Origin of the sequence: Mycobacterium intermedium (assembly GCF_002086275.1) — a bacterium.
In the GTDB taxonomy this organism is placed as follows: Bacteria; Actinomycetota; Actinomycetes; order Mycobacteriales; family Mycobacteriaceae; genus Mycobacterium; species Mycobacterium intermedium.
In genome coordinates this window covers 1-57,671 of the sequence record NZ_MVHT01000029.1, presented here as the reverse complement: position 1 = coordinate 57,671, position 57,671 = coordinate 1, and the positions used below count along the sequence as shown (strand labels likewise).

The window sequence follows — 57,671 nt, the reverse complement described above, 5'->3', positions numbered from 1 at the left end:
TGGGTCCGACCGGCTGCGGCAAGACCTACCTCGCGCAGACGCTGGCCAAGATGCTCAACGTCCCGTTCGCCATCGCCGACGCCACCGCGTTGACCGAGGCCGGTTACGTCGGTGAAGACGTCGAGAACATTCTGCTCAAACTCATCCAAGCCGCCGACTACGACGTCAAGCGTGCCGAGACGGGCATCATCTACATCGACGAGGTGGACAAGATCGCCCGCAAGAGCGAGAACCCGTCGATCACTCGCGACGTCTCCGGCGAGGGTGTCCAGCAGGCCCTGCTGAAGATCCTCGAAGGCACCCAGGCGTCGGTTCCCCCGCAGGGTGGTCGCAAGCACCCGCACCAGGAATTCATCCAGATCGACACGACGAACGTGCTCTTCATCGTCGCGGGCGCCTTTGCCGGGTTGGAGAAGATCATCTACGAGCGGGTCGGTAAGCGCGGCCTGGGCTTCGGCGCCGAGGTGCGGTCGAAGGCCGAGATCGACACCACGGACCACTTCGCCGACGTCATGCCCGAAGATCTGATCAAGTTCGGTTTGATCCCCGAGTTCATCGGCCGCCTGCCGGTCGTGGCCTCGGTGACGAACCTGGACAAGGAGTCGTTGGTCAAGATCCTCTCCGAGCCCAAGAACGCGTTGGTCAAGCAATACGTGCGGCTCTTCGAGATGGACAACGTCGAGCTGGAGTTCACCGACGACGCACTGGAAGCGATCGCCGACCAAGCGATCCACCGCGGCACCGGAGCCCGCGGTCTGCGCGCGATCATGGAAGAAGTCCTGCTACCGGTGATGTACGACATCCCGAGCCGCGACGACGTCGCCAAGGTGGTTGTCACCAAGGAGACCGTGCAAGACAACGTGTTGCCGACGATCGTGCCGCGGAAGCCCTCCCGCGCCGAGCGCCGCGACAAAACGGCCTAGCGCCGCCCTAGACTCGAGCCGTTCCGATCCGGCCGCAGAGGGTACTCCGCGGCTCAAACTAGAACGTGTTCTAGTTTGATTGGGCGGCGCCTCATTGAGATCTGATTAACCATTGCGCGCCGAAGTGACCAAAACCACAGTTTGGTCTGCAAATAACTGCTCGCAGTCGTTTGACGTCGGCTTTTAGGGTGTGCCGAGGCTTGTTCACGCGGCCGGTCGGTGCAAGCACTTCCTTAAAGTAATGCCATAATTGGTACCAGTGGTGACAGAAATGTTGAGTACGAAGGTTAGCCACCCCGAACGCGCGTAACCTAAGGCTGCGACGGAGTGCCTATCCGGAAACTGATGGAAGGCGAAGACGTGGAGTCGAACGGCAACGGGGCCGGGCGAGAGGCTCAAGCGGAGTCTACAAACGGAAATTCCCGCGCTCGCGTGCCCCGGCAGCGCCTGGAAAACGTCGTCATCCGATTCGCAGGAGACTCCGGCGACGGCATGCAGCTGACGGGCGACCGATTCACGTCGGAGGCGGCCCTCTTCGGCAATGATCTGGCGACCCAGCCGAACTATCCCGCCGAGATCCGGGCACCCGCAGGGACCTTGCCTGGTGTTTCGTCCTTCCAGATTCAAATCGCGGACTACGACATCCTGACCGCGGGTGACCGGCCGGACGTGTTGGTCGCGATGAACCCGGCGGCACTGAAGGCCAATATCGGCGACCTGCCGCGCGGCGGCATGGTGATCGCCAATGCCGACGAGTTCACCAAACGTAATCTCACCAAAGTCGGCTACGTAACCAATCCCTTGGAGACCGACGAGCTCGAGGAATACGTCGTCCACTCCGTCGCCATGACGTCGCTGACGTTGGGCGCGGTGGAGTCGATCGGCGCGTCCAAGAAGGACGGTCAGCGGGCCAAGAACATGTTCGCGCTGGGCTTGCTCTCCTGGATGTATGGACGCCCGATCGAGGCGAGCGAGAAGTTCATCAGGGAGAAGTTCGCGCGTAAACCAGATGTCGCCGAGGCCAATGTGCTGGCGCTCAAGGCGGGCTGGAACTACGGCGAAACCACCGAGGCGTTCGGTACCACCTACGAAGTCTCGCGGGCGAAGTTGCCGAGCGGTGAGTACCGGCAGATTTCGGGCAACACCGCGCTGGCCTACGGCATCGTCGCGGCCGGGCAGCTGGCCAATCTGCCGGTCGTGCTGGGCAGCTACCCGATCACCCCGGCGTCGGACATCCTGCACGAGTTGTCGAAGCACAAGAACTTCAACGTCACCACCTTCCAGGCCGAAGACGAGATCGGCGGCATCTGCGCGGCCATCGGTGCCTCCTACGGCGGTGCGCTGGGCGTCACCAGCACCTCTGGTCCCGGCGTCTCGCTGAAGTCCGAGGCGATGGGGCTCGCGGTGATGACCGAGCTGCCGCTGATCGTCATCGACGTGCAGCGCGGTGGGCCGTCCACCGGGCTCCCCACCAAGACCGAGCAGGCCGATCTGCTGCAGGCGCTGTACGGGCGAAACGGCGAGTCGCCGGTGGCGGTGCTGGCGCCGCGGTCGCCGTCCGACTGCTTCAACATCGCCATCGAGGCGGTGCGTATCGCGGTCGGCTACCACACGCCGGTGATCGTGCTGTCCGACGGCGCGATCGCGAACGGCTCGGAGCCGTGGCGCATCCCGGATGTCACCACTTTGGAGCCCATCCAGCACACCTTCGCCAAGCCGGACGAGCCGTTCCAGCCCTACAACCGCGACCCGGAAACGCTGGCCCGCCAGTTCGCGATTCCGGGAACGCCGGGCCTCGAGCACCGGATCGGCGGACTTGAGGCCGCCAACGGTTCGGGCGCCATCTCGTACGAGCCGGTCAATCACGACCTCATGGTCCGGATTCGCCAAGCCAAGATCGACGGCATCACCGTGCCGGATGTTGAGGTCGACGACCCGACCGGAGACGCCGAACTGCTGCTCATTGGGTGGGGAAGTTCCTACGGTCCCATCGGCGAGGCATGCCGGCGGGCCCGCCAGAAGGGCATCAAGGTCGCGCACGCCCATCTGCGGCACCTGAGCCCCTTCCCGAAGAACCTCGGCGACGTGCTGCGGCGTTACCCGCAAGTCGTGTGCCCGGAGATGAACCTGGGTCAACTTGCGTTGTTGCTGCGCGGCAAATACCTGGTCGACGTGCAATCGGTCACCAAGGTTCAGGGGCTCTCGTTCCTGGCCGACGAGATCGGCCGCGTCATCCGGGCCGCGCTCGGCGGGACGCTGGCCGAGATCGAGCAGGACAGAACGCTGGTCGCCAAACTTGGCGCGGCCACGGTTGGGGCAGGAGCACACGAATGACTAACGCGACCAGTGAACTGGTTGGGGCCGACCTGGGACTCACACCGAGGCTGACCAAGAACGATGGGGTCCCCGCGCTTTCTCCCGAAGACCCGCCCCAGAAGGGCAAGGACTTCACCAGCGACCAGGAGGTGCGTTGGTGCCCGGGCTGCGGTGACTACGTCATCCTCAACACCATCCGCAACTTTCTGCCCGAACTCGGTTTGCGGCGCGAGAACATCGTGTTCATCAGCGGCATCGGCTGCTCCAGCCGGTTCCCCTACTACCTCGAGACCTACGGTTTCCACTCCATCCACGGTCGGGCCCCGGCGATCGCGACCGGTCTGGCCCTCGCCCGCGAGGACCTCTCGGTGTGGGTGGTCACCGGTGACGGCGACGCGTTGTCCATCGGTGGCAACCACCTGATCCACGCCCTGCGGCGCAACGTGAACATCACCATCCTGTTGTTCAACAACCGGATCTACGGGCTGACCAAGGGGCAGTACTCGCCGACGTCGGAGGTTGGCAAGATCACCAAGTCGACGCCGATGGGCTCGCTAGACCACCCCTTCAACCCGGTGTCGTTGGCGTTGGGTGCCGAGGCGACGTTCGTCGGCCGCGCACTGGACTCCGACCGTGCGGGACTGTCCGAGGTGCTGCGTGGTGCCGCGCAACACCGCGGGGCGGCACTCGTCGAGATCATGCAGGACTGCCCGATCTTCAACGATGGGTCGTTCGATGCGCTGCGCAAAGAGGGCGCCGAAGAGCGGGTCATCAAGGTGAACCACGGCCAACCGATCGTGTTCGGCGCCAACGGCGAGTACTGCGTGGTGAAGTCGGGCTTCGGGCTTGACATCGCCAAGACGGCCGATGTGGCCGCCGAGGAGATCGTGGTTCACGACGCGCATGCCGACGACTCGGCGTACGCCTTTGCATTGTCGCGGCTGTCGGACCAGAACCTCGACCACATGGTGATGGGCATCTTCCGCGACGTGAGTCGGCCCACCTACGACGACGCGGCTCGCGCACAGATCCAGGCCGCCAAGAAAACGAAGCCGTCCGACACCGCCGCGCTGCAGTCACTGCTGCGCGGACGCGACACCTGGACCGTTGACTGACATGGCTGAAACCGCTACCGAATCAGTGTCTTTGGCCGGGGTCGTCCTCGCCGGCGGTGAATCGCGGCGGATGGGCCGCGACAAGGCCACCCTGCGGCACCCGGAGGGCAACACCACGCTCGTCGAGCATGTGGTCGGTGTGCTCTCGGAACGCTGCGAGCCCGTCTTCGTCATCGCCGCCCCGGGCCAACCGTTGCCCGCGTTGCAGGTTTCCATCGTTCGCGACGAGGTGCGTGGTCTGGGACCGCTGCCGGCGACCGGGCGGGGATTACGTGCGGCGGCCGCGGCCGGTGCCCGGTACGCGTTCGTCTGTGCGGTTGACATGCCTTATCTCACAGGCGAATTGATCGACGAGCTGGTTCGCCTGGCCATCGCGACCAACGCCGAAGTGGTATTGCCCTGGGACGGTCGTACGCACTATCTGGCCGGCGTTTATCGGACCGATCTGGCCGAGCGGGTGGAGAAGTTGGTCGCGGCCGGGGCGCGCAGGATGAGCGCGCTGATCGACGCTTCGGACGCGCAGCAGATCGTGGTGTCGGATTCCCGTCCGCTGACCAATCTGAATTCCGAGGCAGACCTACGCGCCGGAGTCGTCGCCGCCCGGTAACGCGCGCACGCGGGGGGTGCTCAACCCCGCGTTGATGCTGCGTTATGGGCGGTGTCTTCTCGCACTTTGTCGCCCTGGGCGCAGAGTCAACGCGAAGGGTGCTCACCCCCGTGTTGATGCTGCGTTTTGGGCGGTGTGTTCTCGCACTTTGTCGCCCTGGGCGCAGAGTCAATGCGAATGTCGGCGACAGCAAAGTTAAATTTGTGAACACAATGCTGCGGCTCCTGTAAATTTCGACCCGTCAACATTTAAGCGAAGTGCCGGATCGAAATCTCACTCTCCGCGTTTTATGACTTTGGCCACATGACAACCGTGGATCAAACCGGTCACTTGCCGCGCGGCAAGGTCGGAAATCGAGTGGGCCAGTTCACAATCAGTGCGTGATTCGGATCACGTTTATGATGGCTCAACCTGAACTTGACACTCCGTAATAAAGCATCAGTGACCTGGCTTGATGCCCATTGATCGCGTCGTGATTGTCTCGTAATAGGTGTGCGACATGTCGTGTCTCGGGATGACGAATCCAAATCGTTATCGTAGGTTCCTGGTAGCCCAAAAAGGGCCACAGCGATAAACGAATAAGTGAATCCACGGACCCGCGTGTGAGCGGAGTCGGGATGGCCCGGTTTTGAACGGTGGCCGCCCGACGGGCGCTGGCTGAAAGTCGCGCCGGGCAAGTTACGCCCTCCGCTGTCGTGTCGAAACCTGACGACACGTCCCAAGCAATTCCAATGCAGTACCTCCGACCCGCTATTGGCGGGCTTGCCTTGGCGCGCGCGCACCGCGAAAGGAACAAATTTTGAAGGACGTCCGCAAGACGCTCATCGTGGCCGCGATTGCCGGGTCGCTCATGACTGTGCCCTCCGGTATCGCGAACGCAGATCCGGCCGACCCCAATGCGGGTCCTGGCTCCGAGACGGTGGGCTTCGACCCGAACGTGCAAGCTCCGGACGCACCCGCGCCGGACGCGCCTCCGGCGCCGGACGCACCCGCGCCGGACGCGCCTCCCGCTCCGGAATTCGTGGGTTTTGACCCGAACGTGCCTCCGCCCGCTCCCGACGCAGTGGACCCGGCCCCCGAGCCGGTGGAGTTCGACCCCAACCAGGGACCCGCTCCCGACGCGGCGCCTCCCGCGCCCAAGGTCTACAGCGTCAACTGGGACGCGATCGCTCAGTGCGAATCTGGTGGCAACTGGGGGATTAACACCGGCAACGGCTACTACGGCGGCCTGCAGTTCACTCCTGGCACCTGGCGCGCCAACGGTGGCTCGGGTTCCGCGCACACCGCTAGCCGTGAGGAGCAGATCCGGGTGGCCGAGAACGTGCTGCACTCGCAGGGCATCGGCGCTTGGCCGGTCTGCGGCCGGCGTGGCTAGAACCCGCATCTAACGGCTTATCTGACGAGAAAGTGCCGGACCTTCGGGTCCGGCACTTTTTCTTTGCCACGACTGGCAGTCGCCAGCCGAACAGAACCCTGTCTGCGAGACCACCCCCACCGCGCGCCCCCAAAACATTAGGTTAGGGTAACCAAAATTAGGTTAGCCAAACAGAAGGGAGCTAGGGGGCCCTATCGCCCCTCAAACGGGCCATGACGCGTAACAGTTCGGTGGTGGGCATCATTGGCGCTGCTCACGGCGGGAGGGATCTCCCGCGATGATCGTGTGGATGGCGGCACCTCCGGAGGTGCACTCAACCCTGCTGAACAGTGGCCCAGGACCGGGATCGCTGTTGGCCGCTGCGGCGCAATGGGCCGCGCTGAGTGACGAATACGCCGTGACGGCTGCCGAGTTGTCCGGGTTGCTGAGCGAGGTGCTGGGCGGGACGTGGGCAGGGCCCAGCTCGGCCCAATACGCGGCGGCGCACACCCCGTTCCTGGCGTGGCTGACCGAGGCAAGCGGTCGTAGCGCCGAGGCCGCCACGCAACACGAGACGGCGGCCGCCGCTTACTCGGCGGCGCTGGCCGCCATGCCGACGCCCGCGGAGTTGGCGGCCAACCGTGCCCTCCTCGGCACGTTGGTCGCGACGAACTTCTTCGGCATCAACACGATCCCGATCACCGTCACCGAGGCCGACTACAGCCGAATGTGGGTCCAGGCCGCCACGGTCATGGGTGTCTATCAGACGGTGTCCACCGGTGCGCTGTCCGCTGTACAACCAGTGAGTCCGGCGCCGACGATCGTCACCCCCAGCCCAGCAGCGGCGGCAAAACCCAGGCCCAACACCATCACCGTCTTGGGTGTGTCGTTCTACGATCCCATCGCCGACTTGTTCTCCTGGTCGGAGCACTTCAGCATGAATTGGGCGGCGCTAAAAGGCCTGTTGCTCAATCCGGCCGGCACCGTGGTGCAGCTGATCACCGACTTCGCCGCCAGCCCCGCCACCGCGGCGGTCACCTGGATGCCGCTGTTCTACGTATTCGCCTATGCGTTCGCCTTCGCGCTGATGGGGACGCCCATGTACACCGCCGTGATGGCTCCCCAGGGCGCGATCCCTCTGGTTCTGTCCCTCGCTTTGTGTGCGATCGCCATGGCTCCTGCCGAGCTGGTCGCCGCGGTGCCTGCCCTTCCAGCGGACCAGCAGGTCGTGACGGTAGCCAGCATCGCGCCCTCGGGTACGACGGCAGGTGGCGCCCTCGCGACACCCTCACCGGCGCCGCAGGCACCAGTTACCACGTCCACCATCGCCTCCGCTCCCGCAGCGGGTGCACCGGGACTCGCGTACCTGGTGGCCGGACCTGACCTCGGGCCGGGCCCGGTGCTCGGCCCCCAGGTCCGCAGTAAGGCGACAGTCAGCGCACCGGCGGCGAGCATCCCAACGGCCGCGGCGGCCGACGCCAGGGGCAAATCCAAAGCCCGGCGGCGTCGCCGCGACGGTCTGAAGGAACGCGGCCACCGCAATGAGTACATGACCCTCGACGACACACCCGACGTGCCAGCTGAAGAGCTCGTCGACGTCACCGCATCGACTGCGGGCGCCGGGCCGCTCGGATTCACCGGCACCGCGACGAAATCCACGGCGAGTGGCGCTATCGGGCTGATCACGCTAGCGGGAGACACCCTCGGGAGTGGTCTGAGTGTTCCCATGACCCCGGCCACGTGGAAGCTGCTGGATGCCGATGATCGCACCAGTGCTGACGAGGGCCGTCGTTGAACACCGCTGTCGCGCAGTGCATTGCGGGCGCAAGACATAGGAGCTTGTGATGTTGATCGAAATCACCGACGTGAGCCGGACGTATCAGCGTGGTCAGGAACTCGTCAAAGCGGTAGACGGCGTCACCCTGACGCTGGAAAACGAGAATCTGGTGGCGATCACCGGAGCGTCCGGGTCCGGGAAAAGCACCCTGTTGCACCTCATTGGGGGGATAGACCGTCCCGATGCGGGCTCGATCAAGGTCGACGGTGAAGAGTTGTCGGACAAGAGCGACGACGAGCAGTCCAGCTACCGCCGGCGCAAGGTGGGGTTCATCTTTCAGTTCTTCAACTTGCTTCCGACGTTGACCGCTTGGGAAAACGTCGCGATGCCAAGGGTTCTGGACGGATCGTCGATCAAGGTCGCGCGGCAGGACGCGTGCAATCTGTTGGAGATGGTCGGTCTGGGAAACCGCATCGACCACAAGCCATCCGAGCTTTCCGGCGGCCAGATGCAACGGGTGGCCATCGCGCGCTCGCTGATCATGAACCCCGGCATCGTGCTGGCCGACGAACCGACCGGAAATCTGGACTCAGATTCGGGCGCGAGCATCCTTGCGCTACTGCGTCAGATCGCTGACACGAAGGACTGTTCGGTGCTGATGGTGACGCACGATCAGGCAATCGCCGCGGCCGCGGACCGCGAAATCGTCATGCGCGACGGCAAAATCGTCGACAACCGCGTCCGGGCCGAAGCGGCCGAGGCCGTCGATGCCGTCGAGAAATTGGAAAACTCGCGGTGATAGCCCCGGCGGCGGTCCGCTTCAAATTCCTGAACTCACGATATGCGTTGGCGCACTGGAAGCGGTCGTTGAGCTGTGTGGTTGCCGTGATGATCGCCAGTGCGCTGCTGGTGGCGATCGCCGGCATCTACAGCTCGATAACCAAATCGGTTGCCACGATGTCCGAAGACCTCTATGGCAAGGCTGCGTTCGAGGTGACCGGTGCGGCCGACAGCGGCCTGCCCGAGTCCCTGGTGGACGAGCTGCGTCGGCTCGAAGGGGTGGCTGCCGCCGAGCCGATTGTGAAGGCGACCATCAACGTACCGCGTTCCGGCACAACGCTATTGGGTGTCAGCCCCAACCTGCGGATACTAGACAACCGAGTGGGCAATGAGCTCGTGCAACAAGCCGAACAGGACAAGTCCCACGGGTCGCTCGCCGAAGGTGCGATCGCCGGCCCAGGCCTGGGCGTTGCCCCGGGTGGCTCGGTCGAGGTCAATGCGGCGCGCGTCAATGTGGTGTTCGTGCCCAAAGGCACTCTCGCCGAGAAATACAACGCCGGCGATTACCTGATCGTCGGACTTCAGGTTGCACAACGGCTGGTACACCAAAGCGGGCGAGTCAGTTCGGTGTTCATCGTGGCGAATCCCGGCACCGACCTTGGGCGACTGAACGCCGAGTTGATGCGAGTGGTCGACCATCGTGCTGTGGTCGCGGAGCCCCAATTCAGGGTGGCGCAATCCGATAGCTCCGTGTCCCTCACTCGCGACACGTTGCTGTTGGTCGGTTCCATGGCGCTGGTCGTGGCCATGTTCATCGTGTTCAACACCATGAACATGGCCGTGGTGCAACGCAAGCCGATGATCGCGACGTTGCGGGCGCTGGGCGCCCAACGCGGCCAGCTGGCCCGGGATCTGCTGGCCGAGGTCGCTCTCATGGGGCTGCTCGGTGGCTGTCTGGGTGCACCGCTCGGGGTGGGGCTCAGCTATCTCGCGATCAAGAGGCTGCCCCCGTTGGTGCTGCAGTCGGTGGATGTGAAGCCCGACTTCTTCTTTCCCGGCACCGCAATCGCGATCGTGATAGCGCTGGGAATCATCGCCTGCATTCTCGGGGCCGTCTGGCCGGCCCTCGCGGTGTTCAAAGCCGCACCGATCTCGGCGATGCGCCCCGCGGAGCTCGAAAGCCTCGGCCCCAACAGGTCGGGCCCGAACTGGGCGGGCGTCGTCGTCGGCGCCCCCCTGACCATCGCGGCCTTCTTCTGCGCATTCCGGCTAAGGGATGAAAAGGCATTCGCCGGTGGAGTATTGGTTCTGGCCGGCATCCTCGTGCTGTGCTGGGCACTGGGCCCCGCCATCGTGGGGGCGAGCAGTTGGCTGGCGGCAAGGATGGGACCGAGCGGTCAGGTCAGCAGGTCGACGATGACCCAATCCGCCAAGCGCACCTGGGCAAACGTGATGATCGTGACCATCGCGGTCGCGCTGGGGAGCGTCACCAGCGGGGTGTTGTCCGACGTGGTCGACTCGACCGGAAACTTCTTCCACACCTTGGCCGACGCCGACATGTACGTCTCGACGGCGTCGAAAGACGTTATTCCCATCGGGCCACTGCTGCCCGCGGGTGTGGACGAGGAACTCCGCCGGGTTCGGGGCGTGGGGGCGGTCATTCCGGTTCAAGAGGCATACGTGAACGTCGGCGCCGACCGAATCCTGGTCATCGGTGCCGATCCCGGCACGGCGGCACCTGCCTTCACCGCGATGGATCCGGCGGTGCGGGCCAAGGTCTTAGCCGGCGATGGAGTCGTGATATCGCGGCAGCTCGCGCGCCGCTTGCATCGCGAGACGGGCGACCATTTGACGCTGAGTACGCCATCGGGGGAGAAGACCACCGAAATCCTCGGCGTGGTGGAGTATTTGACCACCGAGCGCGGGATGATCGCGATGTCCCTGACCGATATGGAGAAGTGGTTTCAGCGGGACGGTGCAACCTACCTCGAGGTGCACGCCGCCGACGCGAAGAACGCGACCGCGGTCCAGCAACAGGCCGTGAAAATCGCGACCACGCATGGGCTGTTCGCCTACACCGGTAAGGAGGCCGTCGAATCAGGCCGCAGCGCGGTCGATCAGATGGGATCGCTGGCGGTATTCGTCCAGTGGATCGTGGCGCTGCTGGCGGCGATGGCGTTGTTTAACGCCTTCATGATCTCGGTGCTGGAGCGCACCCGCGAGATCGGGGTGCTCCGGGCCATGGGGGCTTCCCGCGGTTACATCGCCAAGTCGATCCTGGTCGAGTCGACCAGCGTCGCGCTGTTGGGCGGCGCGCTCGGATTGATGATCAGCGTGGTCGTGCACCGGTTGGGCACCCTGATCATGAGCGCGGTGACAGCCATCACGGTGCGGTTTGCGCTTTCGCCGCTCGACTTACTGGGGGTCGGCCTGGCGGTAATCCTCTGCTGGACAGGCGCTTTGCTGCCCGCTTCGCGGGCCGCGAGATCGAACATCGTCGATGCGTTGGAGGGGGAGTAGTCGTGAAAGAACAGGAACTTGCCGCCCCACTCCGCGTGCAACCGGAAGCGGTGCCGGACCTGTCGGCCTTCCTGGAGATGACCAGCGATCAACGGCTGTTCTGGGTGCAGAGCTCCCCGGGCATTCCCGGACCAACCAGTTGGCGCCTGTCGACGTTTGTGGCGTTTTCGCGGCCCAGAACCTGCGTCGCGGGCATGCTCGCCTTCTATTTCGCGAGCGTCGTCAGCGGACAGGTGCCCATCGGGCCGCTCATCGTTGGAATGGTCGTGTCGTACCACATCGCCGCGATCGCAAACCTTTACAACATGTACACCGACATCGTGGAGGACAACGAGAACATCCCGTCGCGGGTCTTCGAGCTCGGCCGCTACGGTCGGGACCGCCTACTGCGCGACACGCATTTGCTGACCACGGCGGTCTTTGCAATGTCGCTGCTCGTCAACCCGTATTTCGCCGCGCTGTCGTTGCTGGCTCTGGTCGGGTGTCACCAATACTCATTTCGCCCGTTGCGGATGAAGGCGCGACCCCGCATCGGAATTTTGTTCTTCGCCAATGCTGTTGCCTACCCCTACCTGAGTGTGGCGCTGGCATCCGACGAGAAATTGCACACCCTGGTCAGGCCGGCCTACTTCGCGCTCGCGCTGTACCTGTTCGCGTGGTTCTGCGCGAAGGGCCTGGTCAAGAACGTCCCCGACTATGACGGGGACAAAAGAGTGAATGTGACGACGTCGGCCACCTTGAGTGCCACGAGGTTTCGTGCCGCGGCGATTGCCGGGGTGGCGAATGTAGTGGTCTACGCCGGCATCGCCATTCCGGTTGCCGTCGGCGCCATTGGTCACAAGTACCTGATAGCCCTGCTGTGGCTCCCGGTAGCTTGCTACCAGTCGTGGCGGCTTGTGCACGCGACGGAGCACAAGTCATGGAATGACATGCTGCGCGACGACATGTTCGTGTCGGTCGGCTACCTCTCGACGCTCATCCTGGTCGAGCGGACCACGCTCATGTCGGTTGCGGCATTGATCGCGGGACTTGCCGTCATGTTGCTGTCCGACCGCCTCGGGTGGGATACCCGACGGACCGAGGACTTCGAGTTGCAATGAGGCTCAAGCCAACTTCCCTGTCCGGGGACGGGCCGAACTGCGGCACCGGTGAGCCCCGGGTGAAGTACGACCTGTCCCGCAACGAACTACATCTCGATCCCCTGCCGGAAGTGCGGCAAGTCATCGACTCAAGCGCGGCATTCATCAATCGCTACCCGCACGCGCACTTGGCCGCACGGCTGGCGGCGCAGGTCGCTGCGCTGCATGGGATTCCGCGAAAGCAAGTGGTCCTCGGCGCGGGCAGCCTCGGCGTGCTCGATGCACTGCTGCATGTGAACGCTCAGACGGCGGGGACTACCGTCTTCGGAACGCCGACTTTCGACGAATACGCCGTGCTTGTGTCGCGAGCCGGTGGTATACCCGTCGCGGTGCCCAGCGACCCACCGGGAAGCCAGGTGCTCGACGACATCCTCGCGCGGGTCGACCGGTCTACGCAGCACGTGATCATCGCTGCGCCGCACAACCCGAGCGGCGCCGCCGTAACCCTGGACGAAATCGTCCGTTTTCGAGAGGCGTTGCCCAAAGCGGTTCTGCTGGTTGTCGATCAGGCGTACGCGGAATTCGACGAGACGATGCCGGCGGATGCGCTGCGACACCTGGTGACTGAGCTGGACGGGGTAGTTGTCCTGCGCAGCTTCTCCAAGGCGTATGGCCTTGCCGGTCTACGGATCGGCTACGGCGTTTGCAGTAGTGCGGATCTGGCGGCGCGGGTTAGCTCCGCCGTTCCGATGTACTCGGTGAACTCGCTCGCGCTGGCCGCGGCGACGGTGTCGCTGCGGTGCCCGCAGGAGTTGCGCGACAGGGTGTCCCGCGTGGTCGAGAACCGCCGGCGGCTAGAGGCCTGCCTGTTCCGGCATGGCTTGTCTTCAGGCATCGTGTCGCAAGCGAACTTCGTCTGGCTGCCCACCGAGGACGGGCACACACTATTTCAGCACGCCCTCGCCGACGGCATACTCCTGCGCGAATACCCAGGACTCGGGGTGCGGATCACCGTTGGGTCAGACGAATCCGTGGATGCCCTGATGGGATCGCTCGCGGCGTTCGCGACGCGACGTCGCCTCCCATTCGGTGTCGGTGTCCGTGCCCTGCAGCGGTCTCATGTATAACCGGCACCTGGTGTCAAATGCCCTCGGGCGGACCCGATTTGCCGACGAGCTGGTGGACGTCCTGATCAAGCTGGGTGTCGAATACCTTTTCGGAATGCCCGCCGAGTCGGTGAACTCGTTGGTCCATGCGGCGAGTCGGCGCACCGAGATAGAGGTGGTCACCACCCGGCATGAGGCGGCAGCGGCACTGATGGCCGTGGGGTACGCGAAATCCTCGGGCCGGTTGGGTGTTTGCTTCGGGACCGCCGGTCCCGGGGCCACCAATCTGCTGACGGGAGCCTACGAGGCCTACCTCGGCCGGGTGCCGTTGGTGGCGATCAGCGGCCAAGTTCCCGTGGCCAGCCTCGGCCGAGATGCGTTTCAGGAGATCGACTCCGAGGCGCTCTTCCGGTCCTGCACGTCGTCGTCAGTGCAAATCCAGTCCCCAAGCCAATTCGAACGGTTCGCTCGTTCCTGTGTGCAGGCCCTGCACGAGTCCACCGCATGTCACGTGGCGATCCCGGGCGATGTGCTCTACGCACCGTTGGACGGACCAACCGCCGGGTATCGCATCCCGGAAGTCCCCACCGCGACCGTCGCGAGCAAGGAACAGCTCGCGGCGATCGCGGAATTCTTGGACTCCGACGATCTGGCGGTTGTCTCCTCCGACGCCGACAGCACGTATCTTGGCTTGGTACAAAAGCTTTCCGCGCGCTTAGGCTGCCCGGCGTACACCGTGCGGGACGGCGGCGCGATCGCAGCCCAGAACGTCCTGCTCGTCGGACGTACGAGCCCGCTGCTCGCCCGGGGGGTCTGTGGACACGCGAACCTGATGGAGCTCACCGACCGCCGTTGCATGACACGCTCGCTGCCGTACCGCACCCAAATAGTTTGTGACGTCGAGGCCACGCTGCAATCCCTCATGGACGACGGCTCGTCCGACGAGACAACACACGGCTGGCAGACGTTTACCGATCTCGATCCGGACGGGTTGCGGTTGCCAGAGGGCCTTGCCGCCGCGGCGGCGGTGTCGAGCCTGGCGGGCATCCCCGGGGCGGCGCTTCCACTCGGTATCGGCGGCGCCCTCGGCGGCCGATCGCGCGGCGTGGTCGTCACCGATTACCCACGACTCAGTCAGTTCGTGGCGGAGCTGGCCACGCTGGCCAGCCTGAACGCCGACGTCGTGGCGATCTGTCTGACCGATGGTCCCGAGACCAGTTCCCGGCTAAAGCATTTGGGCACGGCGATGTCGTTAGGAAGCGTCGCCGTCGCATCCGTCGACGACCTGTCGCGTCGGTTCGCAGGCATTGCGGCCAGGCCGGGCCCGGTGCTCATTGCGGTGCCGGGTGGCACCGCGCCGAAGACCGCGGCGTCCCCTCTCCGCCCCGGCGAGCGTTCGCTGGCCCGTCACCTCAGTGCCGATCTCGCTGCGCCCGTGCAGATCAGCGACTTCTGCGCGCAACTGCTGCCGAGCTTTGCCACAGCGCAGCGCAGCGCCAACGTCCAAGCGCCCTCGATGAGCGCCTCGGCGTTGCGCAAGTCGGGCATTCCGTCCGCGGGAACGGTGGCAGCGACTGAGGCGGCGCTGCTGTCGCAATTGAACGGAATCTACGACGCCGCATTGGATAGTGCCCGAATCCTGGTCACGACCGTGGAGACACAGCGGTGGTTCCTCGATGCCCGGCGAGTACTCGACGAAGTCACCGTCGCCCGGTATCTCGTGGACGACGCAGCGACCGCGTCGGCCGCGGTGCGCAGGGCCTGCGCCGCGGCCGCCGCGCCAGGAGGTGGCGTGGTGCATCTGCATGTGCTGCCAAGCGCGCTCGACTCCGGCTGGGCCGAAACAGAAGATGCGCCGCCACCCGCCGAGCCGGGGCGTGGCACCGGTCCGGACGAATCGTCGCTTGCCCGGGCGGTCGGCGCACTGCGCGCCGCCCGGCGGGTTGGCATCGTCGCGGGCCGCGGCGCCGCGGGATGCTCGGAACAACTGGCCGAGCTGTCGCGGTTACTGAGCTGCCCGGTGCATGTCACCATGGGCGGCGATTCGGTGCTGGACCGCTCAATCCCGCGTGTGCACAGCAGAATCGGCGGCTCCGGCGACCTGCGGTCCTACCGGCAGGTCGCGCGGGCCGACGTGCTGCTGCTGGTTGGTGTGTCGAACCGGGGCTCGGCCTTCGACTGGGGAGCCTGCGGCCGGACCGTCGCGGTGAATCTTGACCCGCGGGCCATGCTCGGCCTCACCGAGCACGACATAGGTCTGCTGTGCGACGCCATGCCGGCGTTGGAGGCGATAGTGGCCGCGTTGTGCGCAGCACCGCCGGACACCGTCGACCCGTCTGCTCGCCGGCAACGGTCGCGGCGATGGCCCGCAGGGCGCCGGACGCGAAAGCGTGCCAGACGAACCGAGATTGCGCCGCTGCGTGCGTCCAATCTCACCCAAGCCATCGACGAAGAGTTGCGCCGACACGGGGGAACCTCGGTGGTGTGCGCGGACGTCGGCGTGAACACGTTGTGGGTCTATCGATACATCACGTCGATGACGCGGTCCATCTGGTCCGCGTCGTTCGGCACCATGGGGTTTGCAGTCCCCGCCGCAATTGCTTTGGCCAACAATGCAACCCGCCCGCAGCTGGTGGTCGCCGTGGCCGGCGACGGTGGAACCTCGGTGACCCTGAGCCAGATCCAGTCCTCGATTGGTGTCCCGGCGCCGGTGGTCTTTGTCGTCGTGAACAACTCTGCGCTCGCCGCAATCAAGTTCGAAAGCGAAATCATGGGCTGGCCGGACAGCGGATCGGCGCTGCCCGAAATCAATTTCGCGGACTATGCCAGGTCGGTCGGCGTCCCGGCCCGCAGCGTCGGCACCCTGCGCGAATTTCGCTCCGCCTTCACCGAGGCGATTCATGCCCACGGCCCCCAGCTGATCGATGCGCGATGCGTCCTGAACGATGCCCCGATTCAAGCCGGCAAGAAACACTGGCGCCAAGTAGTCGGATTTCTTGTCGCCTGGTCTAAAGATATCCGCGGATCGGTCGGGTCGTTCCGCGAGGTGGTCCGCGCCGTCATATTGGGCAAGCTCTACGAAAAGGGCTATCCCGCACGGCAAGACGAAGAAAGGCTGAGTACCCGTTGACCGCTGCCGAGCAACCAAGATGCCCACACGCCGACCTTGGCGCGCCATCCGTCATTCCACAGAAAACGCAGGAAACAGCGGTTCATCCAGGCGTGACCGGCCGGCGCAGCGTGTTCAGCGCGTTGCGGCAAGACCCCTACTGGCCTACCCGGCTATCCGTCTCAACGCTGCGCGGGGCTGCCAGCGGCTACGGCCGGCCCACGCCGCTGCCTCCGGGTCCGAAGGGGCGGCCCGTCGTCGGCTCGATCCTCCCGCTGCGCAGGGATCCCTTCGAATTGATGAGTCGCGGCTCGGCGCAGTACGGCGACATCTTCCGCATCCCCTTGCCCTTCCTCGACATGGTCGCGGTCACCCATCCCGACCTGGTGCACGAGTTCATGGATGAGCCGACCGGGCGGTTCAGCAGGTACAGCCCGGTGAGTCCGCTGCTGCCCATCATCGGAGCCAACAGCATCATGCTCGAAGGGCCGCGCCTGCGGGAGCGCCGGCAGATGCTGACACCCATGTTCACCCGCAGACACCAGACACAGATCGCCGAAATCGTTGCCACGGAGCTGGCGCGCCGGATCGACGGCTGGGGGTCCTGGGCCGAGACAGGGCAGCAGGTGGATCTGCAGAGTGAGATCTTCCTGACGACGTTGGCGGTGTACTTGCGGGTGCTGTTCTCCACCGCGCTGCCGGAGAAGGAACTGCGTCAGCTCGACGCCGACATGCGCGCCATCACAGGTCTGCTGGGCCTCACCACCCTCATGGTGCCTTTCCCCAGGCTGTTTTCCTCTACAGGAAAGCCAAGTGTGCTAACGGCTTTCGTGCGGATCTACCGGCTGTTGGGGCGGCTGATCCGAGACCGAAAGGCCAATCCCCTCGAGACTCCGGACTTCATGGACGCGTTGCTCGACGCCAGATACGAGGACGGGTCGCCGCTGTCGAGGGCCGACCTGGCGGCCGAACTCATCGGCCTGCTCGGCGGCGCCTACGACCCGAGCGGGGCCGCGCTCACCTGGGCCGTCTCGTTGCTGGCGAACAATCCCGCTCCGCTGGCGACGTTGCGCGAGGAGATCGATGCCCTCGGCGGCGCCCTGCCGACCTATGCCGACCTGCCCAGGTTGGACTGGACCAAGGCGTGTTTCGATGAGGCGCAGCGCATGCAGGGACACCCGTTCTTCCCGAGGTTCTGCATGACGGACACCGTCCTGGGCGGCTACCGACTACCGAAGTACACTCTGTTGGGCGCATCGATGTCGGTGATCCACCGCGACCCGCGCTGGTGGCCGGAACCGGATCGGTATGACCCCGCGCGGTTCGTCGACCGGCAACAGATCCAGTCCCGGCCGAAGCTGGCTTTCATGCCGTTCAGCTTCGGTCAGCATTTCTGCATGGGCACCCAGATTGCGTACATGACCGCCCAGTTCTTTCTGACGATCCTGTTCCAGCGGTACCGGGTGCACCTGCCGCCGAAATGGCAACCCGAGCCGAAGTTCACCTTCTCGGTCACCGTCAAAGGCGGACTGCCCGTTACGCTTTCCCAAGTCTAGTCGGGCAACGCAAACGCCGACCGAGCCGCCACCGACGCCAGATGCCGAAGGAACGAACGCTCGGGGACCAGCGCCGTCGCGCGCGTGGCAATCGCGCTGAGAAAGTCCGGGCGCAGGTTGACCACCCGCCCGATCATTGCCGACTCACGAACCAACGACGCGATCCGGGGCCGTCGGAAGGCTTCGAACCGCGCGAATGCCATTGGTAGGTCCGCGGACCCGTCGACGAAGACACCCAGAATCGCGGCGTCTTCGATGCCCTGGCATCCGCCCTGGCCTAGATGGGGACGCATCGGATGCGCCGCGTCGCCGACCAGAAGCACGGGTCCGCTCGCCCACACCCGGGCGGGTTTGCGGTCGTAGAGGTCGTTGCGTAGCACCGCGTCCGGTGGGGTTGCGGCCAGCAGGTCCGGGATCGGCGCGGGCCATCCGGCCAACCTGTCGCGCAGATAAGCCAATTCGCCATCCGGTGCCGTCTGGCCTTGCGGCACCCGCTTGGTAGTGAACCAGTACGTCCGGCCGGAACCCATTGGCACGTGGCCGGTTTCGGCGCCGGGCCCTAGCGTCTCGCCGGACAGTTCGGGATCCATGTCGCAGTCGGCGATCCCACGCCATGCGGTGTAGCCGGCGTACCGGTGCGGCAACGGCCCGTTGAGATGGCGGGCCACCATGGAACCGGTGCCGTCGGCGCCGATCACCGCATCCACGTCGCGGACGGAGCCGTCCGACAGCGTGATCCGTACGCCGTCCCCATGTTCCAGCAGCTGCTCGGCGGCAAGCCCGTATTCGATCGAACCGGTGCGCACTGCGGCGGTGAGGATGTCACGCAGCGTCGAGCGCTGGATGACGACCAACGGCTCGCCCAGTGCGGTGATCACCTTCGACGCGGCAGGGCGGCGCAACCAGGACCCATTCCGCCAACGCAGCGCACCCGCGGCGATCCGACCTCCGGCCGCGCGCACGGCGTCGCCCACGCCCAGGGTGTCCAGCGCGGCCAGGGCGTTCGGCCAGATGCTGATAGCGGCGCCCGTCGAGGTGTCGGTGCGTTCCTCGATGACGCTGACGTCATAGCCCCGCTGTTGCAACGCCGCGGCGCCGGCCAGGCCGGCGATGCCCGCGCCGATGACGGCGATTCGGTGCGCCATACGCGGTAACCTAGCCCCGCGTCGATGCGGCCGGAAGCCGCTCGAGGGGACCGGAGTAGTAGCGTCGGACGGGTGACAGACGCACCGCGTGGTAACGACCGTGAATTCGACATTGTCTTGTACGGCGCGACCGGCTTCGTGGGCAAGCTCACCGCCGAATATCTGGCCCGCGCCGGGGGAGACGCACGTATTGCGCTGGCCGGCAGGTCGACCGAGCGGCTACAACAGGTCCGTCGGTCGCTGGGTCAGTCCGCTCAGGCTTGGCCCATCGTGTCCGCTGACGCCGCAAAGCAGTCCTCGCTCGACGAAATGGCGGCCCGCACCCGCGTGGTCATCACCACGGTAGGGCCCTACACGCGCTACGGCCCGCCACTGGTGGCCGCGTGCGCCGCGGCGGGCACCGACTACGCGGACCTGACCGGCGAGGCGATGTTCGTCCGCGAAAGCATCGACCTGTACCACAAGCAGGCCGCCGACACCGGCGCCCGTATCGTGCACGCCTGCGGATTCGACTCGGTCCCTTCGGATTTGACCGTTTATGCGCTCTACAAGGCGGCGCGGGAGGACGGCGCCGGCGAGCTGACCGACACCAACTTGGTCGTGCGGTCCTTCCGGGGCGGATTCTCCGGCGGCACCCTGGCCTCGATGATGGAAGTGCTGAACACCGCCTCTAGCGATCCCGAGGCGCGTCGTCAGCTCGCCGACCCCTACACGCTGACCCCCGATCGCGGTGCAGAACCCGACCTCGGCCCGCAGCCCGATCTGCCGTTGCGCCGGGGCCGTCAGATCGCACCGGAACTGGACAAGGTATGGACGGCGGGTTTCGTGATGGCCCCATACAACACCCGAATTGTGCGACGCAGCAACGCATTGCTGGACTGGGCCTATGGTCGTGGCTTCCGGTACAGCGAGAGCGTGGGTCTCGGGTCGTCGCCGGCGGCTCCGGTGGCCGCGGGGGTCGTGACCGGCGTCAGCAACGCAACGTTCGCACTGGGCAGCCGTTACTTCCGGCGGCTGCCGCGCGGCCTGGTGGAACGGTTGGCTCCGAAGCCGGGCACCGGACCGAGCGAAAAATCCCGGGAGCGCGGGTTCTACAAGATCGAGACGTACACCACCACGACCACCAACGCCCGTTACGTGGCACGGATGGAACAGCGGGGCGACCCGGGTTACAAAGCGACGTCGGTGTTGTTGGGGGAATGCGGCCTCGCCCTCGCGTTCGACCGTGACAAGCTCTCCGATTTGCGTGGTGTGCTGACCCCCGCGGCGGCGATCGGTGATGCTCTGCTGGCGCGCCTGCCGGCGGCGGGTGTGACGCTGCAGACCCAGCGGCTGAACTGAATGGCGCTTGCCGCAGGGTTTTCACCCGGATGGCATGGCGCTAGTGTCGTAACTAGCTCGATTTTGCATCCCAGCAACGAAGGTGCGTATGCCCATGGCTGGTCTCGACGATCTCTACGCCCAGATACCGACGACGGAAATCGCAGCAAAACTCGGTGCTGACGAGAGCGAAGTCGACCACGCGGTGCACACCCTGGTCCCGGTGCTGCTCAGCGGGTTGGAGCAAAGCTCGCAAGACCCCGAACACGCGGGCAAGATCGAATCCGCCGCTAGTAGTCAAGCGGCGCGCGGTCTGCTCGACGCCGGTGGTGGCCTCGATCAGGTCGACGAGAGCGAGGGTCATCAAGCGGTGGCCACGCTGTTCGGCGGCAAGGACACCGACCAGGTCGCATCGGCGCTGTCCGGGGGCGGCGCCGGCAACAGCGATCTGCTCAAGCAGTTGCTGCCTATCGTGCTTCCGATCGTGTTGGCCTACATCGGGAAGCGGCTCGGTGGCGAGCCGGAGACCAAGCCGGAACCGAAGGGGCCGGGCGGCCTCGGCGACGTCCTGGGCAGCATTCTCGGCAGCAAAGACAAATCCCTGGGCGGCATCCTCGGCAGCGTATTGGGCAATAAGGGGGGACCGCTGGGGGACATCCTCGGCGGCCTGCTGGGCGGCAGGAAATAGCCAGCGCGACAACACAATTGCGTTGATCGCAAGTCTGTGTTGCCAGGCGGCTATCCGTAGGCCCGATGCCGTATCGGGTTGAGAAGAGAGAGGAATGTCATGGCAGACAGGCTGTTGGAGGGCCAAAAACTGGTGCGGGGGGAGTCGCTGGTCTCAAGCAACGGGGCCTACACGCTAACCCTGCAAGACGACGGCAACCTGGTACTGGCCTCGCGCGGTAAGCCGATCTGGGCCACCGGGACCAATGGGCAGGATGTGGTGCGCGCCGAAGTGCAGCCCGATGGCAACTTCGTCCTCTACACGCCGGACAAGCCGGTTTGGCACAGCGACACCAAGGGCAAGAAGAACGTCGCGCTGATCCTGCAGGACGACCGCAACCTGGTGCTCTACTCCGCCAGCGGACCCGCGTGGTCGACGAAGACGGAAACCGATGCCCCGCCGCCGCCCGAAGAGCCGCTCGCCGACAAGTCGGCGTCGGAACCAGCGGCGGCGGATGCAGGTGTAGACAGTTGGGCAGCGTCGAAGCAGCAAGCCTCCGAAGCCGCCGAGGCGGCACCGGTTGCCGAGCAGGTATCGGAGGCCCCTGCCGAACCCGTGCAACCCGAAGCGCGGACGTACACGGTGGTTTCCGGCGACACCCTGTGGGCGATCTCGGAGCGCTTCTACGGCGACGGCAGCAAGTATCAGGTGATCGCCGACGCCAGCGGCGTCCCGAACCCCGACCTGATCTACCCGGGCCAAGTGCTCACGATTCCCTGAGCATGCCCCGAGCCTCCCGGAGCTAAGCCTTTGACCAGGTATTTTCGGGCGATTACGTGGGTGGGGGCAGCGGTTCCTAGAATTGACCGGTGACCGCCAGCCCCCACTCTGCCTCCGACAAGCTGCCCAAGTCGTGGGATCCGGAAGCGCAGGAGGCCGCGATCTATCAGAAGTGGCTGGATGCCGGCTACTTCCGCGCGGACCCAACCAGTAGCAAACCCGCATATTCGATCGTGCTTCCGCCGCCCAATGTCACGGGCAGCCTGCACATGGGCCACGCGTTGGAACACACCATGATGGACGCCCTGACCCGCCGCAAGCGGATGCAGGGGTACGAGGTGCTGTGGCAGCCGGGGACCGACCATGCCGGCATCGCCACCCAGACCGTGGTGGAAAAGCAGCTCGCGGTCGACGGGAAGACCAAAGAGGACTTCGGCCGCGAATTGTTCGTGGAGAAGGTCTGGGACTGGAAGCGTGAGTCCGGGGGTGCGATCGGCGGCCAGATGCGCCGGCTCGGCGACGGCGTGGACTGGAGCCGCGACCGGTTCACCATGGACGAGGGTCTGTCGCGGGCCGTTCGCACGATCTTCAAGCGACTGTTCGATGCCGGGCTGATTTATCAGGCCGAACGTCTGGTCAACTGGTCGCCGGTGCTGGAGACGGCGATCTCCGACCTCGAGGTCAATTATCAGGACGTCGAGGGCGAGTTGGTGTCGTTCCGGTACGGCTCGATGGACGACTCCGAGCCCCACATCGTCGTCGCCACCACCCGGGTCGAGACCATGCTCGGCGACACCGCGATCGCGGTCCACCCGTCCGACGAGCGCTACCGCCACCTCGTCGGCACCAGCCTGCCGCACCCGTTCGTGGACAGGTCACTGATCATCGTCGCCGACGAACACGTGGATCCGGAATTCGGCACGGGCGCAGTCAAAGTCACGCCCGCACACGACCCGAACGACTTCGAGATCGGGATGCGCCACCGGCTGCCGATGCCGTCGATCATGGACACCAAGGGCCGGATCGCCGACACCGGAACGCAATTCGACGGCATGGATCGCTTCGAGGCCAGGGTCAAGGTGCGTGAGGCGCTGGCGGCGGAAGGCAGAATCGTCGCCGAAAAGCGGCCTTACCTGCACAGTGTCGGGCACTCCGAACGCAGCGGCGAGCCGATCGAGCCTCGACTGTCGCTGCAGTGGTGGGTGCGGGTGGAGTCGCTGGCCAAGGCCGCGGGCGACGCGGTGCGCAACGGCAACACCGTGATTCATCCCGCCAGCCTGGAACCACGCTGGTTCGCCTGGGTGGACGACATGCACGACTGGTGCATCTCACGACAGTTGTGGTGGGGCCACCGGATCCCGATCTGGTACGGACCCAACGGTGAAAAGGTGTGTTTCGGCCCCGACGAAACCCCGCCCGAGGGCTGGGAGCAGGACCCCGACGTCCTCGACACCTGGTTCTCCTCGGCCCTATGGCCGTTCTCCACGCTCGGCTGGCCGGAAAAGACCCTGGAGCTGGAAAAGTTCTATCCGACAAGCGTTTTGGTCACCGGCTACGACATCCTGTTCTTCTGGGTGGCGCGGATGATGATGTTCGGCACCTTCGTCGGTGGCGACGACGCCATCACGCTCGACGGCCGCAGGGGCCCGCAGGTGCCGTTCACCGACGTGTTCCTGCACGGCCTGGTCCGCGACGAGTTCGGCCGCAAGATGAGCAAGTCCAAGGGCAACGTCATTGATCCGCTGGACTGGATCGACAAGTTCGGCGCCGACGCGCTGCGATTCACGCTGGCCCGCGGCGCCAGCCCCGGCAGCGACCTGGCCGTCGGCGAGGACGCCGTGCGAGCATCGCGCAACTTTGGCACCAAGCTGTTCAACGCCACTCGTTACGCGCTGCTCAACGGTGCGGCGCTGGCCCCGCTGCCCCCGGCGGACCGACTGACCGACGCCGACCGATGGATCCTCGGCCGGCTGGAAGAGGTTCGCGCCGAAGTCGATTCGGCCTTCGATTCCTACGAGTTCGGCCGCGCCTGCGAAGCGCTCTACCACTTCGCCTGGGACGAATTCTGCGACTGGTACGTCGAACTGGCCAAGACCCAGCTCGCCGAGGGACTGACGCACACCACCGCCGTGCTGGCGGCCGGACTGGACACCCTCCTGCGGCTGCTGCATCCGGTGATTCCGTTTATCACCGAGGCGCTGTGGCAGGCCTTGACGCAAGGGGAGACCGGACACGAGTCGCTGGTCATCGCCGACTGGCCGACGTCCTCCGGGATCACGCTGGATCCCGTTGCTGCACAACGCATCGAAGACATGCAGAAGCTGGTCACCGAGGTCCGCCGATTCCGCAGCGACCAGGGTCTGGCGGACCGGCAGAAGGTGCCCGCACGCCTGCGGGGCATCGAGGACGCCGACCTGGGTGCTCAGGTGTCCGCCGTGACGGCGCTGGCGTGGCTCACCGCGCCGGGACCGGAATTCCAGCCGTCGGTGTCGCTGGAGGTGCGGCTCAGCCGCGGCACCGTCGTCGTCGAGTTGGACACCTCCGGAACCATCGATGTCGAGGCCGAACGCCGTCGTTTGGAAAAGGACTTGGCCGCGGCGCAAAAGGAATTGGCATCGACGACCGCCAAGCTCGGTAACGCGGACTTCCTCGCCAAGGCTCCCGAGGCCGTCGTCGCAAAGATCCGCGACCGCCAGCGCGTGGCGCAGGAGGAAACCGAACGGATCAGCGCCAGGCTGGCTGCGCTGCAATGAGTTCCGATTCCCAGGACTGGCCGGCCACCACGGTGGCTCCGACGCCGGACGAGATCGCGTCCCTGTTGCAGGTGGAACACCTGCTGGACCAGCGCTGGCCCGAGACCAAGATCGAACCGAGCCTGACCCGCATCAGCGCGCTGCTGGACCTGCTCGGGTCACCGCAACTGGGCTACCCCTCGATCCACATCGCTGGCACCAACGGCAAGACGTCGGTGGCGCGCATGGTGGACGCACTGGTCACCGCGCTGCACCAACGCACCGGCCGGACCACCAGCCCGCACCTGCAGTCGGCCGTGGAACGCATCTCGATCGACGGCAAGCCCGTGAGCCCAGCGCAATACGTCGCGGCGTACCGGGACATCGAGCCTTTCGTGCAACTGGTCGACCAGCAATCGCAGGCCGCCGGCGGGCCGGCGATGAGCAAGTTCGAGGTGCTCACTGCGATGGCATTCGCGGCGTTCGCCGATGCTCCCGTCGACGTCGCCGTGGTCGAGGTGGGTCTCGGCGGGCGGTGGGACGCCACCAACGTGATCAATGCCCCGGTGACGGTCATCACCCCGATCAGCGTCGATCACGTCGAATACCTCGGTAGCGAAATCGAGGGGATCGCCCGCGAGAAGGCGGGCATCATCCACCAGGCGCCGGACGGTTCACCGGACACCGTCGTTGTCATCGCCCGTCAGACGCCGGCCGCCATGGAGGCACTGCTGGCCGCGGCGGTGCACGCGGACGCCGCGGTCGCACGCGAGGATTCGGAGTTCGCCGTGTTGAGCCGACAGGTCGCCATCGGCGGGCAGATGCTGGAACTACAGGGCCTCGGCGGCGTGTACTCCGACATCTATCTGCCCCTGCACGGCGAGCACCAGGCACACAACGCGGCGTTAGCGCTGGCCGCCGTGGAGGCGTTCTTCGGGGCCGGCGCCCAGCGTCAACTCGACGTCGATGCGGTGCGCGCCGGTTTTGCCGCCACCACCAGCCCCGGGCGGTTGGAGCGCATGCGCAGCGCGCCGACGGTGTTCATTGACGCCGCGCACAACCCGGCCGGGGCGGCCGCCCTGGCGCAGACCCTGGCCGACGAGTTCGACTTCCGGATGCTGGTCGGGGTGGTCAGCGTGCTGGCCGACAAGGACGTGGACGGCATCCTGGCCGCGCTGGAGCCGGTGTTCGACTCCGTCGTCGTCACCCACAACGGGTCGCCACGGGCATTGGACGTCGAAACCCTGGCACTGGCCGCCCAGGAGCGATTCGGGCCCGATCGGGTGATCACCGCTGCGAATCTGCGTGACGCCATCGATGCCGCCACCGCGCTGGTCGACGAGGCCACCGTCGAAGAGGCGGGCGCGTCGTCGGGAACCGGGATCGTCATCACCGGTTCGGTGGTCACCGCCGGCGCCGCGCGGACCCTGTTCGGTCGTGATCCCGAATGACCGAGCAGGAAGCGCACGGTCCGTCTGATCCGTCTGATCCGTCTGGTCCTGCCGATCCCTGGAAGGGCTTCCGCGGTGTGCTGGCCGCCACGCTGCTGCTGGAAGCAATCGTCGTGCTGCTGGCGATTCCGGTGGTGGGTGCGGTCGGCGGAGGGCTCACCGCGACGTCGCTGAGCTACTTGATCGGCCTGGCGGTGTTGTTGGTCGTGCTTGCCGGGCTGCAACGCAGGCCCTGGGCCATCTGGGTCGACCTTGCCGTGCAGCTGGTCGTCATCGCCGGCGTTCTGGTCTATCCGGGGGTCGGGTTCATCGGCGTGCTCTTCGCCGGGGTTTGGGCGCTGATCGCCTATTTCCGCGCCGAAGTCCTCCGACGTCAGCAGCCCTGAGCTCGTTTCGGTCGGCCTGAGTTTGGGTTTGCGTCGACGGTGGCCCGCGGGGACCTCTACTCTTGTCCACCGTGACCGAACGGACTCTCGTATTGATCAAGCCGGATGGCGTTGAGCGCAAGTTGATCGGCGAAGTGCTCAGCCGCATCGAACGCAAAGGGCTCACCATTGCGGCCCTGGAGCTCAGGACCGTCAGTGAAGAGCTGGCCAGGAAGCACTACGCCGAACACGACGGCAAGCCATTCTTCGGATCGTTGCTGGAGTTCATCACGTCGGGACCGGTGGTGGCGGCCGTCGTGGTCGGGCCCCGGGCGATCACGGCGTTTCGGCAGCTCGCCGGGGGCACCGACCCGGTGGAGAAGGCCACGCCGGGCACCATCCGGGGTGACTTCGGCTTGGAAACGCAGTTCAACCTGGTGCACGGGTCCGATTCGCCCGAATCCGCCCAACGCGAGATCGAGCTCTGGTTCCCCGGCATCTAACGCCGAGCAGACGCAAACTTGTACCGAACGGGCGGTTTTGATGGGAGTTTGCGTCTGCTCGCGCAGGGAAAGGTGTCTGCTCGCGCAGGGAACAGGTGACTGCTCGCGCAGGGAAAAGGTGACCCGCCGGCAGGGTCCGGTTCCAGGTGCGAGTGAGCTCCATCAGTGATATGGGATACTGACTGCGGGTGAACGTCGCCGGACCGGCGTCAGACACCCGAATGAAGACTTCGACAAGCGCGACCATCGGGCATCCCACGGTGCGGCGCGGCATGTCAGGCCGTCATTCAGCACGGCGCCGAGTGGGTTCGTCTTGAGCCGCTCGGAGCGAGACCATTACAAGTTCGGGAGAAAGTGACCCGGACCCATAGCGAAGCCCTCGCGTGGCCGCGTCGACCGAGACGCGCCCGGGGGCTTGAGGAGAATACGTGGTAGACGGTGGCCCACCTTCAGATGCAGGAACCAACCCGACACAGCACGAGGACTTGCCCGACCGCCTAAGGGTCCATTCACTGGCGCGGACGCTGGGAACCAGCAGCAGGCGGGTTCTTGATGCGCTGGCCGAGCTAGATGGGCGGATTCGCAGCGCCCATTCCAGCGTGGACCGGGACGATGCGGTGCGGGTCCGCGATCTGATCGCCGAGCAGGGGCCGACGGCGGCCGACACCGCCGATGACGCCCCGGAAGAAGGCGAGCAGGAGTCCCCGGGCGAGCCCGAATCCCGGCTGCTGCTGGAGAACCCGCCCGCGGCGGAGCCGGCCGTGGACCGGCCGCACTACATGCCGCTGTTCGTGGCGCCGCAACCGATCGATACCCGTCTCGACGACGACGACGCCGCCGATGACGACGCCGACGACGACGACTCCGATTTCGCCGACACCCCCGGCGCCGATGACGGTGATGAGCAGATCGATCGCCCCGCGAATCGGCGCCGCCGGCGCGGCCGTCGCGGTCGCGGCCGCGGGCGCGGCGAACAGGGCGGAAACGAGGGTTCGCCGGACGGGCGCGGCCAAAACGGCGAAGAGGCCGACGGCCTGTCCGACCAGCGTGCCGAGGATGCCGACGACCAAGAGAGCGACGACTCCGACGAGAACGAGAACGGCGACGAAGAGAACGGTTCGACCGAAGCCGGCAGCCGTCGTCGCCGCAGGCGCAGGCGCCGCAAAGCGGGTTCGAGCGATGACAACGACGAGGGTCCGGCCCCCGATGACCCACCGAACACGGTCGTGCACGAGCGCGCGCCGCGGAGCGGAAGTAAGTCCGGCGACGACGCCTCAGGTGGCAACGAAATCAAGGGCATCGACGGTTCCACCCGGCTGGAGGCCAAGCGCCAGCGCCGCCGCGACGGCCGCGACGCGGGGCGGCGTCGCCCGCCCGTCCTGACCGAGGCCGAGTTTTTGGCGCGTCGCGAGGCGGTAGAGCGTGTCATGGTCGTCCGCGACCGCGTCCGCACCGAGCCGCCGCACCCGGGCGCGCGCTACACCCAGATCGCCGTGCTCGAAGACGGCATGCTCGTGGAGCACTTCGTGACGTCGGCGGCCTCTGCCTCCCTGGTGGGCAACATCTACCTGGGCATCGTGCAGAACGTGCTGCCGTCGATGGAGGCCGCCTTCGTCGACATCGGCCGGGGCCGCAACGGCGTGCTCTATGCCGGAGAAGTCAACTGGGAGGCCGCGGGCCTCGGCGGCACCGACCGCAAGATCGAACAAGCTCTCAAACCGGGCGACTATGTCGTGGTCCAGGTCAGCAAGGACCCGGTGGGCCACAAGGGGGCGCGGCTCACCACGCAGGTGTCGCTGGCCGGCCGGTTCCTGGTGTACGTGCCGGGCGCGTCGTCGACCGGCATCAGTCGCAAGCTGCCCGACACCGAGCGTCAGCGGCTCAAGGAGATCCTGCGCGAGGTGGTCCCGCCCGATGCGGGCGTCATCATCCGCACCGCATCCGAAGGCGTCAAAGAGGACGACATCCGCGCCGACGTCACCCGGTTGCAGGAGCGCTGGAACCAGATCGAAGCCAAGGCCGCCGAAACCAAGGAGAAGGCCGCCGGCGCCGCAGTAGCGCTGTACGAAGAACCGGACGTGCTGGTCAAGGTCATCCGCGACTTGTTCAACGAAGATTTCGCCGGGCTCATCGTCTCCGGTGACGAGGCCTGGAACACCATCAACGATTACGTGAGTTCCGTTGCGCCCGACCTTGTTTCAAAGCTCACCAAGTATGAGGTCGACAACGGGCCGGACGTGTTCGCGGTGCACCGCATCGATGAGCAACTGGCCAAGGCGATGGACCGTAAGGTGTGGCTGCCGTCCGGCGGCACCCTGGTGATCGACCGCACCGAAGCGATGACCGTCATCGACGTCAACACCGGCAAGTTCACCGGATCCGGCGGAAACCTTGAGCAGACGGTCACCAAGAACAACCTCGAAGCGGCCGAGGAGATCGTGCGCCAGCTCCGGCTGCGCGACGTCGGCGGCATCGTGGTGATCGACTTCATCGACATGGTGCTCGAGTCCAACCGCGACCTGGTGCTGCGTCGGCTCACCGAAGCGCTGGCCCGGGACCGCACCCGCCATCAGGTTTCCGAGGTGACGTCGCTCGGCCTGGTGCAGCTGACCCGTAAGCGGTTGGGCACCGGGCTCATCGAAGCCTTCTCCACCTCGTGTGTCGCCTGTTCCGGGCGTGGGATCGTGCTGCACGCCGACCCCGTCGATTCGGCGCCGGCGACCGGACGCAAGTCGGAGTCGGGTGGACGGCGGAACAGGCGCTCGAAGAAAGGTCGTTCCGAAGAGTCCAGCGAAAAGAGCATCGTGGCCAAGGTGCCCGCTCATGCACCGGGCGACCACCCGTTGTTCAAGGTCATGGCCGCCGGATCGGCAGCGTCCGGGCGCGGGGACGGTGAATCCGCTGAATCCGAAGCCGGCGAGGAGCTGGCGGTGGCGGTGGACGAGACCGAAGACCGGATTTCTACCGCTGTCGCCGACACCGACGACACCGACTTCGACGAACCCGACGAGACCGAAGACGAAGACTCAGAAGACGATGTCGACGAACTCGACGACACGGACGACGAGGACACCGACGACGAGGATCTCGACGATGACGAGGACCTCGTCGATGACGATGAGCTCGACGTCGCCGACGACGAAGACGCCGACGACGAAGACGATGACGATGACGAAGACGCCGACGATGAGGACGACGAGGATCTCGACGAGGACGACGAGGATCTCGATGACCTCGATGACTCGGCCGAGGATTCCGACGACAACGGCGAGGATTCCGACGACAACGGCGAGGATGCCGAGGACGACGAGGAAGACGGTGGTGACGACGGTGCCGAGGACTCGGACGTCCCCGCCGCCGCATCCTCGCCTGTCGAGGTGGTGTCCGCTGTCGCGCGGCCACGTCGGCGCCGGGCCGCAGGCAGACCGGCCGGTCCACCCATCCACGTGGACTGATCGGGGCCGGTTTGACCCTGTAGAAGCTGGTCACGTACCCTTGGACAGTTGTCGTCAGGCCACCAGCCGACGACAGCGGGCCAGTAGAGGCCCGCGCACCAAGACCCACTACGCGCATCGTCGGTGACTCGCGCGCCGCGCGACACGCAACGACTGAGAACAACGAAGGCAGGAGCAACGATGGCGACCTACGCAATCGTCAAGACGGGCGGTAAGCAGTACAAAGTCGCCGTTGGAGACGTGGTCAAGGTCGAGAAGCTCGAATCCGAGCCCGGCGCCAATGTGTCGCTGCCGGTCGCGCTGGTCGTCGACGGCGCAAAGGTCACCACCGATGCCGATGCGCTGGCCAAGGTCGCCGTCACCGGCGAGGTGCTCGAGCACACCAAGGGCCCCAAGATTCGGATCCACAAGTTCAAGAACAAGACCGGCTACCACAAGCGGCAGGGCCACCGTCAGCAGCTGACGGTCCTCAAGGTCACCGGCATCAAGTAGTAGGGGCGACAGACATGGCACACAAGAAGGGCGCGTCCAGCTCGCGCAACGGTCGTGATTCCGCCGCTCAGCGCCTCGGCGTTAAGCGATTCGGTGGTCAGGTCGTCAAGGCCGGCGAGATCCTGGTCCGTCAGCGTGGCACCAAGTTCCACCCGGGCGTCAACGTCGGTCGCGGCGGTGACGACACGCTGTTCGCCACGGCCGCGGGCGCGGTGCAGTTCGGCGTCAAGGGCGGACGTAAGACCGTGAGCGTCGTCGGGCCCACCACCGACTGAGCGCGGCCCCGGCGCGCTTTGGTGCGCGCGGGGATTGAGAGGAACCTCGATGCCTCGGTTTGTTGATCGGGTCGTCATCCACACGCGAGCGGGTTCTGGCGGCAACGGTTGCGCTTCGGTGCACCGGGAGAAGTTCAAGCCGCTCGGGGGTCCCGACGGTGGCAACGGTGGACGTGGCGGCAGCATCATCTTTGTCGTCGATCCGCAGGTGCACACCCTGCTCGACTTCCATTTCCGGCCGCACATCACCGCGCCGTCGGGCAAGCAGGGGATGGGCAACAATCGCGATGGCGCCGCCGGCGCCGACCTGGAAGTGAAGGTCCCGGACGGCACCGTCGTACTGGACGAGAACGGTCGCCTGCTTGCCGACCTGGTGGGCGCGGGGACCCGGTTCGAAGCCGCCGCCGGCGGCCGCGGCGGGTTGGGAAATGCCGCGCTGGCCTCCCGGGCCCGCAAGGCGCCCGGCTTCGCGCTGCTGGGCGAACCTGGCCAGGAACATGACCTCACCCTGGAACTCAAGACCGTCGCCGACGTGGGCTTGGTCGGCTTTCCCTCGGCGGGAAAGTCCTCGCTGGTCTCGGTGATCTCGGCGGCCAAACCGAAGATCGCCGACTACCCGTTCACCACCCTGGTGCCCAACCTCGGTGTGGTGTCCGCGGGAGAGCGCGCATTCACCGTGGCCGACGTGCCCGGACTGATCCCCGGCGCATCGCAAGGCCGCGGGTTGGGCCTGGACTTCCTGCGGCACATCGAACGCTGCGCCGTGCTGGTGCACGTGGTGGACTGCGCAACCGCCGAACCCGGTCGCGATCCCATCTCCGACATCGACGCGCTGGAGGAAGAACTCGCGGCCTACACGCCGACGCTGCAGGGCGACGCGGTGCTGGGCGACCTGACCGAACGGCCGCGGGCGGTGGTACTCAACAAGATTGACGTTCCCGAGGCGCGCGAGCTCGCCGAGTTCGTCCGCGACGAGATCGCCCAGCGCGGCTGGCCGGTGTATTTGGTGTCGACGGTGACGCACGAAGGCTTGCAGCCGTTGATCTTTGGACTCTGGCAGATGGTATCGGAGTACAACGCGGCGCGGCCGCCCTCGGTCCCGCGGCGCCCGGTGATCCGACCCGTCCCCGTCGACGACAGTGGGTTCACCGTGCGACCCGACGGCTCCGGAGGTTTCATCGTCTCCGGCGCCCGGCCGGAACGCTGGGTCGGCCAGACCAACTTCGACAACGACGAAGCCGTCGGCTATCTCGCGGACCGGCTGGCGCGGCTGGGTGTCGAGGATGAACTGCTGCGCCTCGGGGCGCGGCCCGGCTGCGCGGTGACCATCGGCGACATGACCTTCGATTGGGAGCCGCAAACGCCTGCCGGAGTTCAGGTTCCGCTGACCGGCCGGGGCACCGACGTGCGGCTGGAACGCAACGACCGCCCCAGCGCGGACGAGCGCAAGGCCGCCCGCCGTAGACGGCGCGAGCCAGGCCCGCCAGGGGACGAAAACGGCGGGACCACATGACAAGTCCGCATCGTGAAGCCGTCCGGACCGCGCGCAGTCTGGTTGTCAAGGTCGGGACGACCGCCCTGACCACGCCTACCGGGATGTTCGACGCGAGTCGCCTGGCCGAACTCGCCGACGCGATCGAGGCGCGGATGCAGGCGGGCTCCGACGTCGTCATCGTGTCTTCGGGCGCCATTGCCGCGGGCATCGAACCTCTTGGATTGCCCCGTCGCCCAAAGGATTTGGCCACCAAGCAGGCCGCCGCCAGCGTCGGGCAAGTGGCGCTGGTGAATTCGTGGAGCGCCGCCTTCGCGCGGTACAACCGCACGGTCGGGCAGGTCCTGCTGAGTGCCCACGACATTTCGATGCGGGTGCAGCACACCAACGCCCAGCGCACTCTGGACCGGTTGCGGTCGCTGCACGCGGTGGCGATCGTGAACGAGAACGACACCGTGGCTACCAACGAAATTCGCTTCGGTGACAACGATCGACTCTCGGCGCTGGTGGCGCATCTGATTGGCGCCGACGCCTTGATTCTGCTGTCGGACATCGACGGCCTGTACGAGGCCGATCCGCGCAAAAACCCAGGGGCCCGGTTCATCTCGGAGGTTTCGGGCCCCGGCGACCTGCAGGGTGTGGTAGCCGGGCAAAGCAGCCACCTGGGCACCGGGGGCATGGAGTCGAAGGTGTCGTCGGCGCTGCTGGCCGCCGACGCGGGGGTGCCGGTGCTGCTGGCGCCCGCCGCGGACGCCGCGACCGCGTTGAGCGACGCTTCGGTGGGCACCGTGTTCGCCGCGCGACCGGAACGGATGTCGGCGCGCCGGTTCTGGTTACGGCACGCGGCCGACGCCGCCGGATCGCTCACCCTCGACGCCGGCGCGGTGCGAGCAATACTGGGGCACCGGCGATCATTGCTGGCCGCCGGAATCACCGCCGTGTCGGGGCGGTTCTACGCCGGCGACGTCGTCGAGCTACGCGGAGTCGACGACGTCGTCGTGGCCCGCGGCGTAGTCGCTTATGACGCAAGCGAACTCGTCACCATGATCGGCCGGTCCACGTCGGAGTTGCCCGGCGAACTGCGCCGCCCAGCGGTGCACGCCGACGACCTCGTCGCCGTCACGGCGGCTTAGGCTCCAAGGTTTCCATCAGAATTTCGCAAGCCCCGCCCGCAAACCTTGTTCTTAGTCCCCACCCGGGGAACAAGAGCACAGGAGCACATCATGTGGGCATTGACAACTTCCAACGGCCTCCGCGTCGACAACATCAATGAGCAGGACGGCCAGTCGGCCGTGCAGCTGCTCGGCTACTCCCGGCGCATCGGCCCGTACTCATGGCAGGTGGTCGACAACCAGGGCCGCAGCTTCGTCGCCGAGTTGAGAAGGTCGCGCCTAGCCGCTTGAGCCGTTTCGGCCACCCCCTCCGACGTCTTGACTAGACATAGTGTCTACACATATGGTCAAGCGGTGACTGGCGTCACAGGCCGGCCAGTCTGAGGGAGGCAAGAGGGACCGATGACTGCGATGCAGGCGGACAGCCGTGCTTATGACGTAATCGATCTGTCGTCACGCAAGTTCTGGGCCACCACGGCGGCGGATCGGGAACGCTCGTTCGCGGTGTTGCGGTCCGAACGCCCGGTGAGCTGGCATCCGCCGGTCGAGGATGCGCTGATGCACGACCCCAACGACCCCGGCTATTGGGCCGTCACCCGACGCGCCGACATCGTCGCCGTCAGCCGCAACAACGAGGTGTTCCTGTCCGGCAAGGGGGTGCTGTTCGAGACCGTCCCCGAGGAGTTGCTCGAGGCGTCACAGTCCTTCCTGGCCATGGACCCGCCCCGGCACACCAAGCTGCGAAAGCTCGTCAGCGCCGCGTTCACCCCGCGTCAGGTCCGCCGCATCGAGGAGTCGATCCAGGCCAACGCCAAGGCCATCGTCGAGGAGTTCAAGGCGGCCGGTTCCGGCGCCGATTTCGTCGAATACTGTGCCAAGGAGTTGCCCATCCGCACCTTGTCGGACATGGTCGGCATTCCGGAGTCCGAACGCCACCAGGTCGCCCACGCCGCCGACGCGTTGGTGTCCTGGGCGGACCCGGTGTATCTGGACGGCCGCGACGCCCTACAGGTGTTGTTCGAGAACCAGATCTATCTGCATCAGGTCGCCCTCCAACTGGCCGCCGAGCGCCGCGAGCAGCCCGGCGAAGACCTGTTCAGCGGCCTGGTCAACGCGGAGGTGGACGGGGAGCGGCTGTCGGATGCCGACGTGGCGGCATTCTTCGTGCTGCTCGCGGTGGCCGGCAACGACACCACCCGCCAGACGGCCAGCCATGCGATAAAGGCGCTGACCGATTTTCCCAACCAGCGAGCCTGGCTGGCAGCGGCTTTCGAGGATCGGATCGGAACCGCGGTCGAGGAATTCATCCGGTGGGCCACCCCTGTCATGACCTTCCGGCGCACGGCCGCAACGGATTTCGAATTAGGCGGCCAGCACATCCGGGCGGGGGAGAAGGTGGTGATGTTCTATGCGTCCGGCAACTGGGACACCGAGGCATTCGAGCATCCCGAGCGTTTCGACCTGAGCCGCAGCCCCAACCCGCATCTGGGTTTCGGTGGCGGCGGCGTGCACTTCTGCCTGGGCGCTCATGTCGCGCGGGCGCAGCTGCGCGCCCTGTTCGGCGAGTTGCTCCGGCAGCTGCCCGATGTTCAGGCGGGTGAGCCGGAATACGTGGCGGGCAACTTCATCCACGCCGTTCGACGCCTACCCTGCACCTTCTAGTCTCTCAACGCTCGACCGCGGCGAGCACCAACTCGCCGGCGAGCAGCGTGAGCAGTTCCGAGCAGCCGCCGTCGACTTTGACGCTGGCCAACGGATCGCCCCGGGTGGGGCCGCGATTGATGATCGCGACAGGGATGCCGAGTGAGGCGGCGTGGCGGACGAACCGGTAGCCGGAGAACACGGTCAGTGACGAGCCTGCAACCAGCAGCGCTTCAGCCTGTTCGACGAGGTCAAGTGCTTGCACTACAACGTGTTTCGCCACATTCTCACCGAAGTAGACGATGTCGGGCTTGAGGACGCCGCCGCACGAGGGGCAGTCGACATAGCGGAACGACGCGGTGTCGGCGACCATCGCGTCGGCGTCGGGAGCCACCGCTATCCCGCCCACAGCCTCGGCGCGTTCGATGAACCCAGGGTTGAGCGCTTCGAGCCGCTCGGCCAGCGCGGCGCGGCTCGTCGTGTAATCACAACTCAGGCAGGCCACCCGCGCGTAGGTGCCGTGCAGGTTGACCACATTGCGGCTGCCCGCCTTGGTGTGCAGCATGTCCACGTTCTGGGTGATCACACCGGTCACCACCCCGCACCGCTCCAACTCCGCAAGTGCCCGGTGCCCGGCGTTGGGCAGCGTCTCGTCCATGTGCCGCCAGCCCACGTGGTTGCGGGCCCAGTAGCGCTGCCGAAATGCCGGGTCCGAGGTGAACTGCCGGATCGTCATGGGGTTGCTCGGCGGTGAATCGGGGCCGCGGTAGTCGGGAATGCCCGAGTCGGTGGAGAGCCCGGCGCCCGTCAGCACCGCGACCTTGCGGCCGGCCAGGAGTGCGACGAGTTCGGGCGATTCCACAATGCCGAGCGTAGTTGCCCGCAGCGGGTTGATTGCGGTGGCGAAGGTGTGGGTAATTCGGCGACAGGACCGCGCCAGGCAAGAATGAGAGGCGATGAACTTCTACTCTGCATACCAGCACGGGTTTGTGCGCGTCGCCGCATGCACGCAACACACCACCATCGGCGACCCGGCGGCCAACGCCGAGTCAGTACTGGGGTTGGCGCGGGACTGCCACAAGGAGGGCGTCGCACTGGCGGTTTTCCCCGAGCTCACGCTGACCGGCTATTCCATCGAGGACATCCTGCTGCAGGACACCTTGCTCGACGCGGTCGAACGGTCCGTGCTCGACGTTGTCAAGGCTTCCGCCGACCTGCTGCCTGTGTTGGTGGTGGGCGCACCGCTGCGACGCCTGCACCGCATCTACAACACCGCGGTGGTGATTCATCGCGGCGCGGTGCTCGGGGTGGTGCCCAAGTCGTACCTGCCCACGTACCGGGAGTTCTACGAGAGTCGTCAGATCGCACCCGGTGATCGGGAGCGTGGCACGATCCGGGTCGGCGGGACGGACGTCCCGTTCGGTCCAGACCTGCTGTTCGCCGCGTCGGATGTGCCCGGCTTTGTGCTGCACGTCGAGATCTGCGAGGACATGTTCGTCCCGGTCCCGCCGAGCGCAGAAGCGGCGCTGGCCGGCGCCACGGTGCTGACCAATCTGTCCGGAAGCCCGATCACGATCGGGCGCGCCGAGGATCGCTCCCTGCTGGCACGCTCCGCGTCGTCGCGATGCCTGGCCGCCTATATTTATGCCGCCGCCGGCGAAGGCGAGTCGACGACCGATCTGGCGTGGGACGGCCAGACGATGATCTGGGAGAACGGCACCGAGCTCGCGTCTTCCGAACGCTTCCCCAAGGGTGAGCGCCGCTCCGTCGCCGATGTCGATCTCCAGCTGATTCGGTCGGAACGGCTGCGGATGGGGACCTTCGACGACAACCGGCGCCATCATCGCGACGCGGCGGATTCGTTCCGGCGCATCGAGTTTCGGCTCGACCCCCCGGACGGCGACATCGGCCTGCTGCGCCGCATCGAACGCTTCCCGTTTGTCCCGGCCAACCGCGAGCGGCTGGAACAGGATTGCTACGAGGCCTACAACATCCAGGTGGCGGGCCTGGAGCAACGGTTGCGCGCGTTGAACTATCCGAAGGTGGTCATCGGCGTGTCCGGAGGGCTGGACTCGACACACGCGCTGATCGTCGCGGCCAAGGCGATGGACCGCGAAGGCCGCCCGCGCAGTGACATCCTCGGATTCACCCTGCCCGGATTCGCCACCGGCGAGCACACCAAGGGCAACGCCACCAAGCTCGCGCGCGCCCTGGGCATCACGTTCGAAGAGATCGACATCCGCGACACCGCGATGCGCATGTTCACCGAGATGGGGCATCCGTTCGCGCGGGGCGAGAAGGTGTATGACGTCACCTTCGAAAACGTCCAGGCCGGTCTGCGCACCGACTTCCTCTTCCGGTTGGCCAACCAGCGTGGCGGGATCGTGCTCGGGACGGGTGATCTGTCCGAGCTGGCGCTGGGCTGGTCGACATACGGTGTCGGCGATCAGATGTCGCACTACAACGTCAACGGCGGCGTGCCGAAGACACTCATCCAGCACCTGATCCGCTGGGTCATCTCCTCGAACCAGTTCGATGACGAGGTGTCCGAGGTCCTGCAGTCGGTCGTCGACACCAAGATCACTCCCGAACTCGTTCCGTCGGGCGAGGAAGAAGACCTGCAGGACAGCGAGGCCAAGGTCGGACCCTATGCGCTGCAGGACTTTTCCTTGTTCCAGGTGCTGCGCTACGGATTCGGGCCGTCGAAGATCGCCTTCCTCGCCTGGCACGCGTGGAGTGATCCCGAGCGAGGCGATTGGCCGCCCGGGTTTCCCGAGGGCAATCGGCCGTCTTATGACCTGGCCGCCATCAAGCATTGGCTGGGTGTCTTCGCCCAACGTTTTTACTCGTTCAGCCAATTCAAGCGATCGGCGCTGCCCAACGGGCCTAAGGTGTCGCACGGCGGGTCACTGTCGCCGCGCGGGGATTGGCGCGCCCCGTCGGACCTGTCGGCACGCATCTGGCTCGACGAGATCGAACGCGAAATCCCTTGACCGGGTGAGCTAGTCCCCGTCGCAGAGGGCGTCGATCGCGTCGGCGTCCGGTGCGCAGTCACCGGCCCCGGGCACCAGGGTGGCCAGTGCGCCTGCGGCGCAGGCACGTCGCAACGCCTGCCGTCGCTGGACGACCGAACCGGGGTCGCGCGGCCAATTCGCGGCCAGCACACCGGCGAACACGTCGCCCGCCCCAGTGGTATCGACCGCCTTCACCTTGGGGGCGGGGACCTCGAATTCGCCGTCAAGGCCGACGTAGCCGGCTCCGCTCGAACCCAACGTGACGACGAAATGGTCTGGCCGCCAAGGCCAGTCGTCGGCCTCGGCCTCGTTGACGATCACGACGTGGGCGACGGCCGCCAACTCCGCCAGAGCATCGCGGTCGGGACTTGCCGGCGACGCGTTGACCATGACAACGGCCCCGTCCGCACGGGCAGCCCGTGCGGCCGCGACGGCCGTCGCGATCGGAATCTCCAACTGGGTCAGCAGCACGTCGCAACCGGCGGTGGCCGTCGGTGCGACCTCCAGGTGTGCGTTGGCCCCCGCCGCCACCACGATGGTGTTCTCGCCGCGGGGATCCACCACGATCATCGCGGTCCCGCTGGGTCCGGACACCGTGCGGACACCGCTCAGGTCAATGCCATTGGCGAGCAGGTGAGCTCGCAACTCGTCGGCTGCCGAATCATCGCCGAAGGCGCCGACGAACTGCACCCGCGCGCCGGCACGTGCGGCCGCCACCGCCTGGTTGGCGCCCTTGCCGCCGGGTGCGTGGCCCATCGATGAAGCCAGCACCGTCTCACCCGGCCTCGGCAACACGCCAACCTCGAACCGCAAGTCCATGTTCACGCTGCCCACCACGCAGACTCGCGTCGCCATGCCCACAAGGTAGTCGCAAGGTGGTCACAGCAGGCTGCTGCGCGACGCGCGTCACGGTCTCGCTCCCGCCTCGAACGCGTCCTTTCTTGGGCAGATACCCCCATTTCGTTACATTTTCGGGCTAATGTGCTGCGTGATCTGACCGGATTGCCGTCGTGACGAGAGGACGACGTTTGACATCGGGGCAGCAAACGGAACCGGCATCTGCCGAAGAGCCCGACCGCGAGGCGAGTCGCGGCCGGCGCCTGCTGCTGTTTCTTCGCGTCGGGATTCAGTCCAAAGTCTTGGTTACGCTGCTGGTCTGCAGCATTCTGTCGGTCACCGTCGTGGGTGTCATCGGCTATGCGTCGGGTCGCAGGTCGTTGCAGGACGTCGCGGTGGAGCGGTTGGTCGAGCTGCGCGAGTCGCACAAGCGGCAGCTCGAGTCGATGTTCGCTGAGCTGACAAATTCGGTGATCGTCTACAGCAGCGGCTTCAGTGCGCTCGAGGCCCAGGAGGCCTTCAACGCCGGCTTCGCGCAACTGGCCAACGCGACCATCACTCCGGCGCAGGAGCAATCGCTGATCGACTACTACAAAAAGGAGATGATCGCGCCGATCGCCAAACTGACGGGCGACGAGCTGGATATCAAAGCATTGCTGCCGACTTCCAACGCGCAGAAGTACCTCCAGGCGTACTACACCGCACCCTACGCGCCGCCGAACGACGCGAACCGTCCCGACAACGCCGGAGACGGCAGCGCCTGGTCTGCGGCCAACGCCCGCTACGACGACTTCTTCCACAGCATCGTCACCCGATTCGGATTCAAGGACGCGCTGCTGCTGGATCTCGACGGCAATGTGGTGTACTCCGTCGCCAAGGGCCCGGACCTGGGTACCAATGTCTTCACTGGCCCGTATCGGGAGACCAATCTGCGGGATGCATACACAAAGGCGTTGCGCTCCAACGACTTGGAGTTCGTCTGGGTCACCGATTTCCAGCCGTACCAGCCGCAACTCGACGTCCCCACGGCATGGGTGGTGTCTCCGGTGGGCATGGGCGGCAGGATCGAAGGCGTCATGGCCGTGCCGGTGCCGATCACGAAGATCAGCGACATCATGAACGCCCAGAAGCACTGGGAAGCCGTTGGAATGGGGCGGTCGACAGAGACCTACTTGGCGGGACCGGACGGTTTGATGCGGTCAGATTCACGGCGTTTTCTGCAAGATCCCGATGCCTACCAGCGCGAGGCGGTGTCCGGCGGCGCGGCGCCCGACGTGGTGAACAGAGCGATGCGCCTAGGGGGCACCACATTGGTGCAGCCCGTTCAAACCGAGGGCCTGCGGTTGGCCTTACGCGGACAAAGTGGGGTCACCAGGGACATCGGGTATCTCGGTAACCGGCAATTGGAGGCCTACGCACCACTGAACCTGCCGAACTCCGACCTACATTGGGCCATCCTGGCGACACGTGACGACGCGGACGCCTACCAGCGGATGGCCGCCTTCACCAAGACGCTGGTCTTGGCGGTCGCGGGAATCAGTTTCGTCGTCTGCGTGGTGTCGATGCTGTTCGCCAAGCTGTTGGTGCGCCCCATCCGCCGTCTCGAGGCCGGCACGGAGCAGATCAGTTCGGGCAACTACGAAGTCACCGTCCCGGTTACGTCGCGTGACGAACTCGGCGATCTCACGCGGTCTTTCAACGAAATGAGCCGCAACCTCAAACTCAAGGAGGAACAGCTCGAAGCGCAGCGCAGGGAAATGGACCGGCTGCTGTTGTCGTTGATGCCCGAACCGGTGGCACAGCGCTACCGCGGGGGCCAGGAAACCGTGGCGATGGAGCATCAGAACGTCGCCGTCGTTTTCGCCGACATCATCGGACTCGACGAACTCGCGAGCTCGCTGTCGGGTGACCAGTTGGTCGGGATCGTCGACGGCTTGTTCCGGGAGTTTGACTCGGCTGCGGAATCCCTTGGCGTGGAACGCATCCGCACCTTCCACAACCGGTACCTCGCCAGCTGTGGAGTGACCACCCCCCGCCTGGACAACCTGCATCGCAGCATCGAATTCGCGCTCGAGATGCAGCGCATCGTCACGCGTTTCAACAATCAGGCGACCCAGCCGAGCCATCGGCTGGGGTTGCGCATCTGCATCAACACGGGCGACGTCATCAGCGGGTTGGTCGGCCGATCCGGTCTGGTCTACGACATGTGGGGCGGCGCGGTAGGTCTGGCCTACCAAATGCACCGCGCCGCAACCGGTCCCGGGATCTACGTCACTTCGCAGGTGTTTGAATCGATGCGGGACATCCAAGAATTCAGTGCGGTCGGCGAGATTTCGGTCAACGGTACGACGCAGCGGATCTGGCGACTGGTGGAGCCTCAGTTGGAGAGTCAGTCGGAGCGGTGATGAGTATCTTCGGCTCGCCGTGGTTCTACTGGGCCGTCGGCGTCGTGGTGGGTCTGCCGATCGGCATCGTGGCGCTCACCGAGTTGCAACACACGCTCATCCGCCGGCGCAGCCACCTGGCCCGACAGGTCGGCCTGGTGCGCACTTTCCTGCTGCCGCTCGGCGCGCTGTTGCTGCTGCTGGTCAACGCGGACGGGGTGCCGGCCCGCGACACCGCGGTGCGGATTCTGATGACGGTCTTCGGCTTCCTGGTGCTGGTGACCCTGTTGTCCGGGCTCAACGCCACCGTGTTCGTCAACGCACCGGCGGGGTCGTGGCGGAAACGGCTCCCGGTGATCTTTCTCGACGTCGCTCGGTTCGTTCTGATCGGCGCCGGGCTGGCGGTGATCTTGTCGTTCGTCTGGGGTGTGCGGATAGCCGGTCTGTTCACCGCCCTGGGCGTGACGTCGGTGGTTTTCGGCCTGATGTTGCAGAACTCCGTCGGCCAGATCGTGTCCGGTCTTTTCATGCTGTTCGAGCAGCCGTTCCAGATAGGCGACTGGATCGACACGAACACCGCGCGCGGTCGAATCGTCGAGGTCAACTGGCGCTCGGTGCACATCGAGACTGGCGGTGGACTGCGCATCACCCCCAACTCGGTGCTCGCCACCATGCCGTTCACCAATCTGAGTCGGCCCACCGACGTACACGAGTTGGCGATGAAGACCACCTTCTCGACCGAGGATTCGCCCGACCGGGTGTGCGCATTGCTGACCCGGATCGCCAGCGCACTGCCGCAGCTCAAGAGCGGGTGCATGCCGGAATCGGTACCGCTGGGCGATGCCGAATACTGCACGACGATCGGGCTGAGTTCGCCGGCGGACGAAGACGCCGCCCAAGCCCTGTTCCTGCGCTGGATCTGGTACGCCGCCCGACGGGAGGGACTGCACCTCGACGGCGCCGAGGACGACTTCTCGACGGCCGAACGGGTCGATCAAGCCTTGCGCACCGTGGTGGCGCCGGTGTTGCGGCTCGGCGAGACCGATCGCGAGCGGTCCGGGCTGCAGGCGCACGGGAGGATGGTCCGGTACGGCGCCGGTGAAATCGTGGAGTACGCGGGGCAGGTGCCGAAAAGCATGACGTTCATCGTGAGCGGACGTGTGCACCTGGTGGTGCAGGGTGACGCCGACGAGGGGCCGCCGGAACCGATCAGCACGCTGGACGGCGGCTCATTCCTGGGTTTGACCGCGCTGACCCGCCAGCCGAACCTGGCCACCGCGTACGCCCTGGAAGAGGTGACGGCGTTGGAGATCGGTCGTGAGCACCTCGAGCATCTGGTGATGCGCGAACCGCTGTTGCTGCAGGACTTCGGCCGGGTGCTGGACGAGCGACGCAGAAAGGTTCGACAGCCGGGGCTGCCGCGTCACGAGGTCTAGACGAGCTGTTCGGCCCAGCCTTGACCCAACCCGACTGAACGGCGCTAAGCCCGATATCCTGGGCTAATGAGTCTGGAAGCTCCGGCGCTGCCCGATCTGCGTCAAGAGGTGCACGACGCCGCGCGCCGCGCCCGGGTTGCCGCCCGCGTGTTGGCCACGCTGCCGACCGCCGTCAAAGACCGCGCGCTGCACGCCGCCGCCGACGAGATCCTGGCCCACACCACCGAGATCCTGGCCGCGAACTCCGAGGACCTCGATGCCGCCCGGGCGGCCGACACCCCGGCCGCGATGCTCGACCGGCTGGCTCTCAACCCGCAGCGCATCGACGGGATCGCGTCCGGCCTGCGCCAGGTCGCCGCGCTGCCCGACCCGGTCGGTGAGGTCCTGCGTGGTTCGACGCTGCCCAATGGGCTGCAGCTGCGTCAGCAGCGAGTTCCACTCGGCGTGGTTGGAATGATCTACGAGGGCCGTCCCAACGTCACCGTCGACGCGTTCGGCCTGACCCTCAAGTCCGGCAACGCCGCGCTACTGCGTGGCAGCTCCTCGGCGGCCAGGTCCAACGCGGCGCTGGTCACCGTGCTGCGCTCGGCCTTGGTCGGCCAAGACCTGCCCGCCGACGCCGTGCAGCTGGTGTCGGCGGCCGACCGGTCCACGGTCACCCACCTGATCCAGGCCCGCGGCCTGGTCGACGTGGCGATTCCGCGTGGGGGAGCGGGCCTGATCGACGCCGTCGTCCGTGACGCCCAGATACCGACCATCGAGACGGGCGTCGGCAACTGTCACGTGTATGTGCACGAAGCCGCCGACCTCGACGTCGCCGAACGTATCCTGCTGAACTCCAAGACCCGTCGGCCCAGCGTCTGCAACGCCGCCGAAAGCCTGCTGGTGGATGCGGCGATCGCCGAACACGCGCTGCCGCGCCTGCTGAACGCGCTGCAGGACGCCGGTGTCACGGTGCATCTGGATCCCAGTGAGGACGACCTGCGGCGCGAGTATCTGGCGATGGACATCGCGGTGGCGGTGGTGGACGGCGTGGACGCGGCCATCGCTCACATCAACGAGTACGGCACCGGGCACACCGAGGCCATCGTTACCACGAATCTTGCTGCCGCTCAACGGTTTACCGAACAGGTCGATGCCGCCGCGGTGATGGTCAACGCCGCTACGGCATTCACCGACGGCGAGCAGTTCGGCTTCGGCGCCGAGATCGGCATCTCCACTCAGAAGCTGCACGCTCGTGGCCCGATGGGGCTACCGGAACTCACCTCGACCAAGTGGATCGTGTGGGGCTCGCCCACCACAGGCCACATCCGTCCGGCCTGACGCGCCCCCAGCACTAGGAGAGTCCACCATGAGCGTGCCCGCACGTTCCGTGCCGCTGTTCGCCGACATCGCGGACGTCTCCCGCCGCCTGGCCGAGACCGGGTACCTGCCCGATACCGCCACGGCGACGGCGGTCTTTCTCGCCGACCGGCTCGGCAAGCCGCTGCTGGTGGAAGGTCCCGCCGGCGTCGGAAAGACGGAACTGGCCCGGGCCATCGCCCAGGCCACCGGCTCCGGTCTGGTCCGGCTGCAGTGCTACGAGGGCGTCGACGAGGCCCGCGCGCTGTACGAGTGGAACCACGCCAAGCAGATCCTGCGCATCCAGGCCGAATCGGGTGACTGGGAGTCGACCAAAGACGATGTGTTCAGCGAGGAGTTCCTGCTGCAGCGGCCGCTGCTGACCGCGATCCGGCGCACCGAACCGACCGTCCTGCTCATCGACGAAACCGACAAGGCCGACATCGAGATCGAGGGCCTGCTGCTGGAGGTGCTCTCCGACTTCGCGGTGACCGTCCCCGAACTCGGCACCATCACCGCCACCCGCACGCCGTTGGTGGTGCTCACCTCGAACGCCACCCGCGAGTTGTCCGAGGCGCTCAAGCGTCGCTGCCTGTTCCTGCACATAGATTTCCCGACGCCCGAACTGGAACGCCGCATCCTGCTGTCGCGCGTCCCCGAACTGCCGCAGCATCTGGCCGAGGAGTTGGTGCGCATCATCGGCGTGCTGCGCGGAATGCAGCTCAAGAAGGTGCCGTCGATCGCCGAGACCATCGACTGGGGACGCACACTGCTCGCCTTGGGCTTGGACACCATCGACGACGCGGTCGTCGCGGCCACCCTGGGCGTGGTCCTCAAACACCAATCCGACCAGCAGCGCGCGGCCGGGGAGCTCAGGCTCAACTGAGGAGAAGGGCTGAACCATGGCATCGCGACGGATCCGCCCGCGCCGGCCCCTGGCCCCACACGGACTGCCGGGACATCTGGTGGGTTTCGTGGAAGCCCTTCGAGCAAGCGGCATTTCGGTGGGTCCGTCGGAGACCGTGGACGCCGGCCGGGTGATGGCCGTGCTCGGCCTGGGCGAGCGTGAGGTGCTGCGCGAGGGCCTGGCCGTCGCGGTGCTGCGCCGGCCCGACCACCGCGAGACCTTCGACGCGATGTTCGACCTGTGGTTCCCCGCGGCGTTGGGTGCGCGCTCGGTGGTCATCGATGAGGATGCGGCCGGCGACCCGGACGGCCTGCCGCCCGACGACGTCGAGGCAATGCGGCAGATGCTTTTGGATCTGCTGACCGACAACCCCGAGCTCGCAGACATGGACGAGCGGCTGGTCGCCATGATCGCCCGCATCGTCGAGGCCTACGGCAAGTACAACTCCAGCCGTGGCCCCTCCTTCTCGTCGTATCAGGCGCTCAAGGCGATGGCGTTGGACGAGCTGGAGGGCAAGCTGCTGGCCGGCCTGCTCGCCCCGTACGGCGACGAACCCTCACCCAGTCAGGAGCAGATCGCCAAAGCCCTTGCCGCGCAGCGGATTGCCCAGCTGCGCAAGATGGTCGACGCCGAAACCAAACGGCGCACCGCCGAGCAACTGGGTCGCGAGCACGTCCAGATGTACGGCATTCCGCAGCTTTCGGAGAACGTCGAATTCCTGCGCGCATCCGGCGAGCAGCTGCGCCAGATGCGTCGAGTGGTGGCGCCGCTGGCGCGCACGCTGGCGACCAGGCTGGCCGCGCGGCGCCGTCGTGCCCGCGCCGGCTCGATCGATCTGCGCAAGACGCTGCGCAAATCGATGTCCACCGGTGGCGTGCCGATCGACGTCGTTCTGAAGAAGCCCCGTCCAGCCCGGCCGGAACTGGTGGTGTTGTGTGACGTGTCGGGCTCGGTCGCCGGGTTCAGCCACTTCACCCTGTTGCTGGTACACGCTCTGCGCCAACAGTTTTCGCGGGTACGCGTGTTCGCCTTCATCGACACCACCGACGAGGTGACGCACATGTTCGGCCCGGAAGCCGACCTGGCCGTGGCGATTCAGCGGATCACCCGCGAGGCGGGCGTCTACAGCCGAGACGGGCACTCCGACTACGGCAACGCGTTCGTTTCGTTCGTGCAGAATTTCCCGAACGTGCTCTCACCGCGCAGCTCGCTGCTGGTACTGGGCGACGGGCGCACCAACTACCGCAACCCCGCCGTCGACGTGCTGGACGACATGGTGACCGCCGCCCGGCACGCGCACTGGCTCAACCCCGAACCCCGACACCTCTGGGGTAGCGGTGACTCCGCCGTGCCGCGCTACGAGGAAGTCATCACCATGCACGAATGCCGGTCGGCCAAGCAGCTCGCCACGGTGATCGACCAGCTGTTGCCGGTCTGATCCGGTCTGACCTTCTCGCCGAGCGTCACGCCAGGGTGACCCTCGCGTGCCGCCGCCACGCTGGCGTGACGCTCGACGAACGTCAGCGTGTCTTCTGGAACACCAACCAGCGCAATTCGATCGGGCTCGACTCCCGACCGACCGGGAACACGTCCAGACCAGTGATCCAGTTCTCGTACCACCCGGTGGGCGGCCAGGCGCCCGGCGGCAGGTTCGCCTTCTCGTATTCGTAGACCGAGTCGTCAGCGACCAGTTCGAGTGGAAGTCCGCCCGCGGCCCTCGCCATCTCGTGCCGGGTGAAGATGGCCGAGTACACCTGCTGACCGAACTCACGCGCGGCTTGGTCAGGGATGTAGCCGCCGGCCGCCAGGAAGGTGCTGAACACGATGCGTCCACCGGGAGCCAGGCACTCGGCGGCGATTTCGAACAGGCCACGCAATTGCTGCGTGTTCCGGAAATCGGGCACCACCTCAGACAGCGCGATCAACTGATAGTCCTGACGCAGGTCCTGAGTGGTCTGGAAGACGTCACGGACGATGACCCGGATGTCGAGCGATTCCTTCTCGGCCGCCTCGCGAAGCAACTCGGCGAACTTCGGGGTCAATTCCACCACGTCGACGGGATGCCCCCGCCGCGCCAGCGGAAGGGCATTGCGCCCGGTACCCGGACCGATCTCGAGCACCCGGCATGCCGCCGGATCCGGCGCCTCGTTGGCGAGGTCCCAGATGCGCGCGTCGGGCTCCTTGCCGAACAGCGGTGGTTCCCGGGTACGAGTCCAGTTGTCATAGGTCTCAGCCAGGCTCCACCAGCGGGCGTTGACCTCGTAGTGCAGGGTCGGACCGACCGGAGCGTTGTACGTGATGACGATGCTCGACCGGGGGGAAGCCGAAAACGCCGCGGCCAGCTGGCCTTCGAGCACCTTACGCAGGTGGGCGAGTTCCTCTTCGTTGAACTTGCGACCCACGGCCGCGAAGATCGTCTCGCACATACTCACGTACTCATCGATCAGGCTCGGAACCGCGGGCAGTGTGATGCTGCCCTGTACCTCCGACCGGGTGAAGCAGCGCTGGATCATGGAGTTTCTGATCGTCTGCTGCGTCGGCTCTTCTGATTCGAGCGGCAAGTTTGTCACAGACACCTTTTACACGATGCGGCGCACGAATGCTCGGGTCTCCCACCTATTTGTTGCCATTGGTCGTACTTTTGCGCCGAGTGTTTGGCCGAATACCGGTGCTAACGATGACAAACCATTCGGCGGCTTTCGGCGGTTGCAGCTCAGGCCAACGCCTCGACCGGCACGTCCAGCGAGCGATAGGCGTCGTGGCTGCTCAAGTAAGCTGGCGAACCATGCAAAAGCGGCTGCGCCGGTTGGGGGTGATGGGCGGGACGTTCGATCCCATCCATCACGGCCACCTGGTCGCCGCCAGCGAGGTGGCCGACCGGTTCGAGCTCGACGAAGTCGTGTTCGTACCCAGTGGTCAGCCATGGCAGAAGGAACGACAGGTCTCACCGGCCGAGGACCGCTACCTGATGACAGTGATTGCCACCGCCTCCAACCCGCAGTTCTCGGTGAGCAGGGTCGACATTGACCGCGGCGGCGCCACCTACACCATCGACACCCTGCGCGACCTGCGTGCCCTTAACCCGGACTCGCAGTTGTATTTCATCACCGGCGCCGACGCGCTGGCGTCGATTTTGTCTTGGCAGGGCTGGGAGGGGCTTTTCGAGTTGGCGCGGTTTGTCGGGGTGAACCGACCTGGCTACGAGCTGAGCCACGACCACATCACCACTGTGTTGACGAATCTGGCCGAGGATGCCGTGACCTTGCTGGAAATTCCGGCGCTGGCGATCTCCTCGACCGACTGCCGTCAACGTGCCGAGGAGGGTCGGCCGCTGTGGTACCTGATGCCCGACGGCGTCGTGCAGTACATATCGAAGCGTCAGCTTTATCGGGAGCCCAAGATCGCCCCGAATATGACCGCGGGGAAGACCTTATGAGCGCCAATCAGGAAGCCATCGACATGGCGAGGGTGGCCGCCAGGGCGGCGGCCGCCAAGCTCGCCAACGACGTGATCGTCATCGACGTCTCTAATCAGTTGGTCATCACCGACTGTTTCGTCATCGCCTCGGCATCCAACGAACGGCAGGTCAACGCGATCGTCGACGAGGTCGAGGAGAAGATGCGCCGCGCGGGCTACAAACCGGCTCGCCGCGAGGGCGCCCGGGAAGGCCGCTGGACGCTGCTGGACTACCGCGACATCGTGGTCCACATCCAGCACCAGGACGACCGCGACTTCTATGCGCTGGACCGGCTGTGGGCCGACTGCCCGGTGGTTCCGGTGGATCTGGATGCCCCCGAGCCGCCTGAGACGCCGGAGACGCCTGAGACGTCGGAGACCCGGTCCGAAGGGCACGCGGGATGAGGGTGCGCAGGCTGGTAATGCTCAGGCACGGCCAAACCGACTACAACCTGGGCAGCCGGATGCAGGGTCAGCTGGACACCGACCTGAGCGAATTAGGGCGCGCGCAGGCGGTCGCCGCCGCCGAGGTGCTGGGCAAGCTACAGCCACTGCTGATCATGTCGTCGGATCTGCGCCGCGCCTATGACACCGCGATCAAGCTGGGGGAGCGGACCGGCCTCGAGGTCCGGGTGGACAGGAGGCTGCGGGAAACCCACCTGGGGGAGTGGCAGGGATTGACCCACGCCGAGATCGACTTCGAGTCGCCAGGTGCCCGCCTGGCCTGGCGCGAGGACGCCACATGGGCCCCGCATGGCGGGGAGAGTCGGGTCGACGTCGCCGCTCGCAGTCGGCCGTTGGTTGCCGAGTTGGTGGCCAATGAGCCGGACTGGGGGATGGCCAGCGCGCCGGAGCCACCCGTCGTGTTGGTGGCGCACGGCGGGCTGATCGCCGCGTTGTCCGCGACGTTGTTGAAGCTGCCGGTAGCCAACTGGCCAGCCCTGGGCGGCATGGGCAACGCCAGCTGGGTGCAGCTGAGCGGACACTCGGAACCAGACGCCCCGTTTGACGAAATCCGGTGGCGACTGGATGTGTGGAACGCTTCAGCGCAGGTTGCCAACGATGTCCTCTGAACACAACGCCAAGCCGGTTCTGCTGGTTTTCGCCGATTCGTTGGCCTACTACGGCCCGACCGGCGGTCTGCCCGCGGACGATCCGCGCATTTGGCCCAATATCGTTGCGGCGCAACTGGGTTGGGATTTGGAGCTGATCGGCCGCATCGGCTGGACCTGCCGGGATGTCTGGTGGGCGGCAACCCAGGATCCGCGTTCCTGGGCCGCGCTGGCCAAGGCCGGCGCGGTGGTGTTCGCCACCGGCGGGATGGATTCGTTGCCGTCGGTGTTGCCGACGGCCTTGCGCGAGCTCATCCGCTATGTGCGTCCGCCCCGGCTGCGACGCTGGGTCCGCGATGGTTACGGCTGGCTGCAGCCGCGGCTTTCGCCGTACGCCAGGCCGGCGCTGCCGCCGCATCTGACCGCCGAGTATCTCGAAACCACACGTGGTGCAATCGAATTCAACCGGCCGGGTATCCCGATGGTGGCGTCGCTGCCGTCGGTGCATATCGCCGACACGTACGGCAGGGCGCACCACGGCCGGGCGGGGACGGTGGCGGCGATTACGGAATGGGCGCAACAGCACGACATTCCGCTGGTGGACCTCAAAGCCGCTGTTGCAGAACAGGTCATGAGTGGACGCGCCAATCCCGACGGCATTCACTGGAACTTCGAAGCGCACCAAGCGGTTGCCGAGCTGATGCTCAAAGCACTGGCCGAAGCCGGCGTGTCAACCGAAAAATTGCGGCCATGACGGTCATTGTGGTGGCCGACTCCGCGGCTCGCCTGCCGGCCGAACTGCGGGACAAGTGGGGGATCCGCGAGGTGCCGCTGCACATCCTGCTCGACGACGCCGATTTGCGCGAAGGCGTGGACGAAGTGCCCGAGGACATCCACGACCGGCAGGCCACGACCGCTGGGGCCACGCCGGCCGAACTTGCCCACATCTATCAACAGGCGTTGGCGGACAGCGGCGGTGATGGCGTGGTGGCCGTACATATTTCGTCGGCCTTGTCGGGCACCTACGGCAACGCCGAACGGACCGCGGCCGACCTCGACCCGGCCGTGCGGGTCGTCGACTCGAAGTCGGCGGCCATGGGTACCGGCTTCACGGCGCTGGCCGCCGCGCAGGCCGCGGCCGCCGGGGAGGACCTGGATTCCGTTGTGCGGGCAGCGAACACGGCGGTGAAGCGCACCCGTGCGTTCGTGTTGGTGCACCGGCTGGACAACCTGCGGCGCAGCGGACGCATCGGCGGCGCTTCGGCGTGGCTGGGTACGGCACTGTCGCTCAAGCCACTGCTGAAGGTCGATGATGACGGCAAACTAGTTCTGGCGCAACGTGTTCGCACCGTCCGGCATGCGACCGAGGCGATGATCGACCGGGTCGGTGAGGTGGTCGGCGACGGCCGCGCGGCGCTGGCGGTGCACCACGTCGCCAATCCCGACGCCGCCGCAGACCTCGCGGACAGGTTGGCCCAGCGGCTACCGTCGTGCGAACCCGCGATCATCACGCCGTTGGGCGCGGTGCTGGCGCTGCACGTCGGCGCCGGTGCGCTGGCGGTGTGCCTGCAACTGGCCGACTAACCCGGCCCGGGCTCGGCCCGTCAGAATCACGCGGTCGCCGCCGGCGCAACGTGTTTGGCCGGGATCCGCGCATTGTCGCCGCGTGGGTGCACGACCTGCGGCCACCAGAACCAGCGGCCCAGCAAGGTTGCGATCGATGGCATCAACAGCGTGCGCACGATCAGTGTGTCCAGCAGCAGACCGATACACACCGTGGACCCGAACTGGCCGAGCACCCGCAATTCGCTGCCCAGCATGGCGGCCATGGTGAAGGCGAAAACCAGGCCCGCGGCGGTCACCACACCACCGGTGCCCGCCATGGATCGGATGATTCCGGTCTTGAGGCCGGCATGAATCTCCTCTTTGAACCTGGAGACCAACAGCAGGTTGTAGTCCGAGCCGACGGCCAACAGGATGATGACCGACAGGGCCATGACGATCCAGTGGATCTTGATGCCGAACAGGTCCTGCCAGATGAGAACCGACAAGCCGAACGACGCGGCGATGGAACTGGCCGCGGTGCCCACGATCACCAGCGCCGCCACCACACTGCGGGTGAGCAACAACATGATCATGAAGATCAGCGTCAGCGCCGACACCACCGCGATCATCAGGTCGTATTTCGCGCCGTCGTGCATGTCCTTGAAGGTCGCCGCGGTGCCGCCGAGATAGACCTTGGCATCCGACAGCGACGACTGCTTGAGCGCCTCCTGCGCGGCCAACCGTTCGGAGTCGACACGCGAAATCCCTTCCGGTGTCATCGGATCGCCCTGGTGAGTGATGAAGAAGCGCGCCGAGTGACCGTCCGGCGACAGGAACATCCGCAATCCGGTCTGGAAGTCCGGGTTGTCGAACGCTTCCGGCGGCAGGTAGAAGAAGTCGTCGTTCTTCGACTGGTCGAAGCTTTGCCCCATCACCACGGCGGTGTTGCTCAGCGATTCCATCTGGTCGAGCATCGCCGAGAACGTGGCCTGCATCGTCAGCGTCAGCGCCTTGGTGGTCTTCATCGTGGTGATCATCGGCGGGATCAGGACCAGCATGTCGTGCGTCGCCGCGGCCGTGCGCTGGATGTCCTTGGTGAGTATGTCGAATTGTCCGGCCAGTTGGTCGAATCCGTCCAACGACTCGAACAGCGACCGCAACGACCAGCAGATGGGGATGTCGAAGCAGTGTCGTTCCCAGTAGAAGTAGCTGCGGATCGGCCGCCAGAAATCGTCGAAATCGGCGATGTGGTCCCGCAACCGGTTGGTGATCTGCGCAGTCTCCGCCGTGGTCTTGGCGCTGTCGTCGGCGGCGTTCGACAGCTCCTGGGTGACCTGATACATGCGCTCCATGGTCTCGATCATGAACTGCATCTCGTCGGCCATCTTGGTGATGTCCTTCATGCGGTCCTTGAGGAAGCCCATGTTCTGCATCGTCGTCTGACTCTGCATGCTGTTCTGAAAAGGTATGGAGCTGTGCTGGATTGGGATTCCCAGCGGCCTGGTGATGTCCTGCACCATCGCGATGCCGACGGTGCGCATCACATTCTTGGCCACCCGGTCCAGCACCAGCATGTCGGCGGTGTTCCGCATGTCGTGGTCGGCCTCGACCATCAACATGTCCGGGTCCATGCGCGCCGGTGAGAAGTGCCGGTCCGCGGCTTGTTGGCCGACGTTTGACGGGGCCCAGGAGGGCAGGTAGAAGCGGTCGTTGTAGCTCGTCTTGAAACTCGGCAGCGCGACCATACCGACCAACACAATGGCGGCGCTGACCGCCAGAACCGGTGCGGGCCAACGCACTACCGCCGTGCCGACCCGCCGCCACAGGCGGCCCCGCTTGGCCGCGCGCTTGGACTCGAACAGGTGCAGCTTGCTGCCCACGAAGATCACCGCGGGACCCAGCGTCAGCCCGGCCAATACGACGACGAGCATGCCGATGGCCACCGGAGCGCCCATGGTGTTGAACCACGGCAGCCGGGCGAAGCTCAGGCAGTAGGTCGCCCCGGCGATGGTCAAACCCGAGCCCAGGACTACCGGGGCAACCCCGCGAAATGTCGTGTAGTAGGCCGTTTCTCGATCCTCGCCGGCACGCAGCGCCTCCTGGTAGCGGCCGACGAGGAAGATTCCGTAGTCGGTGCCGGCGGCGATAGCCAGCATGGTGAGGATATTGCCGGCAAAGGTGGTGAGGCCGAACACGTTGTTGTAGCCCAAAACGGCGACGATCCCCCGCGCCGACGCCAGCGCAACGAACGTCATGAACAACTGGATCAGGGTTGTCACGATCGACCGGTAGACCAGCAGCAGCATGATCGCGATCGCGCCAAGGGTGAACAGGGTGATCTTGGCCAGACTCGCGTTGCCGATGATGTGCATGTCGTCGCTGAGCGCGGCGGGTCCGGTCACATACGACTGCACCCCGGGCGGTGGTGTCGAGTGGTCGAGTACCTCACGGACGGCCTCGACCGATTCGTTGGCCAGCGTCGTCCCCTGGTTGCCGGCGAGGTTCAGCATCACGTATGCGCTCTTGGCGTCCGCGCTCTGGGCACCCGCCGCGGTCAGTCGGTCACCCCAGAAGTCCTGGATGTGCTGAATGTGCTCGTGATCCTTGCGTAGTTCGCGGATCAGGCCGTCGTAGTAGCGGTGCGCATCGTCGCCTAGCGGCGCCTTGGGGCTCTCCAGCACGATCATCACCGTGCTGTTGGAGTCGAATTCCTTGAAGTTGTGGCCGAGGCGCATCATCGCCTGCATCGATGGCGCGTCCAGCGGGGTCATCGGCGCCGAGTGTTGCTCGCTGACCACTTCCAGCGTTGGGACGACGACGTTCACCACCACCGTCAACACCACCCAGGCGATGATGATCGGTACCGCGAAAATGCGGATGGTGCGTGGGATCACCGGGTGATGGGTGCGCTTCGGGCGTTCGGCCGGCGGCACGGCGATCGGCGCGGTGTCGTCGGCAGCGGTATGGGTTCCTTGCTGCAGATCGCTCATGCCGACTTCACCAGGCAGAAGGTCTGGGGGTTGACGCCGTCGGACATCTTCTCCTCGCGGACCACATCGTCGACGGTAATACGGCAGCCGATGTGGCTGCCGTCGCTCTGCGCCATGATGTTGGCGCTCACCGACGGCAGCGTGGTGGACACCGTGACGGTCCAGGGCAGTACGGCGGCGTTCACTTGGTGGGTGTTGGCCTCGGCGTCCCAGTAGTTGATGTTGGCGGTGTCACCGGGTGATCCGAAGACCTCGTACTTGACCACCTTGGGGTTGAACTGCACGATCTCGATCCCGGCGCCGGCATTGGCATTGAGGTCCTGGGAGCCGAAGACCTTGTGCAGGCGTGAGACCACCAGTGCCGACACCGCGAGCACCACCACCAAGATCAGCGGAATCCAAGCCCGCTTGACCAATCGGGAGATACGAACCATGGCCACCGCCTTCCCTGCGTCGAACGGGTGTAACGCCGATTCGGTGACGTTGCTTCCTCGGTCCGGGCATTGAATGCCGTAATACTATTTGCTCAGCTAAGTATCTTAAGCATTAGTGGACGGAAGCGTTCCTCTGGGGTAGCGGATGTGCCGAACGACACAGCTTCTACAGCGCCACCCGTCCGGTCACCGGCGGCAGGTCGGCCAGCGTCACGATGCCGGGCCGCGCTGCGACCACGGCAGGCACCGCATTGGTCACCGGCATTGCGGTGTAGATCATGCCGAGGCCCATGAAGCCGGGCTCGGTCCAGTCCTTGGGGGGCAGGCAGTGCAGCACCGTGCGCATGTTGGGCAGCCCGAAAACCTGGATGACGTGGCCGTGCTCCAACGGCTTCGGTGGCACCACGTGGTTGCCCATCGTCCAGTTGAACCCAACGCTGACCACATTGCGGTCGGCGACCCAGCCCCGGTGGTAGCCGTAGATGCTGCCGACGGTGCCGGCGGGGATCTTCATGAATCCCAGATCGCTGTCACCGGTGGCCGCGGTGAAGGTGACGTCGAAGGTCATCCGGTCCAGCTGGGCCCCGATCGCGTCGGCCATCATCGCCGCCGACTCGGCGAAGACCTCGCTTTCCCGCCGCAGGGTTTCCGCCAAGCCGGGCGTGTCAGGATCCTTGCCAAACCCCATCGCCGACTGGGTTTCCGCCGATTCGTAGGTCGAACAGTCCACCGACTCGGTGATTCGGATTTCGTCGACCCGCTCACACGCTGCACTGAGCACCATCCCGACCATGTTCGACATGCCCGGGTGCGCGCCGCTGCCGAAGATCGTCGACCCACCGCGCCGGCAGGCGGCCAGGATGCGTTCGCGGTCCTGTGGCGTCTGCTTCCCGCCGGTGATCCAGGCCGCGCTGCTGCACACGTTGACCCCGGACTCGAGCAGCCGCACCAACTCGTCGATGTTCGGCCACAAGGGGTTGTAGCAGCACGCGTCGGCGCCCAGCGCGAGCAGCGCGTCGACGTCGTTGGTGGCCCGCACGCCGGTGGGCGTGGGCCAGCCGGCCAGATCTGCGGCGTCGACGCCGACCTTCTCCGGTCCGTGCGCATATACGCCGACGAGTTCCATGTCGGGTCTGCCGATGATGGCGTGCAGCGACCGCCGACCGATGTTCCCCGTCGTCCATTGGATGACCCGCAACGGGCGGCCAGCGGTCGGTGTGCTCATCGAATGCTCCTTTGCGCCACTGCTCACCGCCGGACCACGGTCGGCTAGGGAGCCATTATTGCCCCAGCATTCGGGTGACCACGGGTGCGGGGTAGGCGGCCGAATCAGCCCCTGATGTCAGGGTTTTGGCTCACCACCGTGACCTGCTTGGTTCAACGCATACAGCGCGCCGGAGAGGATCTGCGAGAAGGGGTCCGCGCCGCCGCCGAAAGTCGCCTGGGTGGCCGGTGCGGTGACGGCCGCCGGGTCGTAGCCGTTGACGGGGTCGAGTTGCACCGGAGCGGTCAGCGGGTCGTCGTTTCGGGAATATCCCGCGTTGACCATCGGCGCCAGTTCTGCGTCGAGTTGATTCAGCGTGTCCTCCGGAACCCCGAAGTACTGGAAGATCATCACCAGCGGAAGATGCCGCTCGGGAATCAAATAGGTTGTCGTCTTCGCGCCCCGGGAGTTGACCGTCGTCCTGATGTTCTGCGGCGGCACCATGCTCGGATTGGTGAACGCCACCGCGGTGTGGCCGGTGACCAACCCCGCGAGGGTGTTGGCGAGCGACATCAAGTTGTCCGGCCGGTCCGGGAAGTCGGCAATCGAGTCGTACGCGGAGATGAACATATGGGTGTCGTACTGGCTCTCGACAGGCGGCGGGACGCGGTAGTCGAGTGCGGGAACGATGCTGCCGACCGGGAACACGGCGGTCAGAAAGCTCTCACCGAAGGCGTGCCGGGCGACGGGATCACCGAAGGTGGCGAACGTCAGCTGGTCCGGCGGTGGGGCGGTGGGGTCGGTAGCGAGCCGAGCCTGCAGCGCGTCGAGCACGAGGGCGCCCTCGGAGAGGCCGATCGCGGTGCCGGGACCGCCGCTGCGGATAGCCGCTTCCAGGTTGTCCTGTCCGATGTCGACGGACTCGCCGACGCTGGGTCCGTCCATACCCAGCCCCGGGAAGACTTCGTCGAGCTGGCGTACCTCTGGGAAGAGACGACCCATGACGTGGCCCTGAACCTGTCCCGCCGGGTAGTCGACGATCTGGCGTTTCAGGTTCGGGAACCAGTCGGCGCCTTCGCGGCGGATGTACTCCTCGTAGGGAATGCCTAGAACGTGCGCGCCTCCCAGCGCGTACGCGTTGCCACCGGTCCCCCGACCATCGACTACCGGGTCGTCCGGGGTTTCGTCGGCCGTCGCGATCCCGATGGCGGAAAATATTGTGGCACCGACGGTTACCAGCGCGCCGAGCGGAGCCAGAGGCGGAGCCACAAGCGGGGCGGGAGTCCGTATGAAACAACTTCACGAACAACTACTCGCGGGATTCGGCGCGCTGGTAACCGTCGGTGCCACAATATTTTCCGCCATCGGGATCGCGACGGCCGACGAAACCCCGGACGAC

At 65.9% G+C, this 57,671-nt stretch carries 45 protein-coding genes (1 of these 45 running past the window's edge); 37 read left to right on the top strand and 8 right to left on the bottom strand.

Annotated elements, in window-relative coordinates:
- From clpX to BST27_RS12575, 12 genes are all read left to right on the top strand, one after another.
- Positions 1 to 923 carry the 3' portion of an ATP-dependent Clp protease ATP-binding subunit ClpX gene (gene clpX / locus BST27_RS12630; protein WP_069417374.1) on the top strand. The gene continues 358 nt to the left of window position 1, outside the view, so 923 of the gene's 1,281 nt are visible here — the last part of the coding sequence; the start codon falls outside the window, past its left edge; its stop codon occupies positions 921 to 923.
- Between the two features lie 360 nt (positions 924 to 1,283).
- Positions 1,284 to 3,257, top strand: a complete 1,974-nt coding sequence (locus tag BST27_RS12625; protein ID WP_372515511.1) for a 2-oxoacid:acceptor oxidoreductase subunit alpha — start codon at positions 1,284 to 1,286, stop codon at positions 3,255 to 3,257.
- Positions 3,254 to 4,354 carry a 2-oxoacid:ferredoxin oxidoreductase subunit beta gene (locus BST27_RS12620; RefSeq protein ID WP_069417376.1) on the top strand — a complete coding sequence of 367 codons (1,101 nt, stop codon included), beginning with the start codon at positions 3,254 to 3,256 and terminating at the stop codon, positions 4,352 to 4,354. The genes BST27_RS12625 and BST27_RS12620 overlap by 4 nt, the downstream gene beginning before the upstream one ends.
- 1 nt (position 4,355) lies before the next feature.
- On the top strand, positions 4,356 to 4,961 hold the full coding sequence (mobA, locus tag BST27_RS12615; protein ID WP_069417377.1) for a molybdenum cofactor guanylyltransferase: 606 nt from the start codon (positions 4,356 to 4,358) through the stop codon (positions 4,959 to 4,961).
- 799 nt (positions 4,962 to 5,760) lie between these two features.
- Positions 5,761 to 6,336 (top strand): transglycosylase family protein, encoded by a 576-nt coding sequence (locus BST27_RS12610; RefSeq protein ID WP_069417378.1) that lies wholly within the window; start codon positions 5,761 to 5,763, stop codon positions 6,334 to 6,336.
- A gap of 277 nt (positions 6,337 to 6,613) precedes the next feature.
- Positions 6,614 to 8,110: a PPE family protein gene (locus BST27_RS12605; RefSeq protein ID WP_069417379.1), complete on the top strand. Its 1,497-nt coding sequence runs from the start codon at positions 6,614 to 6,616 to the stop codon at positions 8,108 to 8,110.
- 49 nt (positions 8,111 to 8,159) lie between these two features.
- Positions 8,160 to 8,891: an ABC transporter ATP-binding protein gene (locus BST27_RS12600; protein WP_069417380.1), complete on the top strand. Its 732-nt coding sequence runs from the start codon at positions 8,160 to 8,162 to the stop codon at positions 8,889 to 8,891.
- A gap of 77 nt (positions 8,892 to 8,968) precedes the next feature.
- Positions 8,969 to 11,392, top strand: a complete 2,424-nt coding sequence (locus BST27_RS12595) for an ABC transporter permease (protein WP_249025697.1) — start codon at positions 8,969 to 8,971, stop codon at positions 11,390 to 11,392.
- Positions 11,393 to 11,394: 2 nt separating this feature from the next.
- Complete coding sequence (locus BST27_RS12590) at positions 11,395 to 12,492, top strand: UbiA family prenyltransferase (RefSeq protein WP_069417382.1); 1,098 nt, start codon at positions 11,395 to 11,397, stop codon at positions 12,490 to 12,492.
- A complete protein-coding gene (locus BST27_RS12585; RefSeq protein ID WP_069417383.1) occupies positions 12,489 to 13,598 on the top strand; it encodes a pyridoxal phosphate-dependent aminotransferase in 1,110 nt (369 codons plus the stop codon). The genes BST27_RS12590 and BST27_RS12585 overlap by 4 nt, the downstream gene beginning before the upstream one ends.
- 10 nt (positions 13,599 to 13,608) lie before the next feature.
- Complete coding sequence (locus BST27_RS12580; protein WP_170062307.1) at positions 13,609 to 16,707, top strand: thiamine pyrophosphate-binding protein; 3,099 nt, start codon at positions 13,609 to 13,611, stop codon at positions 16,705 to 16,707.
- Between the two features lie 92 nt (positions 16,708 to 16,799).
- Positions 16,800 to 18,242, top strand: a complete 1,443-nt coding sequence (locus tag BST27_RS12575) for a cytochrome P450 (protein ID WP_232007129.1) — start codon at positions 16,800 to 16,802, stop codon at positions 18,240 to 18,242.
- On the opposite strand, the gene BST27_RS12570 is transcribed toward BST27_RS12575, so the two are convergent.
- Positions 18,239 to 19,387, bottom strand: coding sequence for an FAD-dependent monooxygenase (locus BST27_RS12570; protein ID WP_069417385.1), 1,149 nt, complete (start codon positions 19,385 to 19,387; stop codon positions 18,239 to 18,241). The two genes, BST27_RS12575 and BST27_RS12570, sit on opposite strands and share 4 nt — an antisense overlap.
- A gap of 72 nt (positions 19,388 to 19,459) precedes the next feature.
- On the opposite strand from BST27_RS12570, the gene BST27_RS12565 reads away from it, so the two are divergent.
- The 14 genes from BST27_RS12565 to BST27_RS12500 all read left to right on the top strand — a co-directional run bounded on the left by BST27_RS12565 (position 19,460) and on the right by BST27_RS12500 (position 35,693).
- Positions 19,460 to 20,728: a saccharopine dehydrogenase family protein gene (locus BST27_RS12565; protein ID WP_069417386.1), complete on the top strand. Its 1,269-nt coding sequence runs from the start codon at positions 19,460 to 19,462 to the stop codon at positions 20,726 to 20,728.
- Positions 20,729 to 20,822: 94 nt separating this feature from the next.
- The gene (locus BST27_RS12560) at positions 20,823 to 21,395 is read left to right on the top strand and encodes a DUF937 domain-containing protein (RefSeq protein ID WP_069417387.1); all 573 of its coding nucleotides are present in this window, start codon (positions 20,823 to 20,825) and stop codon (positions 21,393 to 21,395) included.
- A gap of 99 nt (positions 21,396 to 21,494) precedes the next feature.
- Positions 21,495 to 22,154: a LysM peptidoglycan-binding domain-containing protein gene (locus BST27_RS12555; RefSeq protein WP_069417388.1), complete on the top strand. Its 660-nt coding sequence runs from the start codon at positions 21,495 to 21,497 to the stop codon at positions 22,152 to 22,154.
- Positions 22,155 to 22,243: 89 nt separating this feature from the next.
- Positions 22,244 to 24,907, top strand: a complete 2,664-nt coding sequence (locus BST27_RS12550; RefSeq protein WP_069417389.1) for a valine--tRNA ligase — start codon at positions 22,244 to 22,246, stop codon at positions 24,905 to 24,907.
- On the top strand, positions 24,904 to 26,337 hold the full coding sequence (gene folC / locus BST27_RS12545) for a bifunctional tetrahydrofolate synthase/dihydrofolate synthase (RefSeq protein ID WP_069417390.1): 1,434 nt from the start codon (positions 24,904 to 24,906) through the stop codon (positions 26,335 to 26,337). Before BST27_RS12550 ends, folC begins: the two co-directional genes overlap by 4 nt.
- Positions 26,334 to 26,723: a DUF4233 domain-containing protein gene (locus BST27_RS12540; RefSeq protein ID WP_069417391.1), complete on the top strand. Its 390-nt coding sequence runs from the start codon at positions 26,334 to 26,336 to the stop codon at positions 26,721 to 26,723. The genes folC and BST27_RS12540 overlap by 4 nt, the downstream gene beginning before the upstream one ends.
- Before the next feature lie 71 nt (positions 26,724 to 26,794).
- A complete protein-coding gene (gene ndk, locus BST27_RS12535; RefSeq protein WP_069417452.1) occupies positions 26,795 to 27,205 on the top strand; it encodes a nucleoside-diphosphate kinase in 411 nt (136 codons plus the stop codon).
- A 428-nt stretch (positions 27,206 to 27,633) separates the two neighbouring features.
- On the top strand, positions 27,634 to 30,660 hold the full coding sequence (gene rne / locus BST27_RS12530; RefSeq protein ID WP_069417392.1) for a ribonuclease E: 3,027 nt from the start codon (positions 27,634 to 27,636) through the stop codon (positions 30,658 to 30,660).
- A gap of 180 nt (positions 30,661 to 30,840) precedes the next feature.
- Complete coding sequence (gene rplU / locus BST27_RS12525) at positions 30,841 to 31,152, top strand: 50S ribosomal protein L21 (RefSeq protein ID WP_069417393.1); 312 nt, start codon at positions 30,841 to 30,843, stop codon at positions 31,150 to 31,152.
- A 14-nt stretch (positions 31,153 to 31,166) separates the two neighbouring features.
- The gene (rpmA, locus tag BST27_RS12520) at positions 31,167 to 31,427 is read left to right on the top strand and encodes a 50S ribosomal protein L27 (protein ID WP_069417394.1); all 261 of its coding nucleotides are present in this window, start codon (positions 31,167 to 31,169) and stop codon (positions 31,425 to 31,427) included.
- Between the two features lie 49 nt (positions 31,428 to 31,476).
- Positions 31,477 to 32,940 carry a GTPase ObgE gene (gene obgE / locus BST27_RS12515; protein WP_069417395.1) on the top strand — a complete coding sequence of 488 codons (1,464 nt, stop codon included), beginning with the start codon at positions 31,477 to 31,479 and terminating at the stop codon, positions 32,938 to 32,940.
- Complete coding sequence (proB, locus tag BST27_RS12510; protein ID WP_069417396.1) at positions 32,937 to 34,052, top strand: glutamate 5-kinase; 1,116 nt, start codon at positions 32,937 to 32,939, stop codon at positions 34,050 to 34,052. Before obgE ends, proB begins: the two co-directional genes overlap by 4 nt.
- 90 nt (positions 34,053 to 34,142) lie before the next feature.
- On the top strand, positions 34,143 to 34,322 hold the full coding sequence (locus BST27_RS12505; RefSeq protein ID WP_139805131.1) for a hypothetical protein: 180 nt from the start codon (positions 34,143 to 34,145) through the stop codon (positions 34,320 to 34,322).
- A 111-nt stretch (positions 34,323 to 34,433) separates the two neighbouring features.
- The gene (locus BST27_RS12500; protein ID WP_069417398.1) at positions 34,434 to 35,693 is read left to right on the top strand and encodes a cytochrome P450; all 1,260 of its coding nucleotides are present in this window, start codon (positions 34,434 to 34,436) and stop codon (positions 35,691 to 35,693) included.
- A gap of 4 nt (positions 35,694 to 35,697) precedes the next feature.
- Here the strand turns inward: BST27_RS12500 and BST27_RS12495 are convergent, their stop codons facing one another.
- On the bottom strand, positions 35,698 to 36,534 hold the full coding sequence (locus BST27_RS12495) for an SIR2 family NAD-dependent protein deacylase (RefSeq protein WP_069417399.1): 837 nt from the start codon (positions 36,532 to 36,534) through the stop codon (positions 35,698 to 35,700).
- A 94-nt stretch (positions 36,535 to 36,628) separates the two neighbouring features.
- Between BST27_RS12495 and BST27_RS12490 the strand changes: the two genes are divergently transcribed.
- Positions 36,629 to 38,665, top strand: coding sequence for an NAD(+) synthase (locus tag BST27_RS12490; protein ID WP_069417400.1), 2,037 nt, complete (start codon positions 36,629 to 36,631; stop codon positions 38,663 to 38,665).
- 9 nt (positions 38,666 to 38,674) lie between these two features.
- On the opposite strand, the gene BST27_RS12485 is transcribed toward BST27_RS12490, so the two are convergent.
- The gene (locus tag BST27_RS12485) at positions 38,675 to 39,541 is read right to left on the bottom strand and encodes a ribokinase (RefSeq protein ID WP_079220133.1); all 867 of its coding nucleotides are present in this window, start codon (positions 39,539 to 39,541) and stop codon (positions 38,675 to 38,677) included.
- A 173-nt stretch (positions 39,542 to 39,714) separates the two neighbouring features.
- Between BST27_RS12485 and BST27_RS12480 the strand changes: the two genes are divergently transcribed.
- The 5 genes from BST27_RS12480 to BST27_RS12460 all read left to right on the top strand — a co-directional run bounded on the left by BST27_RS12480 (position 39,715) and on the right by BST27_RS12460 (position 47,029).
- A complete protein-coding gene (locus tag BST27_RS12480) occupies positions 39,715 to 41,928 on the top strand; it encodes an adenylate/guanylate cyclase domain-containing protein (RefSeq protein ID WP_069417401.1) in 2,214 nt (737 codons plus the stop codon).
- Complete coding sequence (locus BST27_RS12475) at positions 41,928 to 43,343, top strand: mechanosensitive ion channel family protein (RefSeq protein ID WP_069417402.1); 1,416 nt, start codon at positions 41,928 to 41,930, stop codon at positions 43,341 to 43,343. The genes BST27_RS12480 and BST27_RS12475 overlap by 1 nt, the downstream gene beginning before the upstream one ends.
- A 66-nt stretch (positions 43,344 to 43,409) precedes the next feature.
- Positions 43,410 to 44,666, top strand: coding sequence for a glutamate-5-semialdehyde dehydrogenase (locus tag BST27_RS12470; protein ID WP_069417403.1), 1,257 nt, complete (start codon positions 43,410 to 43,412; stop codon positions 44,664 to 44,666).
- Between the two features lie 28 nt (positions 44,667 to 44,694).
- Positions 44,695 to 45,570, top strand: coding sequence for an AAA family ATPase (locus BST27_RS12465; RefSeq protein ID WP_069417404.1), 876 nt, complete (start codon positions 44,695 to 44,697; stop codon positions 45,568 to 45,570).
- Positions 45,571 to 45,586: 16 nt separating this feature from the next.
- Complete coding sequence (locus BST27_RS12460; RefSeq protein WP_069417405.1) at positions 45,587 to 47,029, top strand: vWA domain-containing protein; 1,443 nt, start codon at positions 45,587 to 45,589, stop codon at positions 47,027 to 47,029.
- Positions 47,030 to 47,111: 82 nt separating this feature from the next.
- On the opposite strand, the gene BST27_RS12455 is transcribed toward BST27_RS12460, so the two are convergent.
- Positions 47,112 to 48,161: a class I SAM-dependent methyltransferase gene (locus tag BST27_RS12455; protein WP_069417406.1), complete on the bottom strand. Its 1,050-nt coding sequence runs from the start codon at positions 48,159 to 48,161 to the stop codon at positions 47,112 to 47,114.
- Between the two features lie 215 nt (positions 48,162 to 48,376).
- Here BST27_RS12455 and nadD point away from each other — a divergent pair, with 215 nt between their 5' ends.
- The 5 genes from nadD to BST27_RS12430 are packed head-to-tail and all read left to right on the top strand — an operon-like array spanning position 48,377 to position 51,683.
- The gene (gene nadD / locus BST27_RS12450) at positions 48,377 to 49,027 is read left to right on the top strand and encodes a nicotinate-nucleotide adenylyltransferase (RefSeq protein WP_079220301.1); all 651 of its coding nucleotides are present in this window, start codon (positions 48,377 to 48,379) and stop codon (positions 49,025 to 49,027) included.
- On the top strand, positions 49,024 to 49,452 hold the full coding sequence (gene rsfS / locus BST27_RS12445) for a ribosome silencing factor (RefSeq protein ID WP_069417407.1): 429 nt from the start codon (positions 49,024 to 49,026) through the stop codon (positions 49,450 to 49,452). The genes nadD and rsfS overlap by 4 nt, the downstream gene beginning before the upstream one ends.
- Entirely contained in the window at positions 49,449 to 50,120 is a 672-nt protein-coding gene (gpgP, locus tag BST27_RS12440; RefSeq protein WP_069417408.1) for a glucosyl-3-phosphoglycerate phosphatase, read from the top strand. Before rsfS ends, gpgP begins: the two co-directional genes overlap by 4 nt.
- Positions 50,110 to 50,853: a diglucosylglycerate octanoyltransferase gene (gene octT / locus BST27_RS12435; protein ID WP_069417409.1), complete on the top strand. Its 744-nt coding sequence runs from the start codon at positions 50,110 to 50,112 to the stop codon at positions 50,851 to 50,853. Before gpgP ends, octT begins: the two co-directional genes overlap by 11 nt.
- Positions 50,850 to 51,683 (top strand): DegV family protein, encoded by an 834-nt coding sequence (locus BST27_RS12430; protein ID WP_069417410.1) that lies wholly within the window; start codon positions 50,850 to 50,852, stop codon positions 51,681 to 51,683. The genes octT and BST27_RS12430 overlap by 4 nt, the downstream gene beginning before the upstream one ends.
- Before the next feature lie 26 nt (positions 51,684 to 51,709).
- On the opposite strand, the gene BST27_RS12425 is transcribed toward BST27_RS12430, so the two are convergent.
- The 4 genes from BST27_RS12425 to pe form a co-directional block, all read right to left on the bottom strand.
- Positions 51,710 to 54,634 carry an MMPL/RND family transporter gene (locus BST27_RS12425; RefSeq protein WP_069417411.1) on the bottom strand — a complete coding sequence of 975 codons (2,925 nt, stop codon included), beginning with the start codon at positions 54,632 to 54,634 and terminating at the stop codon, positions 51,710 to 51,712.
- Positions 54,631 to 55,068, bottom strand: a complete 438-nt coding sequence (locus tag BST27_RS12420) for an MmpS family transport accessory protein (protein ID WP_069417412.1) — start codon at positions 55,066 to 55,068, stop codon at positions 54,631 to 54,633. Before BST27_RS12420 ends, BST27_RS12425 begins: the two co-directional genes overlap by 4 nt.
- 166 nt (positions 55,069 to 55,234) lie before the next feature.
- A complete protein-coding gene (locus tag BST27_RS12415) occupies positions 55,235 to 56,293 on the bottom strand; it encodes an NAD(P)H-dependent amine dehydrogenase family protein (protein ID WP_069417413.1) in 1,059 nt (352 codons plus the stop codon).
- A gap of 117 nt (positions 56,294 to 56,410) precedes the next feature.
- Complete coding sequence (pe, locus tag BST27_RS12410) at positions 56,411 to 57,541, bottom strand: acyltransferase PE (RefSeq protein ID WP_139805130.1); 1,131 nt, start codon at positions 57,539 to 57,541, stop codon at positions 56,411 to 56,413.
- Between the last annotated feature and the right edge of the window lie 130 nt (positions 57,542 to 57,671).

Coding starts and splice junctions, on each gene's coding strand:
- BST27_RS12620 (WP_069417376.1), top strand. CDS start 3,254: ATGACTAACGCGACCAGTGAACTGGTTGGGGCCGACCTGGGACTCACA.
- mobA (WP_069417377.1), top strand. CDS start 4,356: ATGGCTGAAACCGCTACCGAATCAGTGTCTTTGGCCGGGGTCGTCCTC.
- BST27_RS12605 (WP_069417379.1), top strand. CDS start 6,614: ATGATCGTGTGGATGGCGGCACCTCCGGAGGTGCACTCAACCCTGCTG.
- BST27_RS12600 (WP_069417380.1), top strand. CDS start 8,160: ATGTTGATCGAAATCACCGACGTGAGCCGGACGTATCAGCGTGGTCAG.
- BST27_RS12585 (WP_069417383.1), top strand. CDS start 12,489: ATGAGGCTCAAGCCAACTTCCCTGTCCGGGGACGGGCCGAACTGCGGC.
- BST27_RS12570 (WP_069417385.1), bottom strand. CDS start 19,387: ATGGCGCACCGAATCGCCGTCATCGGCGCGGGCATCGCCGGCCTGGCC.
- BST27_RS12560 (WP_069417387.1), top strand. CDS start 20,823: ATGGCTGGTCTCGACGATCTCTACGCCCAGATACCGACGACGGAAATC.
- BST27_RS12555 (WP_069417388.1), top strand. CDS start 21,495: ATGGCAGACAGGCTGTTGGAGGGCCAAAAACTGGTGCGGGGGGAGTCG.
- folC (WP_069417390.1), top strand. CDS start 24,904: ATGAGTTCCGATTCCCAGGACTGGCCGGCCACCACGGTGGCTCCGACG.
- BST27_RS12540 (WP_069417391.1), top strand. CDS start 26,334: ATGACCGAGCAGGAAGCGCACGGTCCGTCTGATCCGTCTGATCCGTCT.
- rplU (WP_069417393.1), top strand. CDS start 30,841: ATGGCGACCTACGCAATCGTCAAGACGGGCGGTAAGCAGTACAAAGTC.
- rpmA (WP_069417394.1), top strand. CDS start 31,167: ATGGCACACAAGAAGGGCGCGTCCAGCTCGCGCAACGGTCGTGATTCC.
- obgE (WP_069417395.1), top strand. CDS start 31,477: ATGCCTCGGTTTGTTGATCGGGTCGTCATCCACACGCGAGCGGGTTCT.
- proB (WP_069417396.1), top strand. CDS start 32,937: ATGACAAGTCCGCATCGTGAAGCCGTCCGGACCGCGCGCAGTCTGGTT.
- BST27_RS12505 (WP_139805131.1), top strand. CDS start 34,143: ATGTGGGCATTGACAACTTCCAACGGCCTCCGCGTCGACAACATCAAT.
- BST27_RS12500 (WP_069417398.1), top strand. CDS start 34,434: ATGACTGCGATGCAGGCGGACAGCCGTGCTTATGACGTAATCGATCTG.
- BST27_RS12490 (WP_069417400.1), top strand. CDS start 36,629: ATGAACTTCTACTCTGCATACCAGCACGGGTTTGTGCGCGTCGCCGCA.
- BST27_RS12485 (WP_079220133.1), bottom strand. CDS start 39,541: ATGGCGACGCGAGTCTGCGTGGTGGGCAGCGTGAACATGGACTTGCGG.
- BST27_RS12475 (WP_069417402.1), top strand. CDS start 41,928: ATGAGTATCTTCGGCTCGCCGTGGTTCTACTGGGCCGTCGGCGTCGTG.
- BST27_RS12470 (WP_069417403.1), top strand. CDS start 43,410: ATGAGTCTGGAAGCTCCGGCGCTGCCCGATCTGCGTCAAGAGGTGCAC.
- BST27_RS12465 (WP_069417404.1), top strand. CDS start 44,695: ATGAGCGTGCCCGCACGTTCCGTGCCGCTGTTCGCCGACATCGCGGAC.
- BST27_RS12460 (WP_069417405.1), top strand. CDS start 45,587: ATGGCATCGCGACGGATCCGCCCGCGCCGGCCCCTGGCCCCACACGGA.
- nadD (WP_079220301.1), top strand. CDS start 48,377: ATGCAAAAGCGGCTGCGCCGGTTGGGGGTGATGGGCGGGACGTTCGAT.
- rsfS (WP_069417407.1), top strand. CDS start 49,024: ATGAGCGCCAATCAGGAAGCCATCGACATGGCGAGGGTGGCCGCCAGG.
- gpgP (WP_069417408.1), top strand. CDS start 49,449: ATGAGGGTGCGCAGGCTGGTAATGCTCAGGCACGGCCAAACCGACTAC.
- octT (WP_069417409.1), top strand. CDS start 50,110: ATGTCCTCTGAACACAACGCCAAGCCGGTTCTGCTGGTTTTCGCCGAT.
- BST27_RS12430 (WP_069417410.1), top strand. CDS start 50,850: ATGACGGTCATTGTGGTGGCCGACTCCGCGGCTCGCCTGCCGGCCGAA.
- BST27_RS12425 (WP_069417411.1), bottom strand. CDS start 54,634: ATGAGCGATCTGCAGCAAGGAACCCATACCGCTGCCGACGACACCGCG.
- BST27_RS12420 (WP_069417412.1), bottom strand. CDS start 55,068: ATGGTTCGTATCTCCCGATTGGTCAAGCGGGCTTGGATTCCGCTGATC.
- BST27_RS12415 (WP_069417413.1), bottom strand. CDS start 56,293: ATGAGCACACCGACCGCTGGCCGCCCGTTGCGGGTCATCCAATGGACG.